Consider the following 55,687-nt stretch of genomic DNA (forward strand, 5'->3'; position numbering starts at 1 on the left):
CGCGCACACCAGCGGCTGGCGGACGGACCGCAGGAAGTCGACCAAGCCGGGGCTCGCCACCCAGTACATCGACGAGCCGCTCACCGGCGGCGACTACGCCCCGCTCGCGCTGCGCACCGCCGACGGCGGGGCACTGGTGTTCTTCGCCACCCGCTACTACGCCAAGCAGACCGCCGCCGCGGGCACCGCGGTGCCGGTCCAGAACCAGGACGTCAAGGCGCTCACCAAGGGGGAGATCAAGCAGTCGCTGACGATGCAGTTCGTCTCCAACCAGGTGGCCCTGGACCCGGCGGGCACCGGGAAGGTGTCGGTCCTCGGGCGCATCCAGGGGCTGACGTCCGCACAGGGGTCCTGAACTCCGCCGAGGGGCCGCCTCGGGAGCCCGGGAGGCACGGTCAGCGCCGCAGCGGTCAGCGCCGCTGCGGCCAGGCGGCCGCCGCCTGACCGGGCTCCTCCCCCGCGTGCCGGGCACAGGCGTCGGTGAGGGTCTCCAGCAGGCTCAGCGGGTCGGGCAGCGCGTGCTCGGGGCCGCGTACCCAGTGCACGCGCCGGTCGTCGTCGCCGGGCAGGCGGGCGGGCGGCACCAGGACGTACGACCCCCGGCAGTGCCAGCGCAGCCCGGGGTGCTCGTCCATGGTCTCGGGGTGGCAGTCCAGCTCGCACGGCCACCACTCGTCCTCGTCCTCGGGGGTGCCGCGGGTGAGGGTGAAGAACAGCATGCGGCCGTCGTCGCTCTCGGCGACCGGGCCGACCTCCACACCGCTCGCGAGCAGCCGCTCCAGCGCCTGCCGGCCGGCTTCCAGCGGGACGTCCAGGACGTCGTGGGTCATGCCGGTCGCGGTGATGAAGTTGGCCTGCGGCTGGTGCCGGGCCCAGCGTTCGATCTGGGCGCGGTCGGTGGTGGACTGCGTCTGCCAGGCGAACGACACCGGGTGCCGGGCGGGGGTCGGACAGCCCACGCGGTCGCAGGAGCAGCCGTAGCCGGGGGCGGGGTGGGCGGCGGGGGCCAGCGGGAGGCCGGCCGCGGCGGCGGCGAGCAGCAGGTCCTCACGGGTGTCGTCGGCGGCGGCTGTCTCCTTCGGGCGGCGTCCGAGCAGCCACTGGGAGAGTTTGCCCTGCCGACCGCTCCGACCACTCCGACCGCCGAACGTCGCGCTCATCTATCGCCCTCGCCTCGCTGTGGTCCCGACAGCATGCCTTATGGTCCCATCTGGGCGTGAAGGGGGGTACGGGGGGCGGGAGCGCATTGCGGTGGTGAGGGGGGTTTGCGGGGGTTACAGGGGCTCACGCCCGCGGCGGATCTCGCGGAGGTTAGAGGGCTTCACGCCCGCGGCACCCTTCGCCGGAGTGAGAAGGCCCCACGGCCTGGGCGGGCCTCGCGGAGGTGAGAAGGCATCGCGAGCCGAATGTCGACTCACGGCCGTTAGAGGGCCTCACGCCCGTCACACCGTCACTCCTTCCGGTCTCCCGGCGGCCACGGGTCTCCCCAGTCCGCGTCCCGTGCCGCCCGGTACAGGTCGCCGTGGCGTTTGGTGACCGTCGTCCGGCGCAGCTGCTCGTCGGGCTCGCACAGGTCGAGCAGGACCTGGCCCTTGCGGATCTGGGGCCGGCGCACCACCCGGGCCGGGGCGGGGTCGGCCGGCAGGCGGGTGGCGGCGACGTAGCTGAACTTCTCGTCCTCGTAGGGCAGTGAGCCGCCCTTGACCTGGCGGTGCAGGGAGGAGCGGCTGACCCGGGCGGAGAAGTGGCACCAGTCCGTGCCGGGGACGATCGGGCAGGCGGCGCTGTGCGGGCAGGGCGCGGCGATCCGGAAACCGGCCGCGACCAGGCGGTCCCTGGCCTCGATGATCCGGGCGTAGCCGGCCGGGGTGCCGGCCTCGACGATCACCACGGACCGCGCGGCGGCCGCGGCGGCGGTGACGAGGGCGGCCCGGTCCGCCTCGTCGAGTTCGTTCAGGACGTACGACACCGTGACCAGATCGGTGCTCTCGATGGTGAGCGCCGCTCCGATCCGGGAGCGCCGCCACGACGCCTGGCGCAGCGCCGGGTTCGCCGCGGCGATCTCCCTGCCGAGGGCCAGCGCGGGCTCGGCCCAGTCGAGGACCGTCACCGGCCGTACCCCGGCCCAGGTGTCGGTCACCGCCCAGGTGGCCGCGCCCGTCCCGCCGCCGACGTCCACGTGGCTGTCCGGCGCCCAGCCCTCCGGCAGCGCGTCGGCGAACTCGGCCAGCGCCGACCGTACCGCCTCGAAGGTCGCCGGCATCCGGTACGCCGCGTAGGCCACCACGTCGGCCCGGTCCCGCAGGATCGGTGCGTCGGTCGGGGTGGCGCCGCGGTAGTTGGCGATCAGCCGGTCGACCGCGCCCGCGGCCTGCCGGGGCGGGAGGCCGTCGAGGAGGTGGCCGAGGGTGGCACGGAGCCGGTCGGCCGGGGCCGCGAGGTCGTTCGCTGCGGGGTGGTTCACCCGGCGATTGTATGGACAGCCCGGGCGAGGCGGGTCGCCGCGGCGGCCCGGGGTGCGCTGTCCGCGGGCCGCCGCACCGGGTGCACGGTGTTGGCCAGCAGGACCAGGAAGCTGTCCGTGGCCCGGTCGAGGACGAGGCTCGTCCCCGTGAACCCGGTGTGCCCGGCCGCGCCCCGCCCCGCCAGTTCGCCCATGAACCACGGCTGGTCGACGACGAACCCCAGTCCGGGCGGGCTCAGCAGCAGGTCCACGAAGTCCGGGCCGAGGATGCGGGCCGGTCCGTAGGCGCCGCCGGCGAGCAGGGCGCGGCAGAAGACCGCCAGGTCGCGCGCGGTGGCGAACAGACCCGCGTGCCCGGCCACCCCGCCCAGCGCCCAGGCGTTCTCGTCGTGCACGACACCGCGCAGCATCCCCCGGTCCGCCTTGGCCCACGGCCGCCGCTGGTCCTCGGTGGCCGCCGCGCCGGGGCAGGGCCCGAAGTCGGTGGCGGCCATCCCCAGCGGGCGGGTGATGCCGTCGCGCACGAGGACGTCGAGGGTGCGGCCGGTGATGCGCTCCAGGACGTGCTGGAGCAGCAGCATGTTCAGGTCGGAGTAGCGGTGGACGCCGGGCGGGGAGCTGGGTGCCTCGGCACGCAGCAGGTCGAGGCGGGCGGCGGCGTCCGGGCAGTCGTACAGCGGGAGTTCGGGGCGCAGGCCGGAGGTGTGGGTGAGGAGCTGGCGGACGGTGATGCCGTGGGCGGCGGCCGCGTGGAAGTCGGGGAGGTAGGCGCCGACGCGGGCGTCGATGCCGAGGGTGCCGCGTTCCAGCTGCTGCACGGCGGCGACCGCGGTGCAGAGTTTGGTGAGGGAGGCCACGTCGAAGGGGGTGTCGACGGTCATCGGGACCCGGTCGGCGGGCGGCAGTTCGACACCCGCGTCGGTCTCGGGGTCGTACCGGGACCAGCGCACGGCCCAGCCCGCGGCCTGCTGCACGGCGATCACGGGGCCGCGGCCGGCGACCACGACGGCCCCCGCCGCCCAGGGCCGCTCCCCGGTGGTCAGGTCGCGCACCTCGCGGACGAGGTGTCTGAGTTCCGCTGGGTCGAGACCGGCCCGTTCCGGTGTCTCGACGCGCAGTCTCGGCACGCTCAGCGCTCTTCCGCCTTTCTCGGCTCCGCCCGAACGGGGACACCCCCATTCTCCGTTCCCGCACGGGTGTTCGCCCGCGCGTCCCAGGGACGGCACATTCCCATGAAGCAGGCCAGTGCCACCAGTGCCCCCGCCAGTTGGACGACCGCCATGGGCACGGCGGTTCTCTCCCCGGCGATCCCGACCAGCGGCGAGGCGACCGCGCCGACCAGGAACGACGTGGTGCCGAGCAGCGCGGACGCGGAACCGGCGGCGTGCCGGGTGCGCAGCAGGGCGAGGGACTGGGCGTTGGGGAGGGTGACGCCCATCGCGGACATCAGGACGAAGAGGGCGGCGGCGACGGGGGCGAGCCCGACCGGGCCGAGGGCGCCGGTGGACATCAGCAGCAGGGCGGTGGCGGCGAGGACGGTGACCACCAGGCCCACGCCGAGCACCTTGTCCAGGCTGACCCGGCCGACCAGCAGCTTGCCGTTGACCTGTCCGGCGATCACCAGCCCGACGGAGTTGAGGCCGAAGAGCAGACTGAAGGTCTGCGGGGAGGCGCCGTAGATCTCCTGGATGACGAACGGGGAGGCACTTATGTATGCGAAGAGGGCGGCGAAGGCGAAGCCGCCCGCGAGCATGTAGCCGGTGAAGGGGAGGTCGGCGAGGAGGCCGCGCATCGCGCGCACGGCCCCGGCCGCTCCCCCGGCGTGCCGGTCGGCGGGCGGCAGGGTCTCGGGGAGCTTGACGAGGACCAGCGCGGCGAGCGCCGCTCCGACGACGGTGAGGACGACGAAGACACCCCGCCAGTCCGTCACCCGCAGGATCTGCCCGCCGATCAGCGGGGCCACGATCGGGGCCGCCCCGGAGACCAGCATCAGGGTGGAGAAGAAGCGGGCCATGGCGTCCCCGTCGTACAGGTCGCGTACGACGGCCCGGGCGATGACGATGCCCGCGGCGCCCGCGAGGCCCTGGGCGAGCCGGAGGGCGACGAGGGTCTCGACGTCGGGGGCGACGGCGCACAGGGCGGTGGCGACGAGGTAGACGGCGAGACCTGTCAGCAGCGGGCGGCGGCGTCCCCAGCGGTCGCTCATCGGGCCGACGGCGAGCTGCCCCAGGGCCATGCCGGCGAGGCAGGCGGTGAGGGTGAGCTGGACGGTGGCGGCGGGGGCGTGCAGGGAGCGGGTGACCTCGGGCAGCGAGGGGAGGTACATGTCCATCGCCAGCGGGGGCGTCGCGGTGAGCCCGCCGAGGACCAGGACGAGGAGGAGTCCGGCACGGCGGGCGACGGGTGGCGCGGCGGAGGGCGGCGCGGCGGCGGGCGGCGCGGCGGCGGGCGGCGCGGCGGCGGGCGGCGCGGCCGCGGTGTCTCGGGATACGGCGGTGTCCTGGGCGCCTGGTGTCGTCGGCGCCGGCTGCTCGGGCATGGTCCCCCCACTGCGTAGGTCTCGCGGTACGGGTCCGCTCTTGCTGGACCCGGTCGGCCCCCGCATATGCTCTCAGCTCGTACAGACTGCCTGGAAACACATGAGCGAGGGTGGGGCTGCCGGGATGGCTGAGCAGAGTGTGCGGTGGGGGATCCTGGCGACGGGCGGGATCGCGGCGGCCTTCGCGGCGGACCTGGTGGATCTGCCCGACGCGGAGATCACGGCGGTCGCCTCGCGGTCGCCGGAGTCGGCGCGGGCCTTCGCGGAGCGGTTCGGGATCGAGCGGGCCTACGGCGACTGGGAGTCGCTGGCCCGGGACGAGGACGTCGACGTCGTGTACGTCGCCACTCCGCACGCGGCGCACCGGGCGGCCGCCGGGCTCTGCCTGCGGGCGGGGCGCAACGTGCTGTGCGAGAAGGCGTTCACGGTCAACAGCCGGGAGGCCGAGGAACTCGTCGCGCTGGCGAAGGAGCACGACCGCTTCCTGATGGAGGCGATGTGGACGTACTGCAACCCGCTGGTGCGGCGGCTGACGGCGCTGGTCCGGGACGGGGCGATCGGCGAGGTGCGGACCGTGCAGGCGGACTTCGGCCTGGAGGGGCCGTTCCCGCCGGCCCACCGGCTGCGGGACCCGGCGCTGGGCGGGGGCGCGCTCCTCGACCTGGGCGTGTACCCGGTGTCGTTCGCGCACCTGCTGCTCGGGGAGCCGGACGGGATGTCGGCGCGAGCGGTGCTCTCGGAGGAGGGCGTCGATCTCCAGACGGGTGCGCTGCTCTCATGGGAGAGCGGCGCTCTCGCCCTGGTGCACTGTTCCATCGTCGGCGGTACCGGCAACGGCGCCTCGATCACCGGCTCGCACGGCCGGATCGACATTCCGGACGGCTTCTTCCACCCCGAGCGCTTCGTCCTGCACCGCGACGGCCGCGACCCGGAGGAGTTCGCCATGGACCCGGCCGACGGCCCCCGCAACACCCTGCGCCACGAGGCCCGTGAGGTCATGCGGGCCCTGCGGGCCGGCGAGAAGGAGTCCCCGCTCGTCCCGCTGACCGGCACCCTGGCGGTCATGCGCACCCTGGACACCCTCCGGGAGCAGATCGGGGTGCGCTACCCCGGGGAAGCGTGACCTGACCCGGCCGCCCTCCGTAGGGTGCGGCCCCATGGATGCCAAGCAATCGAAGATCGCGGTCGTCACCGGTGCGGGTTCGGGGATCGGGCGGGCCGTCGCCGTCGAGCTGTTGAGGGCCGGCTGGTCGGTGGCGCTGGCCGGCCGCCGCCCGGACACGCTGAAGGCGACCGCGGCGCTGGTGCCCGAGGGCGCCGCCCTGGCCGTCCGCACGGACGTGGCGGTGGAGCGGGACGTCGACGGGCTGTTCGCGGCGGCCGTGGACCGGTTCGGGCGGATCGACCTGCTGTTCAACAACGCCGGGACGTTCGGGCCCGGCGGAGTGGCCGTCGAGGACCTGTCGTACGACGCGTGGCGGCACGTCGTGGACACGAACCTCAACGGGGCGTTCCTGTGCGCGCAGGCCGCCTTCCGGCAGATGAAGGAGCAGGACCCGCAGGGCGGCCGGATCATCAACAACGGGTCGATCTCGGCGCACACGCCCCGCCCGCGCTCCGTCGCCTACACCGCGACCAAGCACGCGCTGACCGGGCTCACCAAGTCGCTCTCGCTGGACGGGCGGCCCTACGGGATCGCGGTCGGGCAGATCGACATCGGCAATGCGGCCACCGAGATGACGGCCCGGATGGAGACCGGCGCGCTCCAGGCGAACGGGGAGGTCGTCCCGGAACCGGTGATGGACGTGGCCGACGTGGCGCGCACCGTGCGGCACATGGCCGAACTGCCGCTGTCGGCGAACGTGCAGTTCGCGACGGTGCTGGCGACGGCGATGCCGTACGTGGGGCGGGGCTGAACGGCCGTTCAGCCAGGGCCTTCGCAATCCACACAAGCGGAATACTCGCCTCCGCGGTATTGCGGCCGGTAACAGGCCTATGCTCGACTCTTCTCCACCAGAACTTCACACTTGGGGCTCTGGGGTTCCGCCGACCATCCCGAGGGGGGAGGCGGCAGCCGTCCCACCGGACCGGGTGGGGGTGGACCCGCGTGGGACCGCGGGTACGCACCGGCGGGTGGGACGGCTGCCGCGAGACGTCAACTCCGCTGCGCGTCGTTCGAGTCGGGCCGGGTGTTCGCATCGGGCCCGGCGGCGGCCCTCGCGCGCCGGCGCCGACGGGGCTCGGCGCCGGCACCGGCACCGGCGGCGGCCGTCGCGCGGCGTCGGCGCAGCGCCCAGCCCCCGGCACCCAGCAGCCCCAGCGTCAGAGCCCCGCCCTCCGCGAGCCGCCACGGCGAAGGACCGGACGACGACGCGGCCGCCCCCGTACCGGCCGCCCCCGCGGCCCCCTTGCCGTCGGAGGCGGACGAGCCCGCCCTCGCCCCGCCCTCGCTCAGCGGATCGACCAGCACCCCCACCGACCGCGCCGTACTCCCGTTGCCGAAGCCCCAGTCGAGGAGCGCGGCGGTCTCCTCGTACACCGCGTTGGTGCCGGGGGCCGGATGCATGACGGTGACCAGCAGGGTGCGGCCGCCCCGGGTGGCACCGCCGGTGAAGGTGTTGCCGGCGTGACTGGTGTAGCCGTTCTTGACGCCGAACAGGCCCTTGTAGACGTCCAGTCCCCAGGCGCCGGTGAGCAGGCGGTCGGTGTTCTGGATCTGGAAGGTCTTCTTGCCGCCCGCCGGGAAGTTCGCGGTCCTCGTCCCGCAGTAGCCCCGGAACTCCGCGTCCTTCAGCCCGTGCCGGGCGAAGAGCGTCAGGTCGTAGGCGGACGACAGCTGGCCCGGGTGGTCGAAGCCGTCCGGGCTGACCACATGGGTGTCCAGGGCCTGCAGGTCGACCGCCTTGGCCTGCATCTCGGCGACGGTCTTCGCGATCCCGCCGTTCATGTGGGAAAGGACGTGCACGGCGTCGTTGCCGGAGCGCAGGAAGACGCCCTGCCACAGCTGCTCGACGGTGTAGGTGAGGCCGGGCTTGATCCCGACCAGGCTGGAGCCGGACGGGACGTCGGCGAGGTCGGAGTCCTTGACCTGGTAGCGCCCGCTGCGCTCGAACTTCTTCAGCACGGTGTCCGCGAACAGCATCTTCAGGGTGGAGGCGGGCGGCAGGCGCCGGTGCGCGGCGTACGAGGCGAGCACCTCTCCGCTCTCGCAGTCGGCCAGCAGCCAGGCCCGGGCGGTGATCTTCCTGGGGAAGCCGGTGGCGCCGCTCACCTGAATGCCGCCGCGTGCCAGCCGCTCGCCGCCTATCGCCGTGGTGGCGGAGGCCGGGGTCGCCGAGAGGACGGGCAGGGCAGCGGCCGTCAGCCCGAGGGCGGCACGCCGGGTCAGCCGAGAGGAATCGCGCATCCCGGGACCGTACACCGCGTCCAACAGCGGATTCCCCGGAGGACCCCCTCGCCCGGAAAGGAATTTGCTGTCTTATGAAAGTTCGATAAGAGTGCCGGTTTTCTCAGCCCTGACACATCTTTTACTCAGTACGACTCAAAGGTTCCTCCCTACCGTGAGCCAGCGCCCACAGCGGGCGCCAAGAACCTTCGAGGAACGGGATGTTTGGCATCTATCTCAAGCGCGAGCTGGGCCGCAGAAAGAAGGCGGCCCTGGTCATCGCACTGGGTCTGGCGCTCGGTATCGCGCTGGTCATCACGGTCAGCTCCGTGTCGGCCGGTATGTCCAAGGCTCAGGACAAGGTCCTCCAGTCGCTCTACGGCCTCGGCACCGACATGACGGTGACCAAGGCCCGGTCGGCGCCCGCCTCGGGCGGTTCCGGCGGTCCGAGCTTCAAGTTCGGCGCCAAGTCCAGCAGCAGCACCAAGCAGAGCTCGGACCGGGTGATGACGCAGGGCGGTCAGGCCCTGAAGTCCACCCTGGTCACCAAGGTCGCCGGGCAGAAGGGCGTGGCGAGCGCGGTCGGCGCGCTCTCCCTCGACGTCACCAAGGTCGACGGCTCCTTCACCCAGGGCAAGGCGAAGACCACCACCGGCAGCGGCAGCGGCAGCAACAGCGGTGGCCAGGGGCAGCCGGGCGGCGGCAGTGGCAGCTCGGGCGGGGGCCAGCCGCAGGTCCAGGGAGGCGGCGCCAACTTCAACGTCAACAGCTACTCGGTGGTCGGCGTCGACGTGGCCCACCAGGGCCTCGGCCCGCTGGCCTCGATGAAGATCACTTCGGGCAGGACCTTCACCTCCTCGGGGACCGCCGCGAAGGTCGCGGTGGTCAGCAAGTCGTACGCCAAGGAGAAGAAGTACAAGGTCGGCTCGACCTTCACGATCTCCGGCACCAAGTTCACGGTCATCGGCATCGCCACCCCGGACAGCAGCGAGTCCACCACCGACCTGTTCATCCCGCTGAAGCTCGCCCAGACGCTCGGCGACGCGAAGAACGAGGTCACCACGATCTACGTCAAGGCGACCGACTCCCAGCAGATCTCCACCGTGAAGAAGGAGATCCAGGCGAACATCTCCGGTACGACGGTCACCACCTCCGCCGACCTGGCGTCCACCGTCTCCGGATCCCTCTCCACCGCCTCCAGCCTCGCGACCAGCGTCGGCAAGTGGCTCTCCCTCGCGGTCCTCGCGGCGGCCTTCCTGGTCGCGGCCCTGCTGACCTCCTCCGCGGTCTCCCGCCGGGTGCGTGAGTTCGGCACCCTGAAGGCCCTCGGCTGGCCGAGCCGCAAGGTGACCCGCCAGGTGGTCGGCGAGTCCATGGTGAACGGCCTGATCGGCGGCGCCCTCGGCATCGTGATCGGCGTCGGCGCGGCCTACGCGGTCACCGCGGTCAGCCCGAAGCTCACCGCCCAGCTGGGCGCCACCGGCGGCGGGGGCGGCATGGGCGGCGGCCCGGGCGGCGGCGGCCCCGGTCAGCAGTCCACCCAGAACACCCTGGAGATCGCGCTGACCGCGCCGGTCTCCCTCACCACCATCGCCCTCGCGGTCGGCCTCGCGGTCACCGGCGGTCTGATCGCCGGCGCCATGGGCGGCTGGCGCGCCTCCCGGATGCGCCCGGCGGACGCCCTGCGCAGCGTCTCGTAGCACCGGGACTCCCCGAGCCGGGGCGCCGCCTCCGTTCCCCCCGGGACGCGGCGCCCCACCCCCTTCCTCCCTGCGGCTTACCACCTGCGGCCTTACCACTCTGTGGAGAACCCATGTACAGACTCACCGGTGTCACCAAGCGCTATACACGAGGGAAGGAGACGGTCGAGGCGCTGCGCGGCATCGACCTGACCATCGAGGACGGCGACCAGCTCGTCATCCAGGGCCCCACCGGCGGCGGCAAGTCCACCCTGCTCCAGATGATCGGCGGCCTCGACCGCCCCACCGAGGGCAGTGTCGAACTGGACGGTGAGGACCTCGCCCGGATCAGCGAGACCAAGCTGACCCGGCTGCGCGCCGAGAAGATCGGCATCATCTTCCAGTCGTTCAACCTCATCCCGACGCTGACCGCGCAGGAGAACGTGGAGACGGCCCTCGTACCGCTCGGCGTCAGGCCCGCCGAGCGCCGGGAGCGGGCCGCCGAGGCGCTGCGCTCGGTGGGCCTCGGCGAGCGGCTCGGGCACGCGCCCTCCGAGCTGTCCGGCGGCCAGCAGCAGCGTGTCGCGATCGCCCGCGCGCTGGTGAAGAAGCCGAAGGTGCTGCTCGCGGACGAGCCCACCGGCAACCTCGACGAGGGCACCCGCGACGACATCATGGCCCTGCTGGAGGGCCTGTGGCACGAGTACGGGCTGACCTTCGTCATGGTCACCCACGACTCCTCCATCGCCCGCCGCGCCCCGCGCCTGGCCACCATCGAGGCCGGCCGGATCACCCTCACCGAGCAGGGCGGCGACCAACGCCTCGCGCGGCAGGGGACGGGGTACGGCGAGCCGCGGCAGACGGCGCGGTACGGCGAGCCGCAGCAGACGGCGGGGGACGGCGAGCCCCAGCAGACGGCGCGGTACGGCGAGCCGCAGCAGGCCGCGTACGGGCAGCAGCCCTGAGTGCGCGTGCGGCAGCACGGCGGCGGTCAGGGCCGCTGACGGGCGGTCAGGTCTGCTGACGCCCGCACCGACGCCTTCCCCCCGGGGCCGCTCACCGTCCGAGCAGCCGGTCGATCTCGGCCAGCTGGGCCTCGGTGAGCGGCCCCTTCGCGAGCGCGCCGGCGTTCTCCTCGGCCTGGGCGACGGACCGGAAGCCGGGGATGGGGACCGTGCGCGGGCTGCGCGCCCAGATCCAGGCGAGGGCGCCCTGGGCCAGGGTCCGGCCCTCACTGGTGAGCACGGACCGCACGGCCTCGACCCGCTCCACCCAGGCGGCGTCGGCACCGGTCCCGTCCCCGAACCCGGGCAGCCAGGTCGGCGGCCTGCTGCGGATGTCCCCGGCGCCGGCCGCGGCCCGCCGGCCGCCGAGCAGCCCCATGGCCAGCGGGCTGCGGTTGATCGCGGCGAGCCGCAGCTCCTCGGCCAGGGCCACCAGTCGCGGTGCGTCCTGGAGCACGTTGAGGGTGTGCTGCACGGCCGTGCAGTGCGGCCCCTCGGCGAAGACGGCGGCACGGTCGGGGTCGTCGGTGCTCCAGCCGTAGCCGCGGATGAGCCCCTCCCCCACCAACTCCTCGCACACGTCGCGGAGTTCGGCGGCGCGTGCCGGGTCGGCGTCGGACAGGTGCAGCTGGTAGAGGTCGACGTGGTCGGTGCCGAGGCGGCGCAGCGAGGCGGTGAGGGCGCGGCGGACGTACGCCGGGGAGTCGTCGGCGCCGGTGAGGGTGCGGGTCTCCTCGTCGAAGACGTTGCCCCACTTGGTGGCGACGACCACCTCGTCCCGGTGCTTGCCGAGTGCGCGGCCGAGGACGCGCTCGCTGTGCCCGGCGCCGTAGGTGTCGGCGGTGTCGAAGAAGGTGACGCCGAGGTCGAGGGCGCGGCGCACGGCCCGTACGGACTCGTCGTCGTCGACCTTGCCCCAGCCGAGCGGCTGCCCGTCGGCGTCCTGCCACTCGCCGCCGATGGCCCAGCAGCCGAAGCCGAGCGCACTGACGCGGATGCCGGAACGTCCCAGGGTCCTGGTGGTGCTGTCGGTTTCCATGGGGTGGACGCTAGGAGTTGAAGTGCACGCCAAGGCAAGGGCGTTGCCCGCCGGGTGGGCCGTCGGGTGGGCCGCCGGGGGCCCACCGGCCGGGCCTGCCCGGGTCTGTCCGCGCCGTCGTCCGCCACGGCCGCGCCCGGGGTGAGCAGATCCCGGAAGCCCTCGCAGCGGCCTCGCGGTCGTCGGCCTCGCGATCGTGGGCCATGCAGTCGTCGGCCTCGCGGTCGTCGTCCTCGTGGTCGTCGGCCGTGCAGTCGTCGCCCCCGTAGTCCTTGCGGTCGTCGCCCTCGTAGTCCTTGCGGTCGTCGCCCTCACGGTCAGGGGCCTCGCGGCCGGGGCCCTCGCGGCCGGGGCCCTCGCGGCCGGGGCCCTCGCGGCCGGGGCCGCCACCCGAACGGCCTCGCGGACGGGTCGTTCGGGTGTGGCGGGTGCGACGGTGGAAACCCGTGATCCGTTGCCGCCGATGGGAGTCACCGTGACCTGCTACGACCGACGTGATGTGGGGCTGCTGCTGCTCCGGCTGGGCACCGGCGGGGTGCTGGCCGCGCACGGCGCGCAGAAACTGCTCGGTTGGTTCGGCGGAGGCGGGATCTCGGGCACCGGCCAGTTCATGGAGTCGGTCGGGTACGCGCCCGGCAAGCAGAGCGCGGTGGCGGCAGGGCTCGCGGAGGCGGGCGGCGGGACGCTGCTGGCGCTGGGCCTGGCGACCCCGGCGGCGGGTGCCGCGGCGGCCGGCGCGATGGCGGGCGCCGCCGCGCTGCACATGCCGAACGGCTTCTTCGCCCAGGAGGGCGGCTACGAGTACGCGGCCTCCCTGGGCCTGACCGCGGCGGGCCTCGCCGTCACGGGCCCCGGCCGGCTCTCCCTGGACCACGCCCTCGGCCATGTCCTCGACCGGGGCTGGATGGTCCCGGCGGCGCTGGGCGTGACCGCGGCGGCGACGGCCCTGGTGATCGGCGCCCGGAACAAGCGGGTGCAGCGGGCGAAGGAGGGCGAACAGGAGGCGCTGTTCGAGGAGTGAGCGCCGGGCGGGGCGGACGGGGTGGGGAGACGGGATGGGCAGACGGGGCAGACTCTCCGGCATGACGGAACAGCGAACCGCGCCCCCTGACCCGACGCCGGACCTGTGGACCTCGGTCGAGGACCTCTGGACCTGGCTGGACGCCCACCGCGAGCACGACGGCGAGACCGGCCTCGTCCTGCGCATGCTCAAGCTCACCGAGGAGGTCGGCGAGGTCGCCCAGGCGGTGATCGGCGCGACCGGCCAGAACCCCCGCAAGGGCGTCACCCACTCCTGGGAGGACGTGCAGGGCGAACTGTGCGACGTGGTGATCACGGCACTGGTGGCCCTGCGCACCCTGACCCCGGAGGCGAGGGAGGTCTTCGAGGGGCACCTGGCCCGGGTACGGGAACGCTCGCTCACGCCCTGACGCGCGTGCGGCCCGGGGTCAGGGTCAGGCTCTCAGGCGGTGTCCTGCGCCGCTGCCGTCGGCGTGTAGAACACCGACCTGCCCTGCTTGCTGCGCTGGGCGAGGTTCCTGGCGACGAGGCTCTCCAACGTCGTACGGATCACCGTCGTCTTGATGGTCCGGCCGGGCTGGCCGGACCTGATCGCCTCGGCGACCTCGACCGCGGAGCGCGGCTCCCGCTGCTGTTCGAGATACGCGCGCACGGCGCCGACAAGAGACGGCTTCGCCTCGGACGAGGACGCCTCGGCAGGGGTCGCCTTGTCGGTCCCGGCCTTGCGGGGGCTCGCCTTGCGGGGGCTCGCCTTGCGGGAGCGGGCCCTGCCTCGACCTGCCGTGTCGGCGCTCGCCTTGGCGCTGCCGGAGTCCGCCGCGCCGCTCGACGCGGGCCCGGTCTTCTGACGCGGTACGACGGCCACGGTGACCTCCGCGCCCTTCGCGTCACCGGGGGAGGCGGGGGCGGGGTCGGCTTCCCTGGCCTCGGACGACTCGGCTCCCTCCGCGGCGTCGGGGGCGGCAGCCCCTGCCTGCGGGCCCAGCGCCTGCCGCAGCCGCTCCAGCACCACCCTGTTCTCCCGCAACGCGCGCAACTGAGCTTCGAGGGCGGCGATCTCGGCAGCGTTCAGGTCGAGGTCCTGCTGGATGCGCTCAGCGTACTGAGAGGCCAGTTCGGTGCTCGGTGACTCAGACATACGGCCGGCCTCTCTTCGATGTGCTCGATGCGGGCTACAGAGTACGCACCTACGGGACATCTCACCGCCCGTCGGTCACAACCCGTTGACGCAGGCGCTGATTCACCGGGACCGTTCGCCGCTCCAGTACGGCAGTGCCTCGAAAACACCGACCGCCTCGCTCCACCACCGCTCACGCCGGCCGCCCGCGACCAGAACGACGACGCCCGGGTCAGCACCTCGGCCACGGCCTGCCGCGCCGGCGCGTCACCCTCCGCTCCCGTGTCACGAACCCGGCGTCAGGCCCCACGTCTGCAGGGCGAAGGGCCGTCCCTTCTCCTCCCCCTCGATCAGCGGTACGTCGAGCAGGCGGAACCCCGCCTTGGTGGCCACGGCGACACTCGCGGCGTTCTCGGCTTCCAGTTCCAGGAAGACTCGCCGCACGCCCAGTTGCCCGATCGCGTACGCGGCCATGACCCGCACCGCCCGCACCGCCAGCCCCTGACCTCGGTGCGCCGGGCCGATCGCGTAGCCGATCTCCCCGCCCTCGGGGCCCAGCCGCAGCATCACCTCGCCGAGCGGCGCGCCGCCGTCGACGGTGACGGCCAGCAGGATGGTCGTACCCTCGGCCCGCAGTTGCCGGGCCCGCTCCAGCCGCGCGACGGCGGCCGCTTCGTCGAAGGGTGAGACGATCGGCGTCCAGTAGGCGATGTCGGGATGGTCGAACAGCTCCGGCATCGCGGCCAGATCCGCCTCCGTCCAGTCACGCAGCACGAGCCCTTCGTCCGCGAGCTCGATCCGCTCGGGCAGCGGTATCGGGGTGCCGCTCATGATGCCGTTCCTCCCTGACCTGACGAGACGGGGCAGCATAACCGGCGCAGCCGCCTCGCCTGGCCCGTGGCCCCGAAGGTGGTGCGCGGTAGCCGATATCACCCCATCGAAATACCCCTGCATGGCAAAAGGAATGCAAATCACCAGGCCGCTTGATCCTCGCTTGAGTGTGGCTTGATGCATCTGCGTAACACTCAATCCAGCGACAAATCGAGTGACTGTTCGCCCAGCGTCCTGGAGTGGGAATAATGCTTGATGTCGGGGTGATCGGCGGAGGGCCCGGTGGACTTTTCCTGGCCCGCCTCCTGCTGATGCGGGGAATAGCGGCGCGGGTCCACGTACGTGAGCGGAACCCCGTGGGGGCGACATTCGGGTTCGGAATCGTCTTCTCCGACCGAACAATGTCGGCGCTGCATGCGGCGGACCCTGAGACGCATGAGCGAATCGTTGCGGCAAGCCGTTCCTGGCACGACATGGAGGTGCGCGTCGGCGGGCGGGAGCTCAGGTACGGCGGGTACGGCTTCACGGCCGTCGCCCGACGTGTTCTCCTGGACATCCTGCAGGAGCAGGCCCTGGCCAGCGGTGCACAGCTGGACCACCGCAGCGAGGCGGACGCGGCGGAACTGGTCGCCGAACACCAGCTCGTCGTGGCGGCCGACGGGGTTGGTTCTGCCACGAGGGACGCTCGCAGGGAAGCATTCGGAACGAGGATCGAGCAGGGCTCCGCGAAGTTCATCTGGTACGGCACCACAGCACCGATGGAGCGCGTCACATTCCCGTTCGTGAAAACCGCATTCGGAGTCTTCGCCGCACATACCTATCCATACGCCGACGGCCTCAGCACCTTCATCGTGGAAACCGACGAGCAGGCCTGGCGCGCCGCCGGAATGGATGTCTCGACGGAACGGGCGAGCGGCCCGGGCGAGAGCGACGAGTATTCTCAGCAGTTGATGGAGCAGGTCTTCGCCGACCATCTCAATGGACATCCACTGCTGGTGAACAACAGTCGCTGGGCGAATTTCCGATTGGTCCGCAATCGGGTCTGGTGGCACGACAACCTGGTGCTCCTCGGCGATGCCGCGCACACCGCTCACTTCTCCGTCGGCTCGGGAACGAAGCTCGCGATGGAGGACGCGATCGGTCTGGCCGATGCACTCGGAGAGTGGGGCGGCAACGGCCCGCGAACCGTCACACCCGCCGACCTGGCCCCGGCTCTGAAGTCGTACGAGCAGGCCCGTCGACCGGAGGTGGCCCGCACCCAAGGCTGGGCGGCGCCCAGCATGCGCTGGTGGGAGACCTTCGCACAGCGGGTCGACCGGGACCCGGAGAGGTTCGGGTTCCACTTCCTGACCCGTACGCCTGCGATCAGCCTGGCGGGCCTGCGACGCCGCCATCCCGAACGTGTCGCCGCGGCGGAGTCGGCCTTCGCCCTGGAGGCCCGCGAACTCGGCGCCGCAGCGGCCGGGTCCGACACGTCGACGGCCAAGGGCCGCGCACCGCACGCGCTTGCCTTCCCCCTGCGGCTCGGCGAAACGTTAATCCGCAATCGGATGCTCAGTGTGGTTCCTCCGTCGGCCGCCCAGCCGGCCGCCTGCGTGGCTCGGGCGCTGGCAGGAAACGGCCTGGTTCTCGCCGACTGGAGCAGCGCCGCCCGGCGGCCCGGCCTCCGGACCGGTCCGGAGGCCGGGCCGGTCTCCGGGGGAAGCGAGGAGTGGCGCACGGCCGTACGCGAGGCCGGGCTCGCCGGTGCGCTGCTCGGCGCGGTCGTGGACTGCGAAGAGGTCCGGGCACAGCCACAGGACCGGCTCCTGGAACTGCCGGTACTGGTCCTGCTGCTCCACGAACCAACGCCGGACACCTTCACCCGCGTCGTGGCCGCGCTGCCCACGCGGGAAGCCGGCCGGCAGCTTCTCATCGGCCTCCGGTGCCCCGAAGGCCGTCCGACCCGACAGCAGGCCGACCGGTTGTCCGCCTGCGCGTCGGCAGCCGCAGCGGCAGGCGCGGCCGGCATCCATCTGCGGCTGCCCGAGCCCGGCACCGCGACGAAGCCGGCCGCCTCAGCGGGAGAAGACCAGTGGACGGTGGTCCTGGAACTGGCCGACCGCCTTCGGACCGAGTCCGGACTCCCCCTGATCATCGACGCCGTCGACGGCTGGGCCCTCGACGCGCCGGGGCACGCGGCCGACAACTGGCCCGCCCGTCTGCACACAGCGCTCGTCGCAGGGCGCGTGGACGCCGTGGCGTCGTGGCCTCTGGCGCTCTCGCCCTGCTGACGCAGCAGGTCCTTTCTCACCCCACCGCTCACCACCACGGCCAAGCCCTACCGAGAGTGGAGATTGCCCAGATGACTGTTTCCCACGAGCCCGACGAGGCGCAGCGCCCGTCGAAAGAGGCCGAGTCGACGCACGCCGTCCGAAGAACGCCGGAACCGATCGCTGTCGTCGGCATGGGCTGCCGGTTCGCCGGCGGCGTCGGCTCTCCCGAGGACTACTGGCGGCTCCTGATGGAGCGCCGTGACGGTATCGGGGAAGTGCCGCAGGAGCGCTGGGAGTCCTACGAGGAGGCCGGCCCCCAGAACGCCGCGGCTCTGCGCAAGGTGACGCGCAGCGGCGGCTTCCTGGACGACATCGCGGGCTTCGACGCCGACTTCTTCGGCATCCTGCCCCGTGAGGCGGAGCTGATGGATCCCCAGCAGCGCATCGTGCTCGAGGTCGCCTGGGAGGCGCTCGAGCACGCCGGGATACGGCCACGCTCGCTGGCCGGCGGGGACGCGGGCGTCTTCATAGGCGTGGGTTCCGACGACTACGGGCGTCGGATGCTGGAGGACCTGCCGCGGATCGAGGCGTGGACGGGGATCGGCGCGGCCTTCTGCGCGGTGGCCAACCGCGTCTCCTACACGCTCGACCTGCGCGGATCGAGCCTGGCGGTGGACACCGCCTGCTCCGCGTCGCTGGTCGCACTCCACCTGGCGTGCCAGGCGCTGCGCTCCGGCGAGTGCCCGGTGGCACTGGCGGGCGGTGTGAACATCATGGCCGGCCCTGGGCTGACCATGGTCCTGGACGCAGCCGGCGCGGTCTCGCCGGACGGGCGCAGCAAGTCCTTCGACGCCTCTGCCGACGGCTACGGCCGCGGTGAGGGCGCCGGCGTCGTCGTGCTCAAGCGGCTTTCCGACGCGCAGCGCGACGACGACCGGATCCTCGCGGTCATCCGCGGCAGCGCGGTCAACCAGGACGGCCGCACGAACGGCATCATGGCGCCCAGCGAGGAGGCGCAGGCGCACCTGCTGCGCCAGGCCTACCGGTCCTGCGGCATCGACCCCGCCACCGTCGACTACGTCGAGGCGCACGGAACCGGCACCCGGGCCGGTGACCCCATCGAGGTCGGAGCGATGGCCCAGGTCTTCGGCCCGCGGCCGGCCGACCGGCCCTGCCTGGTGGGTTCCGTCAAGCCCAACATCGGGCATCTGGAGGCGGGCGCGGGCGTGGCCGGGCTGATCAAGGCCGTGCTCGCACTGCACCACGGCGAGATCCCGCCGCAGGCCGACTACTTCACCACCCCCAACCCGGCCATCCCGTGGGACGAGGCGGGGCTGAAGGTCGTCACCGAACCCACCCCCTGGCCGGCCGGCGACCGCCCGCGCCGAGCCGGTGTCTCCGGCTACGGTTACGGCGGCACGATCAGCCACCTCATCCTTGAGGAGGCCCCCGCCCCGACAGCCCCTGAGCAGGCCGGGAGCGACACCTCGGGCACGCTGCTCCTGCCGCTGTCCGCGGCCACCGAGGCGGGCGTACGCGCCCAGGCCGGGCGCCTGGCCGGGTGGCTGACCGCAACCGGCGCCGGGACGCCGTTGGCCGACGTCGCGTCCACGCTGTCGGTGCACCGCGACCACGTCCAGTCCCGCGCCGCCGTCGTGGCGGCCGACCGGGAACAGGCCGTGGCGCGGCTCACCGCTCTGGCCGAACAGCGCCCCGAGGACGGGGTGGAGACCGGTGCCGTACTTCCCGCGGCCGGCGACGCGGTCTGGGTGTTCTCCGGCCACGGCGCCCAGTGGATCGGCATGGGCCGTGAACTCCTGGAGCGCGAACCGGTGTTCGCCGCCGTGCTCGATGAGATCGGGCCGGTCTTCCTGGAGGAGATCGGTTTCTCTCCCCGCCAGGTGCTGATCGACGGAGATCTCGTCGAAGTGGACCGGATCCAGCCGATGATCTTCGCGATGCAGGTGGCGCTCTCCGCCGTGTGGCGTTCCCGCGGCCTGCGGCCGTCCGCTGTGATCGGCCACTCCGTCGGCGAACTCGCCGCCGCGGTCGAGGCCGGCATCCTGAGCCTGCTCGACGGCTCCCGGCTGATCTGCCGGCGCTCCGCGCTGCTGCGCCGGGTCGCGGGCAAGGGCGCGATGGTCATGGTGAACCTGCCCTTCGACGAGGTCGAGGAGCGCCTGGCCGACCGGGCGGGCATCGGCGCCGCCATCGCCGCCTCCCCTGGCTCCACCGTGGCAGCCGGCGGTGTCGACACCGTCGCGGCGGTCGCCACCGGCTGGGAGGCACAGGGCCTGACCGTCCGCAGGGTCGCCTCCGACGTCGCCTTCCACAGTGACCACATGGACCCGCTGCTCGACGAACTACGACGGGCGGCCGACGACCTGCGGCTGAACGAGCCGGTGATCCCCGTCTACAGCACCGCCCTGGCCGACCCGCGCAGCACCGCCCCGCGCGACGGTGACTACTGGGCCGCCAACCTGCGCAACCCGGTCCGTTTCGCCGGTGCCGTGCAGGCGGCCGCCGAGGACGGGCACCGCGCCTTCCTGGAGGTCTCCGCCCATCCCGTGGTCGCACACTCGATCGTGGAGACCCTGGAGGAGGCCGGCATCGACGACATCGTCGTCGCCCACACATTGCGCCGGAACAAGCCGGAACTCGACACCCTGCTGGCCAACGCCGCCGCCCTGTTCAGCCACGGCGTCCCGGTCGACTGGTCCGCGACCGTCCGCGGCACGCTGGTCGACCTGCCGGTCCGCGCCTGGCAGCACCGGCCGTTCTGGTACGGCTCCGCGCCGACGGCCCAGCTCGGCGGCGGACAGCACGATCCGCTGAGCCACACCCTGCTCGGCCGCAGGGTCACCGTCAACGGCACCACCCCGTCGCGGCTCTGGCAGACCTACCTCGACGAGAGCTGCCGTCCCTATCCGGGCGACCACCCGGTCCAGGGCGTCGAGATCATCCCCGCGACGGTGCTGCTGAACACGTTCCTCACCGCCGCCGCGGACGGGGCCGCGTTCCCCGGTCTCACCGAGGTCAACCTGCGTGTGCCGGTGGCCGTCAGCACCCCGCGCGAGGTGCAGGTGGTGCTCCAGGAGGGCGCGCTGCGCATCGCCTCGCGCATCGTCGGCGCCGAGGAGGCCGACTCGGACGGCGCCTGGCTCACCCACACGACCGCGGTGGTCTCCCCGGCCACCCGGGTGGGCGCGCGCCGGCTGGACCCGGCCGAGATCCGCTCGCGCTGCCCGGAGGTGCTGCCCGAGGAGTACGTGATCGACCGACTCGCCGGCATCGGCGTGGCCGCCATGGGCTTCCCCTGGCAGGTGCGTGAAATGCGGCGGGGCGAGGGCGAGTTGGCCGCTGTCGTCCGTGCAACGCCGGACGGCTCCACGCCGCCCTCCTGGGCCAGTGTCCTCGACGCCGCGCTCTCCATCGCCTCGGTGACCTTCCCGGGCAGCCCCGTCCTGCGGATGCCGGCCCACATGCACGAGGTGGCTCTGCTCGGGGACTGCCCTGCGGAGGTCGTCCTGCACGCGCGCTGCGTCGACGGTATGGCCGCGGTGGACACCGTGGACGTGCTGATCGCCGACTCCGACGGCGAGGTCGTCGCCCGCTTCGGCGGGTTGCGTTACGGCGTCCTCGACGGCGATCCGGGCGCGACCGCGAGCCCGCGCCGCCTGGTGAGCGAACTGTCCTGGCAGGCGGGGGACGCGACGGCCAACCACGGGCCGCTGACCGAAGTGGTGCTGCTGGGCGACCCCGAGGCCGCGCCGCTGATCGGTGAGGGCTTCTCGCGGGCAGGCGTCGCCTGGCGGGCGGCCGCCGGCCCGGAGGAGCTCGGAACGGTCGGCCGCGAGACCGCGGTCCTGGTCGTTCCGGACCGCGAGCACGGGCCGGCCGCGGCCGGGGTCGCTGCCTCCTGGCTGCTGACCCGTACGGTTCAGTGGCTGGCCCGACAGCAGGCCGGCGAGCGTCCGGTCGTGCGTGCGGTGACGCGGGGCGTCCGGGAGAGCCTGCAGCAGGAAGTGCTGGGCGACTCGGTGCTGTGGGGTCTCGGCCGGGTGCTGGCCGGTGAGCACCCGGACCTGTTCGCGGGGGTGGTCGACCTCTCCTCACGTCCGACCGACGAGGAGCTGGCGGGCCTGGTCGACCTGGTCCGCGAAGACGCCGGACGACACCCCGGTGAGGAGGTCGTCGCCCTGCGCGGGGCGCTGCGCGAGGTGCCGAGGCTGGTGGCGGTCGAACGGGAGCCGGAACGAGCCGCCCTGGAGTGCCGTGCCGACGGCACCTACCTGGTCACCGGTGGTCTCGGGGTGCTGGGTCTCGAGGTGGCCGCGTGGCTGGCGGGCCGAGGGGCCCGCCGCCTCGTCCTGGCGGGCCGGACGGCCCTGCCGCCGCGCTCGCAGTGGAGCACGGTCACGGACCCCGCGACACGCCGGCGGGTCGACGCGGTGCAGATGCTGGAGGGATTGGGCGTCACGGTGCGCACCGTCGCCGTCGACGTCGCCGACCACGAGGCCCTCGCGGCGGCGCTCGCCCCGGAGGCGCTGGGGCTGCCCCCGATCCGCGGCGTCGTGCACGCGGCCGGTGTGCTCGACAACCGGATGGCCGTCGACGTCGACGAGGCGTCGTTGACCGCCGTGCTGCGGCCCAAGGCCGCGGGCGCCCTCGCCCTGCACGAGCTCTTCCCCGCAGGCGTCCTCGACTTCATGGTCCTCTTCTCCTCCTGCGGCCAGCTTCTCGGCCTGCCCGGCCAGGCCAGCTACGGCTCGGCCAACGCCTTCCTGGACGCGCTGGCCTGGCACCGCGCGGCACTCGGCGACCGCACGCTGAGCGTCGCCTGGACCTCCTGGCGCGGGTTGGGGATGTCGACCTCCTCCGAACTGATCGACATCGAGCTGGCCGCCCGCGGCACCGGAGACATCTCGGCCGCCGAGGCCTTCCGGAGCTGGGAGTTCGTCTCCCGGTACGACCTGCCCTATGCGGCGGCGATGCGGATCCTGCCGCCGGAGCCCGGAGCGGCACGGCCTCGGCTCCTGGCCGAGCTGGCGGTCCCCGAGGCCGACACGCTGGGCCAGGCGGAGACCGAGTGGGCGGCGCTCGCTCCCGAGGAGCTGCGCGGCTACCTGGTGGACGAGGTCCGCGCCCAGGTCGCCGGGGAGCTGAAGTTCGATCCGGACACCTTCGACGTCCGCCGCCCGCTCATGGAGATGGGCCTGGACTCGGTGATGACCGTGGTGATCCGGCGCCGGCTGGAGAAGATCTTCCGGCTCTCGCTGCCGAGCACCCTGCTCTGGGACCGCCCCACGGTGGCCGCCATCGGTGAGTTCCTGTTCGAGCTGCTGCAGGCCGCGGGCACCGAGGAGACGCAGGGACAGGAGCCGGAGTTGATCGAGCCGCTCGTCGGCTGACCGGCTCCGACCACCGTCTCACGGCCCCGGCGGGCTGAACGACCGGGCCTGCCGGACGACTGGACCCACGATTGCCGCCCGGCCTGCACGAGCTGCCGGCCGGGCGGCACCCACAAGGGAGGGGGAGAAGATGATGCGCACCGGCGTGGTCGGCTGGCCTCGGGAGGCCGCCGACCGGTACGTCGCCTCGGGACTGTGGCGACGGCGACCGCTGGGCAGTTGGGTGTGGGACTGGGCAGACCGCTTCGGGCACCGCACCGCGGTGGTGGACGGCGCGATCAGGCTCAGCTATCTCGAACTCGCCGAGCGTACCGACTCGTTGGCGGAGCGTCTGCTCGAGCTAGGTCTCGAGAACGGCGACAACCTGTTGGTGCAATTGCCCAACTGCTGGGAGTTCCTGGGCTTGTTCCTGGCCTGCCAGCGGATCGGGGTGGCGCCGCTGCTGGCGCTGCCGGCGCACCGGGAACACGAGCTGGCCTATCTGGCGGACCTCGCGGACGTCGCGGCGATCGTGGTACCGGACACTCTGCGTGGCTTCGACCACCAGTCGCTGGCCGCGCGGATAGCCGCGGAACGCCGGCGGAGCTGCCCGGTGCTGGTACTCGGCGGCGAGCCGGATCCCGGACATCTGGATCTGTCGGCGATGCTCAGCCCGGTGCCCGGCGCCGTGGAACGGCGCTGCCGGCTCGACGCGTTGGCCCCGGAGCCCGAGGAGGTCGCGTTCTTCCTGCTCTCGGGCGGGACGACCGGCCTGCCGAAGATCATCGCGCGGACCCACAACGACTACGAGTACAACGTGCGTCGCTCCGGCGAGATCTGCGCCTTCTGCGCGGAGACCGTCTACCTCGCGGTGCTGCCGGTGGCCCACAACTTCGCACTGGGCTGTCCGGGGGTGCTCGGCGCCCTGTCCGTCGGCGGCCGGGTCGTGATGTGCCCGTCGCCGCGCGCTGCGATCGCCTTCCCGGAACTGGCCCGGGAGCGGGTCACGGTCACCTCCGTGGTCCCGGCCGTCGCCCGTACCTGGCTCGAGGCCGCCGATGCCGCCGGCCGGGATCTGGAGAGCCTGCGGGTGCTGCAGGTCGGGGGGTCGGTGCTGCCCACCGACCTGGCGCAGCGCCTCGGCCCGACGTTGGGCTGCACCCTTCAGCAGGTGTTCGGGATGGCCGAGGGGCTGCTCAACTACACCCGGCTGACCGACCCGCCGTTCGTGGCCGGTACCACGCAGGGCCGGCCGATCTCCGAAGCGGACGAGCTCCTGATCGTCCGCCCCGACGGCCGGCCCGTCGAGGAGGGAGAGACCGGTGAACTGCTGACGCGGGGCCCCTACACGCCGCGGGGCTACTTCCGCGCGCCGGAGCACAATGCCCGCGCCTACACGCCGGACGGCTGGTACCGCTCCGGTGACCTGGTGCGCCGTCACCCGAGTGGCAACCTCGTGGTGGAGGGGCGGATCAAGGACCAGGTCAACCGGGGCGGCGAGAAGATCGCGATCGACGAGGTGGAAGACCTTGTCCGCCGGGTGCCCGGGGTCGCCGACGCGGCCGCCGTCGCCCTGCCCCACCCCGTCCTCGGGGAGTGCGTGGGGGTGTGCATCGTTCCCCTACCCGGCTCGGAACCGACGCTGGCGCGTATCCGGGCGCACTTCGAGGAAGGCGGGGTCGCGGCCTTCAAACACCCGGACGAACTGCGGCTCGCGCCGGCGCTGCCGCTGACGGCGGTGGGCAAGGTCGACCGCAAACAGCTGCTGGAGCTGTTCGCCGCCCCACGGCCCACCGCAGAACCCACCCTCGGCCGAACCGCCTGATGGACCGAGCCCACCTTCGATCGTCAAGGAGTCGATCCATGACCGACCAAGTACCCGAGGTCGTGCTGCCGCCGGAGCCGGCAGCCCTCCGCCTGAAGGGCGTGGACCACCTCGCCTGGGTGACCTGGAAGCCTGAGGAGACCGTGCGATTCTACCGTGACGTGCTGGGTCTCCCCCTGGTTCACGCCATCACCGCCACCGGCTGGGTGAGCGAGAGCTTCCCCGACTTCGTCCACTTCTTCTTCGCCCTCGGCAATGGCGACCACCTTGCCTTCTTCTACTACTTCGGTCTTCCCGAGGAGGAGCAGCCCGGTGACCTGATGCACCGGTCCCGGCATCTGGCCCTGCACGTCGACACCGAGCAGGAACTGCTCGCATGGCGGGCCCGGCTCAAGGCGCACGGTGTGCGGGTCACGCCGCCCCTGGCGCACGAGCTGCTGGAGTCCCTCTACTTCGACGACCCCAACGGGATCCAGCTGGAGATCACCCGCCCACTGCGCCCGTTCGCGCCGATCGACGCCCGGGACGCCGAACTCACCCTGCGCGCCCTGTCCGACGTCACCCGGAACGGGAAGCCGACCGTGGAGGAGATGTGGCGCCGCAAGGGAGAGCTGTCCCGAGCCCACACCGAGGAGCAGAACCGATGACCACCTTGTACGTGCTCGACATTCCCGAGTTCAGTGCCTTCGTGGAGGCCGCCGAGAACCAGGACATGACCGTCCGCCGGGCCGGTGACTACGTCGAGGTGAGCACGGACGGACCACTGGAGATCAAGCGGGCGCAGGTGGGTGCCAGGCCCGCCATCTGGTTCGCGGCCCTGACCGCGGGCTACCGAGGGCGCCTGGTCACCCTGGACGAGGACCGCCTGCTTCTGGCCGAGCAGTGAGCGCAGGCGCGCGGTCCCTGCCTCACCCCTGGTCCCGGCGCGTGGTGGCGTCCCGGCCCAGCAGCGTCCTGATGGCGTCGAGGAAGGGCAGCAGTCCTGGTGCTTGCTCTCCGTTGCGCCTCCAGGTCGCGTGGATCGGGGCCTCGTACTGCAGTCCTTGCCACGGGACCAGGCCGACGGCCCCCCGGGCCAGGTCCGCGGCCACCGCGATCTGCGGCAGCAACGCACAGCCCATGCCGGCCGCGACGCACGTCCGCAGGGCGCCGATGCTGGTGAGCTCCGCCGCAACCCGAGGGCGGGGTCCCGGCGCGGACCCAAGGGCCTCCTCGAACATGAGCCGGTAGCTGCAACCCGACTCCGTCACCAGGAAGTCGACACCGGCGAGGTCGGAGTTGGTCACCGACTCCCGCCGCGTCAGCGGGTGGTCCTTGGGTGCCACGACGACGACCGGTTCCGGCACCAGCGGCATGCTCTCCAGGTCCGGATGGTCCGGGGGCGCACCGAAAGTGAAACAGAGGTCCAGGGCTCCGTCACGCACGCCGCCGCGGCACTCCTCCCGGTTGCCCGGGCGAAGCACCACGTGCACCTTCGGGCAGTCCTCACGGAAGCGGGTGAGCAGGGAGGGGAGCCGATAGACGCACAGCGTCTCCGGTGCCCCGATCAGCAACTCCCCTCCGGGGCTGCCGACCTCGGTGACGGCCGCCCTGGCCTCCTCGGCGAGGGAGAGCATCTTCTCGGCGTAGTCGACCAGGCGACGGCCGGCCGGGGTGAGCCGCAGACCGCGGTTGGATCGCTCGAACAGGTGCACACCCAGATCCTGTTCCAGCGCCTTGATCTGTTCGGTCACGCTCGACTGCGCGTAGTTCAACCGCTCAGCGGCGCGCGTGACGTTCAAGGCGTCGGCCACTGTTCGGAACGTACTGAGCTGCCGCAGTTGCATGATGCTGTCCCCCCGGCGTCGGCATCGGTTCTCCCGATGATGCCATCGGAAGCTCCCGTTTCCGATCGGCTTCCGCTGTTGTCAAGCTGTTGTTCCAACCTCTTCGACGGCCACCACTCTCCAACCCGGCCATTACCGCTCCATGAAAGGTGTGTCATGTCTGCGCCAACTACGCAGGCCTCCGGCGTCTCCAGCGAGGCGCTCGCCGAGAACCCCGGACGCCGGCGACTGCTGCTCGTCGGGCTCTCGCTCGGCTACTTCATGGTTCTCCTCGACACCAGTGTGGTGAACGTCGCGCTGCCCGCCATCCGCAGCGACATCGGCGGCGGACTGTCCGGGCTGCAGTGGGTGGTCAACGGCTACACCCTGACGTTCGCCGCACTGCTGCTCACGATGGGGGCGCTGTCCGACCGGTTCGGCGGCCGCCGGGTCTTCGTCGTCGGCACCTGGGCCTTCCTGCTCGCGTCGCTGATCACGGTCTTCTCGCCGAACCTCGGCGTGCTGATCACCATGCGCGCCCTGCTGGGGATCGCGGGCGCGGCACTGCTGCCCTCCTCCATGGCCGTCATCGCCACCACCTTCACCGACCCGGCTCAGCGCGCCCGCGCGCTCGGCTCGTGGGCGGCCATCACCGGCGCCGCGCTGGCCGCCGGACCAGTCCTCGGCGGCGTGCTCACCGACGCGCTGGGCTGGCGCAGCATCTTCGCCATCAACGTGCCCGTGGCGCTGGTCAGCGTGCTCGTCGCGCGCGCCCACGCGCCCGAGACCAAGCGGAACACCAGTCGCGGGGTGGATCTGCCCGGCCAGATCAGCGCGGTGCTGGCGCTCGCCGGACTCACCTTCGGCGTGATCCAGAGCGAGAACCTCGGCTGGAGCTCGAAGCCGGTGCTGGCGGCGCTCGCGGTCGCCGTCGTGGCCGGGGCCGCCTTCCTGGTCGTGGAACGCCGACCGGCCGGGCCGCGCGGCCCCATGCTCCCGCTGATGCTCTTCCGCAACGCGACCTTCTCGGCCAGTGTCCTCAACGGCCTGCTCGTCAACTTCGGCCTGTCCGGGCTGCTGTTCGTCATGTCCCTCTACTTCCAGCAGGCACGTGGCCTCTCTGCCCTGCTGGCCGGCTGCGCCTTCCTGCCGCTCACCCTGCCGACGGCCTTCAACCCCGTCTACACGGGCCGGCTGGTCGCGCGATCCGGGCCGCGGAAGCCGTCCGTTCTGGGCTTCGGACTCCTGACGGTCGGCGCGGCCGTTCTCGCGGCCGGCATCACGGGCACGGGAACGGCGAACACCCTGCTGATCGGGCTCGCCCTGCTGGCTTTCGGCTTCGGGGTGTCCTTCGCGATTCCCTCCCTGGTGACGGCGACGGTTTCGGCCACGCCGAAGGAGCAGGTCGGCATCGCGTCAGGCGTGCTGAACTCCGCACGCCAGACCGGTGCCGTCATCGGAGTCTCGGTACTCGGCTCGGTGCTGCACGCCGCCTCCGGACCCACGGAGGGGAGCCGCACCGCGCTGATCATCGCCTCCGCGGCACTCCTGCTCGGCCTGCTGCTGTCCATCGGCTTCATCGGACGGAACAAGCAGTCGGCCTAGCCGACCCATCGCGCCACGCACAGCGAAATGGGAGGGCGCCGCCAACGTGATCTTCCGTCGTGACATCGCCGCCGCCGACGACCCCCGAAGCCAAGCGCGCCGAGATGGTGCAGCGCTACAAGGACGAGCTGATGCCCCCCTACAACGCCGCCGAACGCGGCCTTCGGGCGTGACGAGGTCGACAGCCTGGCGCCGCACCGGCGAGTTCGTCGTCAACCCGGCCTGCGAGAAGGGCTTCGAGACGATCAATGCCACGGGCACGGACTTCCCGCGTGGCATCAGCGAGTTCGAGGCCCTCGGCGTCCGGCGAGAGCCCAGCCTGTCGGTCGGACCACCCCGGGTCGCACAGGCGCCGGCCGCGCTGGAGTGCCGGCTGCACAGCACCCTGCGGATCGGTGACGCCACGCTCGTCTTCGGCCGGGTGCTGCACGTTGCCGTCCGCCGCGAGATGCTCGTCGACGGACATCCCGCCATCGAGCTGCTGCGGCCGCTGGCGCGGCTCGGCAGGGACGAGTGGGCGACGCTGGGCGCGGTGCGCGAGATCAAGCGGGTCCGTTACGTCGACAGGCCCCGTCCGGCTTGCTGAGGACCCGCGTTCGATACGGCCTCACACCCAGCCCGGCAGACGAGCGCGGGTCACCAGGTGTGGGCCACGTCCACCACGAGATGGTCGGCCGTCTGGAAGACCCGGAACGGCAGCCGGGCCCGGACGCCCAGCCCCGCCTGGGTGTAGCCCTCGGACCCGCCCGTGACCTTGAACTCCCGGAAGGTCCGGTACCCGGTGACGTCGACGGCGGGCAGCGCCGGGTAGGGCTGTCCGGTCGCCGGGTCGTAGCGCGAGGAGAACAGCGAGATCTCCAGAATGGCGCCGCCCTTGACGGGGACCACGGCGTCGGACGGGTCCTGGTGCAGGACGTCGACGTAACGGACGTCGTACTTGATCGGGTCGGCGCCCGCCCCCTGGGCGTCGAAGACCAGCCGGTCGTAGCACTCGTGCTGCCCGGCCCGCACGTCGACCAGCCGCCTGTTGACGACGGAGTCCCCGCTCTTGTCCAGGCTCCCCCACGTCACGGCACAGTCCACGGCCGCCGGCACGGCCACCGCCGGAACCGTAGCGGCCACCGTCCCACCGCCCGCCAACATCATCGCGGCCAGTGCAGTACCTATGCCTATCCGTCGCCGTCGCATGACTACCCCCGGTAGCTCACGTAGGTGTGTGTCTGGTCAGACAGACGGCATCTCGGAAGGTTGTACGCCACGAAGCGACACATTGCGACACAACGCCCCGTCCAGCACCGGTCGCCCCATCAGCAGACGATTGCCAGCAAAGCGGCCGACGACTCACCCTCCGCTACTCGTACCGGAATCTCGTACCAGTGTGGTACCGTTTTTCAGTACCGTCAGGAGAGGGGTGCCAGCAGATGACCATAAGCGCCAGCGAGGCCCGCAAGGAGCTCTTCCCCCTCATCAAGCGCGTCAACGACGACCACACCCCCGTGCGCATCAGCTCCAAGAGCGGCGACGCGGTTCTGATGTCCGCCGAGGACTACGACTCCTGGCAGGAGACCGTCTACCTGCTGCGCTCTCCCGCCAACGCGCGCAGCCTCATGGAAGCCGTCGCACGGGACAGGGCCGGCGAGGCCGTGGTCACCAGGACGGTGGCAGAGCTGGAAGAACTGGCGGGTGACGGGTGAGGAGCGTCCACTTCGACCCGGCCGCATGGGAGGACTTCCTGTTCTGGCTCGGCTCGGACCGCGCCATGGCCCGCAGGATCACCCGGCTGATCGGCGAGATCCAGCGCACCCCCTTCACCGGCATCGGCAAGCCGGAACCCCTGAAGGGTGACCTGTCGGGCTACTGGTCACGCCGGATCGACGACGAGCACCGGCTCGTGTACCGGGTGGACGAGAAGGAAGTCAAGATCCTCAAGGCCCGCTACCACTACTGAGGCCACCGCTCCCTGTCCGAGTCCGGGAACGTACCGACCGAAGGTCACCCGCTCACTGTCCCGGCGGCCCCGTACAGGCACAACGCCGAGTCGCTTACGGCTACTTCTTCACAGCGGCGCGACGGCCTCGGGTTACAGCCTGAGGACGCCAGCCACGGAGGTCGTCGTCCCTTGACCCACGAGGGTATCTTCCGCCAGGAAGCCGAGGTTCTGTTACTCGTTCCGCGAAGGGGTCAGTGGTGAGACCCTTCATCCCGACACAGGTGGCAGATCAGGGGGCACGACGGATGCCGAGCGAAGCAGAGAACCGGTTCCACGGCGACATGCGCAGGGGCGCCGAACGTCTCAAGCGGGAAATCGGCTACAACCCCACGCGGTTCGTACAGATGCTGGGTGAGCTGGGCGGTGTCGGGGCCGCCAAGCAGCTCCTGCGCGGCGGCAATGCCTCGGACGGCTTCACCACGCTGTGGGAAGCCGGTCGCCTCGAACTGAGCGTCGAGGCGTTCGTCCTCCTGCCGTGGTATCGGCACCTCTTCGAAGACCATCACTTGGACACGGCTCGGTACCGGCTGAGCGAGCACGGATTCGACGTCGACCGCTTTCTGCGCGAAACCCAACGGAATCCACCCGTCTGGGTTCCTGACGCCGTCTGAACGCACGCGACCGTCCCGTCAGGCCGGCACGGCTTCCCGCGCCGGCCCACCCGTGAGCTGCCGCAGTTTCTGCCGTGTCTCCGAGTCCGTGGAGTACACGATCGTGCCGACCATGCCGCGGATCAGCAACACCTTGTACGTGTTACGGATCAGGCGGTCCACATCAGTGTCAGGAGTGGACTTCTTGAAGACCGGATCCTTCGATGCCGTCCGATCCGCGATCCAGCGGTCGCCGCGCCAGACCAGGTCCGGGCCGATGATCACGCCGGACCAGTCGTACTCGAAGCCCTGGGCGGTGTAGACGCAGCCGACCTGGCCGAAGCCCGCCGGGTCGGTGGCCCACAGGGCGGCCGGGGGTGCGCCCGAGACGGAGCGGTCGCCGCGCAGGTTCCAGGGGCGGGCCCAGTCGCCGATGACGACGTCGGGTGGAAGCGGGTCGCCGGGCCTGGGTTCCGGGGACCAGCGCCAGCAGTAGCCCGCGGACATACGGGCGCCGTAACCCTGGCTCCGACGAGCTTCGAGGAACGCTTCCATCTCCTGCGGGCTGTCGGCGACGAGCAACTGCATGCGGTCGTCGGGTTCCCATACGACCGGTCCGCCCGGCTCCAGGCCAAGGAGGCGGACCACCCAGCGCACGTAGGCGTCACTGCCGCCGCAGCGGAACTGGCTGTCCAGCGGAACGACGCTGCAGTTGAAGAGCGATCACGCTCTTGCCAGTGCCGGGGCCGCCCGTGACGATGACGACCTCCTTGCGATCGGCGTGCTTCGCCTTCTCCACCGCGTTGAGCACCATGCGGTAGGCGACCTGTTGCTCGTCGAGGAGCACGAACTGGGTGCGGTCCCGCACCTCCTCAGCGGCCACGGACATAAGCTGCTTGGACGGCACGGTGGCACCTGCCGTGAGTTCGTCCGCCGCGCGAGCCCCCGGATACTTGTCGCTCAACCTCGTACGAAGGTGGTCGAGGAAGGCGCCACGGCGTTCCGCGGTGAAGAGCAGGCCGTTGTCATCGCGCTCGATCTCCCGCAGACCGGTCACACCGAACTCGGTGGGGTTGTGCAGATAGGCCACTCCGGCCACCCGGTGGCTGTGTTCGGCTACCGCCCCGCTGAAGTTGACCAGGTGTTCGCAGTAGCGGCGCACCTGCTCCATGGGATTGAGGACCGGATGCGCATAGGCGTCGACATGGCAGAGGGTGGGGTCGTCCTCATGGAGAAGCGCCTGACTCCACTGCTTCAGCTCCACCACGACGTACGACGGCTCTGCCGTGACCGGGTGCACTCCGGCCAGCACGACGTCCGCACGCTTGCTGTTCAGCGGGAGCGCGTACTCGAGCATGACCTCGACGTCGCCCAAGCCTGCGTCGTTCAGCGCGGCGGCCAGGACAGGGATGCTGCGCTCCCATGACCTCACCTCCGAGGCACCGGGCCGGTAGCCGTGCATGTGGACGAAATTGTCGGTCAGGTGCAGGAACAGCGAACCGTCGAGTGCCATGACGGCGACCGTTTTCGCGGACGCACGGAACAGCAAGGACTTCCCCCAGGCAGCACGAAGAGACTCGTGCGGGTGGGGGCATGTCCTTCGAGACTCCACCGGGGCGGAGCGGAAGCCCGTCGGGCCTCGTTGACGATGCGTTGAGGCTACCTGGAGGTTCTGACCGTCGTACCGGTGATCGCAAGGATGGCGGCGCTGCGCCGGTCCTCACCTGCCCGTGCTCGTGGCGACCGCGTGGTGGTCGCGGTCAGTCCCCGCCTGCTGTGAGCCGAGCGGCAGGATGCGCTTCAGCCCGGCTGGCTGACGCCGCCACCTCTGGCATACGCGGCGAACCGCAGCGCCACCTCTCGCCATACCCGGGCAGCGGCCGCATCCTCCCGCACCGCCGCCCGCCGCAGTTCCTCCCGGTCCACCCCATGTCGCTCGGCCCGGCCCTCCGGCCACTGCGCGATACGCTCCGGTCCGGCCTCCGGGTGGAACTGCACACCCCAGGCCCCGTCACCGACCCGGAACGCCTGGTAGGGGCACAGTTCGCTGCTGGCCAGCCAGTGTGCCCCCGGAGGCAGCCGTACGATGGCGTCCACGTGGTTCTCGATCGCGGTAGGTCGCTCCGACAGCCCTTGGAACAAGGGGTCCCCGGCCGCCTCCGCGCGCAGCGTCAGCACGGTGCTGCCGAACTCCGGTTCGCCGTACCCGCCCGCCACCTCTCCCCCCGCCACCTGCGCGAGCATCTGCGCCCCGAGGCAGATCCCGAACACCGGGACCCGCCTGTCCAACGCCTGCCTCAGCAAAGCCCGTGCATCCGCGAGCCACGGGGCCGTCTCGTCGTCGTCAGGAAGGTAGGGCCCACCCAGCACGATCAGCGCCTGCTGCTCCAGCCGCCCGGGCATCACCTCCCCCGCATACCCCCGCACCACCTCCACCCCGACCCCGCCTTCGGGAAGCCATTCGGCCCACCGCCCGGGCCCTCCCTCCTCGGCGTTCTGCACCACCAGCGCCGTCGCCATGTCTGCCCCAACTCCCGGTCGCGTCCCACCTGTTGTCACCCACGATGCACCGATGCAGTCTGGACGGATGGACAGCGAGACGCTGCTCGTCAACGTGGTGACCCTGCTCCTGTCGATGACCGCGATCGGCGTGACCCTCCTGCTCACCCTGCGCCAGATCCGCCTGATGAACAACTCCAACCAACTCCCCCTTGTCCTAGACTTGTTCAGGGAGTGGCGGTCAGCCGAGTTCGTCCACAGCGAAGAGCGATTATGGGCGAACCTCACCTCGGGAGAAGGTGCCGACCAGGGCATCAGCGGTCTCGAACAGCCCATCCGCGACGACGTCTACCACGTGTGCGCCTTCTACCAGATGCTCGCCTACCTGGTGGCGTTCCGCGTCGTCGACGAGGACCTGGTCTTCCTCGCCACCCATTACCGGATCCTGCGCACCTGGGAGACCGTGCGCCCGTACGCCCTGGCGGAACGCCACATACGCGGCGACCCTTACGCCTACCTCAACTTCTTCGAGGACCTGGCCGCGCTGACCCGCGCCAAGTCCAGCCAGGAGGTCTACCACACGGCCCGCAGACGCGCCTACGGGCGTGGCAGGGCCCCGGCGCGGCCGTTTCGGACGAGTCGCGGGCCGGTCACAGGTCGCGCCGGCTCCGTCGGCGAACAGCCTTGATCTCTGAGCCGTGGCAACAGAGAGCGGCAGACGAGTCGGGCTGTACGCCGGGTTCTGTTCCCCGGTTCCCTCGCGGGAGCCGGGGCGACGGCCATCCATCTAGGGCCGGCGTTGCCGCCGGCCTCGTGCGGTCTACCCGGGGGCTCGGGCGGGCAGCCCTCGAACGTCCCCGCAGAGCGCCTTTCACCGCGCTCCTCTTGACCTTGCTCCGGGTGGGGTTTACCTAGCTGCCCAGGTCGCCCTGGGCACTGGTGGTCTCTTACACCACCGTTTCACCCTTACCGAGGGTCGAGACCCCCGGCGGTTTGCTTTCTGTGGCACTGTCCCGCGAGTCGCCTCGGGTGGCCGTTAGCCACCACCCTGCCCTGTGGAGCCCGGACGTTCCTCGGGAAGCCCCCTGAGGGACTTCACGCGGCCGTCCGCCCGGCTCGTCTGCCGTGTCGGCCATGTTACCGGGCTCGGGCCTCCCCTCGTTCCGGGCGAGGGTCCGGACCGCCTCGGCGGAACAGCCGGCGGGTGGCGGCCCCGCCCTCGGGCCCGGTCGGCAACGGCCCCGCGGCTCCCCGAGGTGCCGAGGCCAGCGTGGCGAGCACGGAGCCCGTCAGGATCAGCGCGAAGGACGCGGCGATCGTCAGGGTGAAGCTCTCGCCGAGGAACAGCGCTCCCGCCGCCACCGCCACCGCCGGGTTGACGTACGTGATCACCGTGGAGCGGGTCGGGCCGATCTCCTTGATGAGTTCCAGGAAGGCGACGAAGGCCACCGCCGTGCACAGGACGCCCAGGGCCAGCAGGGACAGGAGCGCGTTCGTGGAGGGCATCGAGGTGGGCCAGGTGGCCGCCGCCGCGGGAGCGTAGACCAGGGCCGCCAGGGTCAGGCAGGGGGCTATCAGTTGCAGGGTCGGGACGTCCTTCAGGCGGCGGGCCGCGATCAGGGGCGCGGTCGCGTAGCCGATCACCGTGAGCAGCACCTCGCCGAGCGAGCGGGCGTCGCCGCCGGTCAGGTGGGGGACGGTCAGGACTCCCACGCCCGCCAGGCCGATCAGGAGGCCCGCGATCCGGCGGGCGCCCAGGTGCTCGTGCTCGCCGCCGAAGTACCGCGCCGCCACCACGCCCACGATCGGCACGCCCGCGATCAGCAGGCCCGCCGTCGAACTGGAGAGGTGGCGTTCCGCGTCGGTGAGGGTGAACCACGGGCCCATGATCTCTATGCAGGCGAAGGCCAGCATCGGGCCCCAGTGGGTGCGCAGGGTGGCCGCCAGCCCGCCCTGGCGGATCGCCAGCGGCAGGAGCAGCAGCGCTCCCACCGCGCACCGCGCGAACACCACCGTCGACGGGGACACCTCGTCCACCGCCACCTTGATCATCAGATAGGGGATGCCCCAGACCACTCCCATCAGGGAGAACAACATCCAGCCGCGTGCAGTCATGCGGCAAGCATCGGCCTCAGGCCCGGGCCGCGTCTTGAACGCTGTTGCGGTACGCCGCCGGGGTCACCCCCAGCACCCTGCGGAACCAGCGGGTCAGGTGGGCCTGGTCGGCGAAGCCCACCAGGGTCGCCACCTCCGCGGGGCGCAGTCCCGCCTCCAGCAGTCCACGCGCCCGGTCCACGCGGTGCTGGGCCAGCCAGGCGTACGGCGGGACGCCCATCGTCGTACGGAAGGCCCTCAGGAGCTGGTAGCGGGAGAGGCCGAGGTCGGCGGCCAGGTCGGCGAGGGAGGGCGGGGCCGTGAGTTCGTCGGCCAGCCGGTCGCGGACCAGGAGGGCGATCCCGGCGGCGCCGGGCACGTGGTCCGGTGCCGGGCGGGCCGTCGAGTGGCGGTGGGACAGGGCCGTCAGCAGCCAGGGGAGGCGGGACTCGGCCTCCAGGGGGTCGGGGCAGGCGGAGAGAGCCGTGTGGGCGTGCCGGAAGGCCGCGGCCAGTTCCGGGTCGTTCACCACGGCGTCGCGGAAGTGCGGGGTGCCGAGGGTCAGGGTGCCGTCCGACAGCAGCGACGGGGCCGCGTACAGGGCGCGGTAGGCGTAGCCGTCGGTCTGCGTGGCCGGCCCGCCGGTGTGCATCTCGCCGGGGGCCAGTACGACGATCGAGCCGGGGCCGGTGCTGATGCGGCCACCCCGGTAGGCGATCACCTCGGAGCCGCCGACGCAGACTCCTATCGAGAACTCGGCGTGCGTGTGCGGGGCGTACACGTGTTTGTCGAACCGCGCCGTCAGCATGTCGAGCGCCGGTCCGCAGCGGCCCAGTCTCGCCCTCGTCCACCGTGCCTGTTCGGCCACCTGGCCACCCCCCTCGCGTCAACAGTGCAACGTCCCCGGCCCCCGTTTCCATGCCGCTCGCCGGGGCCGCGGGGAGAAGTCACGCGCCGGGGAACATCCGCTCCAGGCCGTCGAACGCCGCCGCCATCCGCGCCCGGTGGTCCGCCGCGACCTCCTCGTACGGCACCCCCGCGAGCTCGTCCCGTACGGAGACCACGCACACCGTGCGGTAGGCGGCGACGAACACGGCCGCCGTCAGGTCCGGATCGGCCACGCCGGCCTCGGCGAGGGCTCCGGCCAGCGCCCGCTCCACCTCCTCCGCGCCCTCCCGGGCCCGGGACAGCAGCGCGGAGGAGTCGGCGACGACGAACCAGAAGCCCGCGAAACCCTCCCCCACGCCGCCCAGCGGGTGCCCCGCGTCGATGAACCGGAAGGCCAGGCGGCGCAGGGCGGCGAGCGGGGACTCGCCGGGGGCGCGGTCCCGGACCGCCCCGGCGAAGGCCGCGACCGCCTCCGGGATGCGGTCCAGGAACAGGTCCTCCTTGCGGGGGAAGTAGTTGAAGACCGTCATCGCCGAGACGCCCGCCGCCCGTGCGACCTCGGCGACGGTCACCCGGTCGAAGCCGTGCTCCCGGAACATCACCGTCGCGACGTTCGAGATCCGCTGCCGCGTCTCCCGCTTCTTGCGCTCCCGCAGGGACTCGCCTGGCCTGTTCTCATCCATCACAAGAAAACTATAGCCGCTCGAAACTTTTAGTGACTACAGTGAAGCCATGACGATGACGACAGAACCCAAAAGCGACCACGACTACGACCTCGTGGTGGTCGGCGGCGGACCCGTCGGCCTCTTCCTCGCCGGCGAGCTGCGCCTCGGCGGTGCGAGCGTGCTGGTCGTGGAGCGGCTGGCCGAGGTGGACGAGACCATCAAGGCGGGCGGGATCAACACGGCGGGCGCGGTGGCGCTCTACCGGCGGGGGATGCTGCCCGACCTCGCCGCCGCCTGGGAGAGGAACCGGTGGCGGGTGCGGGCCTTCCTCGGGGACCAGAAGCGGGAGCAGGGCGCCGACGCGCCCCGAACTCCCCCGAAGTTCGCCGGGCACTTCGCCGGGATCATGATGCGCGGCGACCTGTTCGACCCCACCGACCCGGCGTTCGCCGACATCGGCCCCGCCGACGGCGTCGGGCTCGGCGTGCCGCAGGTGGAGCTGGAGCGGATCCTGGGCGCCCGCGCCGAACGGCTCGGGGTCGAGGTGCGCCGGGGCGCGGAGCTGACCGGCTTCGATGCCGACGAGGGCGGCGTCGTCGTCCACCTCGCCGACGGGGCACGGATCACGGCCGGGTGGCTGGTGGGGTGCGACGGCGGGCGCAGTACCGTCCGCAAGCTCGCCGGGTTCGGCTTCCCGGGCACGGAACCGGAGATCACCGGCTATCAGGCGGTCGTGGAGATGACCGGGGGCGAGCGGCTCGGGACGGGGTGGAACACGACGGACGTGGGGACGTACGTCAACGGGCCCTTCCCCGGCCGGATCCTCACCGTCGAGTTCGACGGGCCGCCCGCCGACCGGTCGGCGCCCGTCACCGCCGAGGAGCTCCAGGCCGCCCTGCGCCGGGTGTCGGGGGTGGAGGAGGTGACCGTCCACAAGGTGCTCACCTCGACCCGGTTCACGGACAACGCCCGGCAGGCGAGCACCTACCGCGAGGGCCGGGTGCTGCTCGCCGGGGACGCGGCGCACGTGCACTCGCCGTTCGGCGGGCAGGGGCTCAACCTCGGGCTCGGCGACGCCATGAACCTGGGCTGGAAGCTCGCCGCCGTGGTGCGCGGGTCGGCCCCCGACTCGCTCCTCGACAGCTACACCGCCGAACGGCACCCCGTCGGCGCCTGGGTGCTGGACTGGACCCGCGCCCAGATCGCCGCGATGCGTCCCGACCGGCACGCCCGCGCCCTGCGCCGGGTGGTCACCGACCTGGCGCTGACGACGACCGGGACGACGTACCTCGTCAAGCAGATCTCCGGCGTCTGGCAGCACTACGACCTGCCCGGCGACCACCCGCTCACCGGCCAGAGCGCCCCGGACCTGGAGCTCTCCGACGGCACCCGGCTCGGCGACCACCTGCACCACGGCCGCGCCCTGCTCCTCGACCTCGCCGACGACCCCACGCTGCGCACCCTCGCGCAGGGGTACGCCGACCGGGTCGACGTGCTGACCGTCGCCTGCCCCGCGCGTCCGGGGCTGACCGGTCTGCTGGTACGGCCCGACGGTTTCGTCGCCTGGGCCGCGGACGAGGACCACCAAGGGGACGGCGGCGCCGGCCTCAAGGACGCCCTCACCCGCTGGTTCGTCGCCGCCTGACCCTCGTACGGCAGCTCACGCGGGGGCGAACCGTACCTTCGTCGTCCCCGGGTCGGCCTCCGTCAGCCGCACCGGCAGCCGCTCGCCCAGCGGGAGAGGAGCGGGGGCCTCGATCCGGCCTATGACGGCGGGCTGCTGCAACAGCACCTTGCCCACGGTCGGCCGGTGCGGCTCGACCTCCACCACGCAGCCGTCGAAGACCTCCCCGACCCGGTCCTTGAGCAGGGCGGCCTCGACGATGTCGACGCACTCCCGCTCGACCGTGCCGGCGCGCCGCGCCCCTTCGGCCATCTGCTTGGGGAGCGTGTCCAGCGCCATCAGGACCCAGTCGGGCGGCTCCTCGCCGGCGGCCGCCGCCAGGCACAGTTCCGAGGCGTAGCGGTCGGCCAGCCGGCGCAGAGGTGCGGTGCAGTGGGCGTAGGGGGCGGCGACGGCCGCGTGGGTGGTGTTCGAGGGGAGGACACCGCCTTGGAAGACGGTGTAACCGGCGCCGCGCAGCAGCGTGGTGCACTCCTGGAGGAAGGCCGCGTGGCGGGGGCGGCGCGGGTTCAGGGAGCGGATCAGCGCGGCGTACGAGACGTGGTGCGGCCACTCGATGCGCAGCGCGTGCGCGGTACGGCGCAGGCGGGCCACCGCGCCGTCGGGGGCGGTCGGGAGGGTGCGCAGCACGCCGGTGCCGTAGGCCAGCATCAGGTCGGCCGCGGCCATGCCGGTGAGCAGGGAGACCTGGGCGTTCCAGGCGTCGGCGGGCAGCGGGGCGCGGTAGGTCAGCTCGTAGGTGTGGTCGTACTCGACGATCTCCTGCTCCGGCACGTTGAGTGAGATGCCGCCGCGCGCCACCTCCAGGCGTTCGCGGGCCTCGCCGATCTCCCTGAGCAGGGCGACGGGCTCCTCCGCGGTCCCCTCGTCGATCCGCTGCTGCACGCCCGCGTAGTCGAGCTTGGCCCGGCTGCGGACCAGGGCCCGGCGGACGTCGGCGGTCACCGTCCGGCCCTCCCCGTCCAGGTCGATGGTCCAGAGCACGGCCGGGGTGGGCCGCCCGGGTAGCAGGCTGGCCGCGCCCTCGCTCAGCACGGGCGGGTGCAGGGGGACCTTCTCGTCCGGGAAGTAGAGGGTGTTGACGCGGTGGTGCGCCTCGGAGTCCAGGGCGCCGCCGGGTACGACGAAGGCGGCGACGTCGGCGATGGCGTACCGGACGCGGTAGCCGCCGTCGTGCCGGGAGAGGTGCATCGCCTGGTCCAGATCGTTCGCGGTGGGCGGGTCGACCGTGAAGAAGGGGATGTCCGTCGCGTCGTGGCCGGGCACGGCCGGGAACCTCGCGGTGCTCTCGGCCTCCGCGAGGACCTCGGACCGGAAGGTCTCGGGGACGCCGAGGTCGGTCCTGAGCGCGGCGAGCGCGGCCCGGAGGGGAGCCTCGGGGGCACCCTTGACACGGATGTGGCGGCTGGGCATAGGACGAGCGTAGTCACATCGCACCGCTCCGGCGCCTTACGCTGGCGCGAAGCGTTGATGAGGAACATCGTTGGTGATGAGGAGTATTCGTGCTGGTCCTGCTGCCGCCCTCGGAAGGCAAGGCGTCCTCGGGTCGTGGCGCCCCGCTGAAGCCGGAGTCGCTGTCCCTGCCGGGGCTGGCGGCGGCGCGCGAGGCGGTGCTCGCGGAGCTGGTCGACCTGTGCGCCGGTGACGAGGAGAAGGCGCGCGAGGTGCTCGGGCTGAGCGAGGGGCTGCGTGGCGAGGTCGCGAAGAACGCGGCGCTGCGGACGGCGGGCGCGCGGCCGGCCGGGGAGATCTACACCGGGGTGCTGTACGACGCCCTCGACCTGGCGTCCCTGGACCCGGCCGCGAAGCGGCGGGCGGCGCGGTCGCTGCTGGTGTTCTCGGGGTTGTGGGGCGCGGTCCGGGTGACCGACCGGATCCCTTCCTACCGCTGCTCGATGGGGGTGCGGCTGCCGGGACTCGGGGCGCTGGGCACGTACTGGCGCGGGCCCATGGCAGAGGTGCTGCCGGAGGCGGCCGGGTCGGGGCTGGTGCTGGACCTGCGGTCGGCGGCGTACGCGGCCGCGTGGAAGCCGAAGGGCGAGGTGGCCGGGCGGACGGCGACCGTGCGGGTGCTGCACGCGCCGACCCGGAAGGTGGTCAGCCACTTCAACAAGGCGACGAAGGGGCGCATGGTGCGGAGCCTGCTGGCCGCGGGGATCGCGCCGGCCGGTCCGGCCGAGCTGGTGGAGGCGCTGCGGGAGCTGGGGTACGAGGTGGAGGCGGAGGCGCCCGCGAAGGCGGGGCAGCCGTGGGCGCTGGACGTGCTGGTGACCGAGGTTCACTGAGGCCCGTACGCCCCGTACGTCGCATTGCAACATACGCAATGCCCTTTGCGCACCCTGCATCGCGTCGGCAGGATGTTCGCCATGCCCACCTCCGTGCTGGACCTCGCGCCCGTCGTGCCCGTCGTCGTGATCGAGGACGCCGCCGACGCGGTGCCGCTGGCGCGGGCGCTGGTGGCCGGCGGGCTGCCCGCGATCGAGGTGACGCTGCGGACGCCTGCCGCGCTCGACGCCATCCGGGAGATCGCCGGCGCGGTGCCGGACGCGGTGGTCGGTGCGGGTACGGTCCTGACGCCCGCGCAGGTGACGGAGTGCGTCGGGGCCGGAGCTCGGTTCCTGGTCAGCCCGGGGTGGACGGACGGGTTGCTGACGGCGATGGCCGCGTCCGGGGTGCCGTACCTGCCGGGGGTGTCGACCGTCTCCGAGGTCGTGGCGCTCCTGGAGCGCGGGGTGCGGGAGATGAAGTTCTTCCCGGCGCAGGCCGCCGGCGGCACGGCGTACCTGAAGTCCCTCGCCGGTCCGCTGCCCCAGGCCCGGTTCTGCCCGACGGGAGGGATCGGGCCGGACAACGCGCCCGACTACCTCGCCCTCCCGAACGTCGGCTGCGTCGGCGGCACCTGGATGATCCCCGCGGATGCCGTGGCCGCCCGGGACTGGGCCCGCGTCGAGTCGCTGGCGCGGGCCGCCGCGAACCTCAGGGACGCAGGTGGGACGTGTCGTTGAAGAGCCGTACGCTCGCGTTGCCGTCCGCGTAGTACGCCACCGCCGACAGCGAGGCCGCCGACAGTTCCATGCGGAACAGGGACTGGAGCGGGGCGCCGAGGGCGAGTTGCACGAACGTCTTGATCGGGGTGACGTGGGTGACGAGCAGGACGGTGCGGCCCGCGTAGGCCGCGATGAGCCGGTCCCTGGTGGCCGCGATCCGGGTGGCCGTCTCGGCGAAGCTCTCACCGCCGCCGGTGGGGTGCGCCTCCGGGTCGGCGAGCCAGGCGGTGAGGTCGTCCGGGTGGCGTTCGCGGACCTCGCCGAAGGTGAGGCCCTCCCAGGCGCCGAAGTCGGTCTCCTTGAGCCCCTCGTCGATCGTGACGTCGAGACCGAGGCGGTCGGCGACGGCGGCGGCCGTCTGCCGGGTGCGGGTGAGGGGCGAGGCGAGGATCGCCTCGATCGTGCCGCGCCGGGCGAGGGCCTCGCCGACCCGGCGGGCCTGGTCCAGGCCGACCTCGGAGAGGGCGGGGTCGGTGCCGCCGCTGCCGGAGAAGCGTTTCTGGGGGGTGAGGGGGGTCTCGCCGTGGCGGAGCAGGACGAAGGTGGCGGGGGCGCCCATGTCGGCCGGGGCCCAGCCGGAGGCCGGCCGAGGCGCCGTCGCGACATTGCGCGCGGCGCGGGTGTCGGCCTGGGGTGCGTCGGCGGGGGGTGAGTCGGCGGTCGGTGCGTCGGCGGTCGCCACCGTGCCGGTGAGCGGGGGCTGGTCGAGCCCGCGCGGCGGAGCCGCGGACGTCCCGGCCGCGCGCCCCCGTCGGGGCGCTGCCAGGGCCGCGCGTACCTGCGCGGCACCCGCCACCGCGTCCCCGGTCACCCGCGGCCGCTCGGGTGCGCCCGCCGCAGGGGGCGTTGGGGTTCTGGTGTCCAGGTCGGCGGTCGACGTCGAGGCCGACCACTGTTCCCCGCGCTTGCCCGCGTCCATCGCCTCGTTCGCCAGGCGGTCGGCGTGCTTGTTCTCGGCCCTCGGGATCCACTCGTAGGTGACCCGGTCCGGCGGGAACACCCGGGACGCCTCCGTGGCCAGGGGCTTCATGTCGGGGTGCTTGATCTTCCAGCGGCCGGACATCTGCTCGACGACCAGCTTGGAGTCCATGCGGACGTGGACGGCGGCGTCCGGGTCCAGGGCGCGGGCCGCGCGCAGGCCCGCCAGCAGGCCGCGGTACTCGGCGACGTTGTTGGTGACGACGCCGAGGTATTCGGCCGCCTCCGCCAGCGTCTCGCCGGTCGCCGCGTCGATGACCACGGCGCCGTAGCCGGCGGGCCCCGGGTTGCCCCGGGAGCCGCCGTCCGCCTCGACGATGAACTCCCTCGCCACGTAAGCCCCTTCAGCCCCTCAAGTCCCCCAGGTGTTCTACAGGCCCGACTCGGCCGTGCGCACCAGGATGCGGCGGCAGTTCTCGCAGCGGACCACCGTGTCGGGGGCGGCCGCGCGGATCTCGTTCAGTTCGGTGATGGCGAGCTCCTGGCGGCAGCCCTGGCAGCTGCGCGCGTACAGCTTGGCCGCGCCGATGCCGCCCTGCTGCTCGCGCAGCTTGTCGTAGAGCTTGAGCAGGTCCGCGGGGACGGCCGCGGCGATGACCTCGCGCTCCTTGGTGACCGTCGCCGCCTCGGCGTCGATCTCCTCGGCCGCGGCGTCCCGCTTGGCGCTCGCCTCGTCGATGCGGCCCTGCACCGCGCCGACCCGCTCGGACAGCTCCGCGACCCGCTCCTGCACGGACTCGCGGCGCTCCATCACCTCCAGGACGACGTCCTCCAGATCGCCCTGGCGCTTGGCGAGGGAGACGATCTCCTTCTGGAGGTTCTCCAGGTCCTTGGGCGAGGTGACCGCGCCGGAGTCCAGGCGCTGCTGGTCGCGGGCGGCGCGCTGACGCACCTGGTCCACGTCCTGCTCGGCCTTGGTCTGCTCACGGGCGGTGTCGCTCTCCTCGGTCTGCGCGGCGACCAGCAGGTCGCGCAGCTGCGTGAGGTCCTTGGTCAGCGACTCGATCTCGGCGTGCTCGGGCAGCGACTTCCGCTTGTGCGCCAGCTGCTGGAGGCGTACGTCCAGGGCCTGGACGTCGAGGAGTCGGATCTGGTCGGCGGGCGCTGCGTTCAGTTGGGGGCTCCAAGGGACGGTGAGTGGCTGGTCCAGGGGTCGGTGACCGTCCTGGAGACGTGCACGCGCAGGTCCCAGCCGTGGCGGTCGGAGATCTCGTCGAGCTGGGCCGCGGCCAGCTCGCACCAGGGCCATTCGGTGGCCCAGTGCGCCGCGTCGAGCAGCGCGAGGGGGCTGTGGGCGACCGCTTCCGACGCCGGGTGGTGGCGCAGGTCCGCGGTGAGGAAGGCGTCGACCCCGGCGGCGCGTACGACGTCGAAGAGGCTGTCGCCGGAGCCGCCGCTGACGGCGACCGTGCGCACCGGGGCCTCGGGGTCGCCGGCGACGCGGATGCCCTGTGCGGTGGCGGGGAGCCGGGCCGCGGCGCGGTCCGCCAGCTCCCGGACGGTGACCGGGTGGTCCAGCTCGCAGACGCGGCCGAGGCCCCGGCGGCCCTCCGGGTCGGTGGGGTCCGGCACGAGGGGTCGTACGACCCGCAGGTCCAGGGCGCCCGCGAGCGCGTCGGAGACGCCCGGGTCGGCGGTGTCGGCGTTGGTGTGGGCGACGTGCAGCGCGATGTCGTTCTTGATGAGGGTGTGCACGACCCGGCCCTTGAAGTGGCTCGCCGCGACCGTCGTCGTACCGCGCAGGTAGAGCGGGTGGTGGGTGACCAGCAGGTCGGCGCCGAGCTTCACCGCCTCGTCGACGACGTCGCGCACCGGGTCGACGGCGAACAGGACCCGGGTGACCTCCTGGCCGGGGTCGCCCACGACCGTGCCGACGGCGTCCCAGGACTCGGCCCGCTCGGGGGGCCACAGGGTCTCCAGGGCGGTGATGACTTCAGACAGACGGGGCACGGGGAAAGGCTACCTGCCTGTTCCGCGGGGATGTACCTGCTCGCCCACGGGAGACGACCGGCAGCACATCCGTCCCCGTTTCCTCAGGCGAATCGTCCCGCGTGCACCCGTATGTGTGAAGCGGTGGGGCGCCGGTCCCCCGCCTGTGCGTGCGAAAACTAGCTTCGTGGCCGGAGGTGACCGAGCGATGACGGCCTGTGCGATCGAACCCTCGGCTGCGGGCGAGGACGACAGCGCGCCGGTGGCGGGCTGCACCATCACGGTGGACGGGGCGTACGCGGCCCGGCTGGCCCAGCAGGATGGTTCCTGCTTCCCGGAGCGCTGGACACTGGACGGCCCCGAGCCGTACGCCGTACCGCTGCCCGGCAACCAGCCGGAGGAGCCGGACACGGAGGTGCAGCCGCTGCGCGACGGGCGGGTGCTGATCCGCCGGCTGGTGGACGGCAGGCACCACTTCGCCCTGCTGTACCCGACCGGCCCGGGCACCGGCGAGCTGCCGCTGGGCGCGGTGGAGTGCCCGGACGAGGGGACGTCGCTGCGGCTGCTGCCGCCCGCGCCGGGCGGCACCCGGGCGTACGGTCTGGCCGCCGGGCCGCGGTCCGCCACCGTGTGGCTGGTGGCGGGCGGGGCCTTCGGGCCCGAGCCGCTCGCGGTGGTGCCGGGGCGCTGTTCGGGCGGGGTCTGGCTGGACCGGGGCGGGCGGATGCTGGCGCTCGACCGGGAGCTGGGCGGCCGGACCAAGGCGGTCGTGGTCGACCTGGAGCGGGGCGGCGAGGTGTCGCCGCTGTTGCAGATCGCGCCGGACAGCGACGACCGGCTGCTGCTCGCCGATCCGGACAGCGGGCTGATCCTGGTCGGCTCGGACGCGCCCTGTCCCGGGCAGGAGCGGTTGGGCTGGGGTGTCCTCGGCAGCACCCTGCCGGTGCGCTTCCCGGAGAGCCTGCGGGTGCCGGGGGTGCCGGACTGCACGGTGACGCCGTTCGCGATCCAGCCGGGGCAGGTGCTGACGCCGGAGAGCTGCGGGGTGGCGCTGTGGATCGAGGGTCCGCTGGGCGGCTGGGTGGGGGCCTGGCGGCCCGGGGACCGGCGGATGTGCCATCTCACGGCGCCGGAGGGGTGGCTGACCGGCGCGGGGCTGTGGACGCGGGACGGGGTCCTGCGGCTGCCGTACAGCACGGGGGAGGCCCCGTGCGGGGTGGCGGCGGTGGTGGTGCCCTGGGGGGAGACGGGGGGTTCCGGGGGTCTGGGGAGCTTGGGGGGCTTGAGGGGCCCGGGGGACGCGGAGAGGACGGGGGGCTTCGCGGGGGTCGGGGGGTCGGGGGAGCACGGGGGGCCGGGGGACGCGGGGGGCGCCGGAGACGTGGAGGAGGTCGGAGGGCCCAGGGGGTCGGGAGGCGCGGGCGGCGTGGAGGAGGTCGGAGGGCCCAGGGGGTCGGCGGACGCGGGGGGCGCGGGCCCGGGGTGCCCGATTCGGGTCGGCGGGGCTGCCGGGGCGCCGGACGCGCCCGGAGGGCCCGGTGCGTACGGGCTGCCGGGTGCGTTCGGAGAGTCCGGTGAGTCCGGAGCGCCCGGTGCCTCCGAAGGGCCCGGCGCGTACGGGCCGCCGGGCGCCTCCGGGCGGGTCGGTGCGTACGGGGGCACGGATACCTCCGGGGCGCCGGGTGCCGCCGGGCAGTTGGTGGAGTCGGCGGAGTCGGAGCCTCTGGTGCCTGTCGGGAGTCCCCCGGTGCCTGCCGTGGCCCGGCCGGTGCCGTTGCAACAGGCGCCGTTGGGTGGGCCGTTGCGGCCGGTGTCGGCGGGGCGTCCGGTGGAGCCGGTGTCGGGGGAACGGCCGGTGCGGTGGGTGCGGCTGGAGCGGCGGTTTCAACCGCCTTCGGCGGGGCAGACGTTGGAGCGGAGCTCCCTGGAGCTGCCGTTGCGGCAGGGGCCGCCGGAGCCGGTTGTAACAAACTAGCTGCGGTCGGCGTGCCCGCCTGGATCCGCCCCGGGCCGGTCCGGATAAAATCTCCGCGCTGTAAGAAAGATCATGTTGACGGGGTGAATTCTTCCGATGAGCGACGCCAGCACGTCCCAGCAGCTGTCCGCCGGCCTTGAGGAGACGGACGGTCACGGGAAGCACCGTGGTCACGTCTCGGCCCAGGACAGCGAGTCGGCTCCGAGCGGCCGGCACCGCAAGCAGGAGCCGGCCGAGTCGGCGGCCTGACGGTACCGACGGCAGCGGCCCCGCCCCCTCACCGGGGGCGGGGCCGCTGTCGTACCCGGTCCTACCGGCGCTTCAGTGCCAGCACCTCCGCCGCCGCGAAGGTCTCCCCCGGCGGCCGGTCCGCGTAGTGCGGGGTGAGCAGGGCGTCGAGTTCGGCGTAGTCGAAGGCGTCCTGCTTGCTGTCGAACTTCGCCTGGACGCGGGGCCGTTCGACGATCGCGACCATGCCGCCGTGGACCACCAGCAGTTGCCCGTTGATCCGTTCGGCGGCCGGTGCGGCCAGGTAGCCGACGAGCGGGGCGACGTGCTCCGGGGCGAGCGGGTCGAGGCCCTCGGCGGGCTGCCCGAACCCGGCGAAGACGTCCTCGGTCATCCGGGTGCGGGCGCGCGGGCAGATCACGTTGGCGGTCACGCCGTACTTGGCGAGGGCGAGGGCGGTGGAGGTGGTCAGGCCGACGATCCCGCCTTTTGCGGCCGCGTAGTTGGGCTGCCCGGCGGATCCCGCGAGGAAGGCCTCGGATGAGGTGTTGACGATCCGGCCGTACACCGTGCCGCCGGCCGCCGCCTTGGCCCGGTCCCGCCAGTGCGCGGCGGCGAAGCGGGTGGTGTTGAAGTGGCCCTTGAGGTGGACCCGGATCACCGAGTCCCACTCGTCCTCGCTCATCGAGAAGACCATGCGGTCGCGCAGGATGCCGGCGTTGTTGACGAGGATGTCCAGCTTTCCGTAGGTGGTTGTCGCGAGGGTGACAAGGTCTCGCGCCTGCGAGAAGTCCCCCACGTCCCCGGTGTGGGCGACCGCCTCGCCACCGGCCGCGCGGATCTCCTCCACGACCTGCTCGGCGGGCCCCGCGGAGGCCGCCCCCGAACCGTCCCGGCCCGGCTGCCCGAAGTCGTTGACGACGACGGCCGCGCCCAGCCGGGCTAGTTCGAGCGCCTCCGCGCGGCCGAGTCCGCGGCCCGCGCCGGTGACGATCGCGCTGAGCCCTTCCAGGGGCCTGTCCTGCGCCATGCCGCGGCCTCTCAGATCTCGATGCAGGTACGCAGGGCGGTGCCGGTGCGCATCTGGTCCAGCGCCTCGTTGATCTCCGCCAGCGGCACCCGGTGGGTGATCAGGCCCGCCAGGTCGATGCGGCCGGCCCGCCACAGGGCGATCGTGCGCTCGTAGGAGCGGACCACGTCACCGCCGCCGTACATCGACGGCAGGATGCGCTTCTCGTCGAAGAACAGCTCGAACATGTTGAGCTGGAGGAAGTCGTCCATGGCGCCCGCGCCGACGACGACCAGGGTGCCGCCGCGCCGGGTGTTCTCGTACGCCGTGCGCGCCGTCGCGGACCTGCCGACGACCTCGAAGACGTAGTCGAAACCCTCGCCCGCGGTGACCTCCTGCTTGGCGCCGGGCAGTTCGTCCGGGGAGACGGCCCTGGTCGCCCCGAACCCGAGCGCCGACTCGCGCCGCGACGCGACCGGGTCGACGGCGACGATCTCGGCCGCGCCCTTGAGCCGCGCGCCCTGGATCGCCGAGATGCCGACGCCCCCGCACCCGATCACGGCGACCGACGAACCGGCTTCCACGTCGGCGGTGTTGAGGGCCGCGCCGAGCCCGGTGGTCACCCCGCAGCCGATCAGCGCGGCGATGTCGAAGGGCACGTCGTCCGGGATCGGCACCGCGCACCCGGCGTCGACCACGACCTCCTCCGCGAAGGTGCCGGTGCCCGCGAAGCCGAAGACGTCACCGGTGGGGCGTTTGAAGTTCGGGGTGCCGGCGTTCATGAACCCGGCCAGGCACAGCTCGGTCTGCCCGCGCTTGCAGGCGGGACAGGCACCGCAGGCCGGCAGCCAGCAGATCACCACCCGGTCGCCGGGCTTCACCCGGGTGACGCCCTCCCCCACCTCCAGGACCTCGCCCGCGCCCTCGTGGCCCGGCACGAACGGCCCCGGCTGCGGCAGCACCCCGCTCATCGCCGACAGGTCCGAGTGGCACAGCCCCGTGGCGCGCACCCGGATGCGTACCCTGCCGGGCCCGAACCCGGCCGCCTCGACGTCGTCGAGGACCTCCAGTTTGTCCTGGCCGATCTCGTGCAGTACGGCTGCGCGCATGGTGCGGCTCCCCTCACCTGCCTGGTCGGATGCCTTCGCGGTGGTGCCTTCTGGATCAGGAGTGTTCGACGGTCGTGTCGGCCAGGACGGGCGCGTCCGCGCGCTCGGCGGCACCGACGGCGACCCGGACGGTCCCCGGGGTCCGCCACATGCGGATCCGGAGGGTCTCCCCCGGGTACACCACCCCGGCGAACCGTGTCGTGTACGTCCGCACCCGCGACACGTCCCCGTCGAGCAGGGTGTCCACGACGGCCTTGAGGGTCATGCCGTAGGTGCACAGTCCGTGCAGGATGGGCCGGTCGAAGCCGGCGAGCTTGGCGAACTCGGGGTCGGCGTGCAGCGGGTTGTAGTCCCCGGAGAGACGGTAGAGCAGGGCCTGGTCCTCGCGGATCGGCCGCTCCACGGTCCGGTCGGGTTCGCCGGAGGGCGGTTCGGACCGGGTGACGGGGCCGCGGTCGCCGCCCCAGCCGCCCTCCCCCCGTACGAAGATCTGCGCGTCGTTGGTCCACAGCGGGCCGTCGGCGTCCGCGACCTCGGTGCGCATGACGAGGACGGCCGCCTTGCCCTTGTCGTACACGGCGGCGATCCGGCCGGTGGCGGTGGCGGTGCCCGCGGCCGGGATGGGCCGGTGGAGTTCGAGACGCTGGCCGCCGTGCAGCACCCGGGCGAGGTCGACGTCGACGCCGGGCATGGACAGTCCGCTGATCACGCCGGGCGAGCCGGCGCCCGCGACGGTGGCGAAGCTGGGCAGGACGTGCAGCCGGGTCTCCAGGGTGTAGCGGAGTTCGTCGGGGTCGGTGGCGGGGCGGCCCGCGCCGATGCCGAGGTGGTAGAGCTGGACGTCCCGGCGCTCCCAGCGGATCTCCCCGGACCGGGGTTCGGCGGCGAGGGCCTTGGCGGCGTCGATGGGCATACGGCTCCTGAGGTGTCTCAAGACCTCGGCACGGCCGTCCGCACCGTCGGCCGCACCGAGGCCGTCCACGGGGCGTGTTTGTCTAGAACGCGTTCCAGTCCGGCGCCCCTTGTATAGCCCAGGGGCCGAGACTTGTGAAGACACCTGACGGCGTGTCAGCTCACGGCGCCGAGTCACCGGGAAGCCGGGACATTTGTCCTGCCGGAGTCCGTACATGCGCATCTGCCGGACGGGCGGCCCGGGTTCGTAGCTTCGTGTCCATGATGCAGACGCAGAGTGCCGCCGTGTCCTTCGCGGGCGCGGTCAAGACCTTCGGTGCCGTACGGGCCGTGGACGGCGTCGACCTGACCATGGCGCCGGGTGAGACGGTCGCCCTCCTCGGCCGCAACGGCGCGGGCAAGTCGACCACGATCTCGCTGCTGCTCGGCCTCACCGAACCGGACGAGGGCACGGTACGGCTCTTCGGCGCGGCGCCGGAGCGGTCGGTGCGGGCGGGCCGGGTCGGCGCGATGCTCCAGGAGGCGCGGGCCGTACCGCGGGTCACGGTCCGCGAGCTGGTCGGCTTCGTCGCCGGGCGTTATCCGGCGCCGTTGCCGGTGGCGCGGGCCCTGGCGCTGGCCGGGATCGCCGAACTGGCCGACCGGCGCGTGGACCGGCTGTCCGGCGGCCAGGTCCAGCGGGTCCGGTTCGCCGTCGCCCTCGCCGGGAACCCCGCGCTGCTGGTGCTGGACGAGCCGACGGCCGCGCTGGACGTCGAGGCGCGGCACGCGTTCTGGGCGTCGATGCGGGGGCTGGCGCGCCGCGGCCACACGGTGCTGTTCTCCACGCACCACCTGGAGGAGGCGGACCGGTACGCCGACCGCATCCTGGTCATCGACCGCGGCCGGATCGTCGCGGACGGCACCGGCGAGCAGCTCAGGCGTTCGGTGGGCGGCGGTCTGGTCGCCGTGGACCTGGCCGGCCGCCCGGCGGACGGCCTGGAGCGGCTGCCGGGAGTGCGCTCCCTGGAGATCCGCGGCGACCGGGCCCGGCTGCGCACCGACGACCCGGACGCGACGGTGCTCGCGCTGGCCGCGCTCGACGCGATACGGGGGCTGGAGGTCGCGCCGGCCTCGCTGGACGACGCGTTCCTGGCCCTGACGGCGTCCGAGCCCGGGTCCCTCGTCCCGGCCGTGACGGAGGTGCGGTGATGCTGGACTATCTGCGCCTCGAGGTGCGCCGTACCCTGCGGGACGCGGGATTCGTCGTCGGCGGGATCGCGATGCCCGTGCTGATGTATCTGCTGTTCACCAACCTGGGCGCGGACGACGGCAGTTGGAAGACCGGGGCGATGGTGGGGATGGCCGGGTACGGGGCGGTCGGCTCGGCGCTGAACACCGGGGGCGGGGTCGCCGAGGATCGGGCGATCGGATGGCTTCGGCAGCTCGGGGTGACGCCGATGACGCCCCGCCAGGTCGTCGTCGGCCGGGCCCTGACCGGCTCGGTGACGGTGCTGCCGGCGATCACGGCGGTGCTCGCGGCGGGCGGTCTGCTGAACGGTGTACGGCTGGCCGCCTGGCAGTGGGCGGCGGTCGCGGTGCTGCTGTGGCTGGGTTCGCTGCCGTTCACCCTGCTGGGCCTCGGCAACGGCTACCGGCTGACCGGGCAGACCACGGGCGTGGCGAACATGGCCTGCAACCTGGGGCTCGCGGTGCTCGGCGGACTGTGGTTCCCGGTCGCTCTGTTCCCCGCCTGGCTGCGTGCGGTGTCGGCGTACACGCCCACCTACCGCTTCGCCCAGCTGGGCACCTCGGTCGCGGCCGGCCGTGCCCCGGCCCTGTCGGCGGTCGTGGTGCTGGCCTTCTGGCTGCTGGTGTTCGGTTCGTACGCTGTGCTGTCGTACCGCCGGTCCGGCCGGACCGGCTGACCGGGGGAGCGAGAGATGTACTGGACGCGAGGAGTGCGCGGGCGGCTGCGCGAGTGGCGGGCGGCGCGCGGGCGGTGGCGGGCCGACCTGCGGTCCTTCCGGGCCGCGCAGAAGGAGGCGCGCCGGACCGGCGCCGAGCTGCCGGAGCGGCCGGGTCCGCCGCCGACCGCCTTCTCCCTGGTGCCCTGGCTGCTGATGGGGCTGGGCGCGTTCTCCAACCTGTTCCAGGGCAAGACCCCGAATCCGTGGATCGGCGGCCTGGGCCTGCTCGCCTTCAACTCCCTCTACATCTACGTCGCGGCCCGCGCCTTCGTGAAGGAGAAGCGGCAGGCGCCCTCGACGCGGGTGGCGCTGGTCCTGCTGGCCGCGCTCACCTGCGGCCTCGCCGGCGGCTACGGCGGCAACTGGCTGCTGTTCTTCCCCCTCCTCGGCCTGGCGACGGGCGCGGCGCTGCGCGGCGAGCACCTGCGCTGGGCGGGTGCGGCCGTCGCCGTGCTGGGGGGTGCGGTCGCCGCCGGTCACGAGGGCTGGAACGGCCTGAACATCGCCTACGCCACCTGGATCTCGACGATGGTGACGGCGGCGATCCTCAGCCTCTCCGAGGCGGTACGGGAACTGCGCGCCGCTCGCGAGCAGTTGGCGCACCAGGCGGTGGAGAAGGAGCGGCTGCGGTTCTCCCGGGACCTGCACGACCTGCTCGGCCACACCATGTCGGTGATCGTGGTGAAGTCGGAGGCGGCCCGGCGGCTGGCGCCCCGGGACATGGACGCGGCGCTCGCCCAGATCACCGACATCGAGTCGGTGGGCCGGCAGGCGCTCACCGAGATCCGGGAGGCCGTCACCGGCTACCGCCAGGGCAGTCTCGGCACCGAACTCGACCGGGCCCGCTCGGTGTTGGACGCGGCCGGGGTGGAGCCGGTGGCCGTCCGCTCCGGCGCCCCGCTGGCTCCGGCGACCGAGGCGCTGCTGGGCTGGGTGGTGCGCGAGGCGGTCACCAACGTCGTACGGCACTCCGGCGCGACCCGCTGCGAGATCACGGTCGACGGCGGTGCCGAACGGGTCACTCTCACGGTCGCCGACAACGGCACCGGGGCCGCGGGCGCGGGCCCGCGCGCGGAGGGCGTCGGCGGCACCGGCCTGAAGGGGCTGACCGAACGCCTCGCGGCGGCGGGCGGTTCCCTCCGGGCCGGCCCGTCGCCGCGCGGCGGCTTCACGGTCGTCGCGGAACTCCCCACCGAGGCGCAGGAGCCGCTGGTGCCGACGGCCCCTAGGGAGCCCAGGGGGTGCTGACGGCCCAGCTCACGTCGTCGGTCCAGGAGGTGGCGCTGTCCCAGGCGTTGGAGCCGCCGTCGCTCGCTATGTAGAGGTTGTAGTCGTAGTGGCGCAGGTATTTCGCCGGATAGTTGTACGAGGCGAAGGAGGTGCCGGTGCCGCTCCTGCCGGTCGTCGGACAGAACGTGGCGTCCTGTCTGAACTGGCTGGTGCCGTCCATGGGCTGTCGGTAGATCCTGAAGTTGTAGTGGCGCAGGTAGTCGCCGGGGTAGTTGCGGGACTCGAAGGAGACGCAGGCGCTGCCGGCGAGTCCGGGGCGGACGATCCAGGTGGCGTCGTTCCTGTCGAGGGCGGAGCTGGCGGAGGTGATGGCGGACAGCACGCCGGCGTCGTTCTGGTGGCGGACGTAGTCGGCGGTGCAGCAGGACGTGGTCGCCCTCAGCGAGATCTCGGAGGCGGCGCCGAGGGTGCCGGTGGAGCCGGTCGCGCCGCCGTAGCCGACGGAGACGATGTTCGACTGGACGGCGTCGTCGGCGGCGTCGGTCGGGATGCCGGAGGTCATCACGCCCTCGAAGAACGAGCCGATCGAGCCGTTGCTGTTGTCGCCGCCGGTGCCGAGGACGATCGCGCCTTCCTGGTGCATCGGCGAGTAACCGCTGCCGGTGCTGGGCTCACTGCCGGAATACGTGGTGGTGAGACCGCCCGATTGGGCGTTTCCCCATTTCAGTGCGAAATGGTCCTGACCGTTGTTCTTCAGCAACGCGGTGACGAAAGGTATCGCTCCTGTGCCCGTGTCCGACGCGTTCGTGCTGTGGCCGAGGTTCGACTCGAACAGGCCGTTCTCCAGGTCCGCCTGCACCCAGGGGCCGGAGCCGTGGCAGGGCGCGAACCAGCACTCGGTGCCGAAGTTGATGGCATCCATGTGGCCGTTGCCGGTGTCCTTGTTGTTGGTCTCGGCGTTGCCGTAGTCGAAGCAGCAGCTGCCGTTCACATGGGTGCCGGAAGTGACCATGTACATCCCTTCGGCGGCGCCGTTGGTGGCGACACCGGAGGTGGAGTTGTCCCGGTAGCCCATGCCGGCGGAGATCTCCAGGCCGTAGACCTGGTGGCCGCCGACGGTCACCGGCAGCGCGTCCGCCGGCGCCCCGACGTCGGCCGCGCCGGCCCCGCCCGCGCCCTCCACGGTGAGGTCGTTGTGCCTGCTGGACTGGTCGTAGATCCTGGTGACGACGCAGGTGGTACCGGCACAGAAGGAGTTCTGCGCGGCCGCGTCGGCGTAGCCGCCGGCGGTCAGCAGGCCGATGTCGGCCGTGGCGCCGTCCGAGGCGCGCTGCACCTGGTAGAGCGAGCCGCTGTACGACGCGTACAGCGCCCGGACCATGCTGTGCGCGGCCACGCACGGCGTGCCGGCGGCGGCGTAGACGTCGCAGGGCAGCGAACTCGCGGCGGCGGCCTCGGGGGTGCCCGCCCCGACGACGAGCGCGGCGACGGTCGCGAAGGCCGCCAGCACGGACAGGACGGCTCTCTTCAGTCGCCGCGGACCCCGCGCGGCTGGTGGGGACACTGAGAACACGATGCACCTCTTCTTCGGTTCCTCGTAGGGCGGTGCGGGTTCCTGTCCGGTATTCCGAACGACGTTCGATCGACATGCCGAACCTCTTCAGTTGCCGAAATGCCGACCGCTCGCCGACCGTTCAGGGAATTGCAGAGGTGATTGTTTGAGCACGGTCAAGCTCGGTCAAGACCTGCGGAGCGGAACAATGACCATTCTTTAATTGCCGGGTCCGAAGCTAGGCTTGGGCTGTGTACGAGCCTGCGAACGAGATGCCCCGGGACCACCGCCCCGGCACGTCCATCAGGGTGCTGCTCGCCGAGGACCAGGGGATGATGCGCGGGGCGCTCGCCTTACTGCTCGGCATGGAACCGGACATCGAGGTCGTCGCGCAGGTCGCCACGGGGGACGCGATCGTGGACGCGGCGCTGGTCCACCGGCCCGACGTGGCCCTCCTCGACATCGAACTGCCGGTGCGCAGCGGCCTGGACGCGGCGACGGAGCTGCGCGAGCAGGCGCCGGACTGCCGGGTGCTGATCCTGACCACCTTCGGCAGGCCCGGCTACCTGCGCCGGGCGATGGAGGCGGGGGCGGCCGGGTTCCTCGTGAAGGACGGGCCGGTCGAGGAACTGGCCCGGGCCATCCGGCGGGTGCTGACCGGGGAGACCGTGGTCGACCCCGCGCTCGCCGCGGCCGCGCTCAGCGCCGGGCCGAGCCCGCTGACCGCACGCGAGTGCGATGTGCTCAAGGCGTCGGCGGACGGCGCGACCGTCGCCGACGTCGCGGCGAAGCTGCACCTGTCGGAGTCGACGGTCCGCAACTACCTGTCCGCGGCGATCGGCAAGACCGGCACCCGCAACCGCACGGAGGCGGTCCGGGAGGCGAGGCAACAGGGGTGGCTGTGAGCGGGGCCACCTGCCTCGCGCCCCGGCCGCCGCGGGTCGCCGGAGCGAGGGCCGTCAGTGGTGGGTGCGGTGCGCGGTGGGGCCTTTCCCGGTCTCCCGCGAGGGCTGCTCCGTGGACGGATTCCGGCGTGGGAGCCACAGCAGCATCAGTGCCGCCGCGGCGAGCAGCACGCCGGTGCTGGTGCGGAAGGCCGCCGCGTACCCCTGTGTCAGGGCCGCCGCCCCGCCACCGCCCCCGGTGTGGGCCGCCGCGATCGTCGACATCACCGCGAGCCCCAGTGAGCCGCCCATCGTGCGCGAGGTGTTGATCAGCCCGGACAGCAACCCGGCCTCCGCGGGCGCCGCCCCGGACGTGCCGAGCGCGGCCAGCGGCGTCGCGGCCAGGCCCGCGCCGAGCATCATCAGGACGCCGGGGAACATGATGGCCGTCGCGTAGGCGCCGTGCGGTCCCATCGTCGACTGCCAGGCGAACCCGGCCGCGGCGACCAGCGAGCCC

General features: G+C 72.6%; 48 protein-coding genes, 1 other RNA gene and 4 pseudogenes (2 of these 53 cut by a window edge). 28 read left to right on the top strand and 25 right to left on the bottom strand.

What is annotated here, in order from left to right:
- A protein-coding gene (locus AB0G52_RS17370; RefSeq protein ID WP_361337169.1) for a hypothetical protein crosses the window boundary here: on the top strand, positions 1 to 355 show its 3' end. 647 nt of this gene lie to the left of the window's left edge; the window shows 355 of its 1,002 coding nt (coding positions 648-1,002); its start codon lies off the left edge, out of view; its stop codon occupies positions 353 to 355.
- A gap of 55 nt (positions 356 to 410) precedes the next feature.
- On the opposite strand, the gene AB0G52_RS17375 is transcribed toward AB0G52_RS17370, so the two are convergent.
- The 4 genes from AB0G52_RS17375 to AB0G52_RS17390 all read right to left on the bottom strand — a co-directional run bounded on the left by AB0G52_RS17375 (position 411) and on the right by AB0G52_RS17390 (position 5,003).
- Entirely contained in the window at positions 411 to 1,160 is a 750-nt protein-coding gene (locus AB0G52_RS17375; RefSeq protein WP_132886456.1) for a bifunctional DNA primase/polymerase, read from the bottom strand.
- A gap of 290 nt (positions 1,161 to 1,450) precedes the next feature.
- Positions 1,451 to 2,464 carry a small ribosomal subunit Rsm22 family protein gene (locus tag AB0G52_RS17380; protein WP_361337170.1) on the bottom strand — a complete coding sequence of 338 codons (1,014 nt, stop codon included), beginning with the start codon at positions 2,462 to 2,464 and terminating at the stop codon, positions 1,451 to 1,453.
- Complete coding sequence (locus tag AB0G52_RS17385; RefSeq protein WP_361337266.1) at positions 2,461 to 3,597, bottom strand: serine hydrolase domain-containing protein; 1,137 nt, start codon at positions 3,595 to 3,597, stop codon at positions 2,461 to 2,463. The genes AB0G52_RS17380 and AB0G52_RS17385 overlap by 4 nt, the downstream gene beginning before the upstream one ends.
- A complete protein-coding gene (locus tag AB0G52_RS17390) occupies positions 3,594 to 5,003 on the bottom strand; it encodes a multidrug effflux MFS transporter (RefSeq protein WP_361337171.1) in 1,410 nt (469 codons plus the stop codon). The genes AB0G52_RS17385 and AB0G52_RS17390 overlap by 4 nt, the downstream gene beginning before the upstream one ends.
- 124 nt (positions 5,004 to 5,127) lie before the next feature.
- Between AB0G52_RS17390 and AB0G52_RS17395 the strand changes: the two genes are divergently transcribed.
- Together AB0G52_RS17395 and AB0G52_RS17400 are read left to right on the top strand one after the other, a co-directional pair.
- Positions 5,128 to 6,126, top strand: coding sequence for a Gfo/Idh/MocA family oxidoreductase (locus tag AB0G52_RS17395; protein WP_207921610.1), 999 nt, complete (start codon positions 5,128 to 5,130; stop codon positions 6,124 to 6,126).
- Between the two features lie 34 nt (positions 6,127 to 6,160).
- Complete coding sequence (locus AB0G52_RS17400; protein ID WP_361337172.1) at positions 6,161 to 6,919, top strand: SDR family oxidoreductase; 759 nt, start codon at positions 6,161 to 6,163, stop codon at positions 6,917 to 6,919.
- Between the two features lie 239 nt (positions 6,920 to 7,158).
- Here the strand turns inward: AB0G52_RS17400 and AB0G52_RS17405 are convergent, their stop codons facing one another.
- The gene (locus AB0G52_RS17405) at positions 7,159 to 8,409 is read right to left on the bottom strand and encodes a serine hydrolase (protein WP_132886461.1); all 1,251 of its coding nucleotides are present in this window, start codon (positions 8,407 to 8,409) and stop codon (positions 7,159 to 7,161) included.
- A 200-nt stretch (positions 8,410 to 8,609) separates the two neighbouring features.
- Here AB0G52_RS17405 and AB0G52_RS17410 point away from each other — a divergent pair, with 200 nt between their 5' ends.
- Positions 8,610 to 10,088, top strand: a complete 1,479-nt coding sequence (locus tag AB0G52_RS17410; protein ID WP_361337173.1) for an ABC transporter permease — start codon at positions 8,610 to 8,612, stop codon at positions 10,086 to 10,088.
- A 113-nt stretch (positions 10,089 to 10,201) separates the two neighbouring features.
- A pseudogene (locus AB0G52_RS17415) lies at positions 10,202 to 10,876 on the top strand (ABC transporter ATP-binding protein); the annotation flags it as partial.
- 247 nt (positions 10,877 to 11,123) lie between these two features.
- Here the strand turns inward: AB0G52_RS17415 and AB0G52_RS17420 are convergent.
- Complete coding sequence (locus tag AB0G52_RS17420) at positions 11,124 to 12,110, bottom strand: aldo/keto reductase (RefSeq protein ID WP_361337174.1); 987 nt, start codon at positions 12,108 to 12,110, stop codon at positions 11,124 to 11,126.
- A 475-nt stretch (positions 12,111 to 12,585) separates the two neighbouring features.
- On the opposite strand from AB0G52_RS17420, the gene AB0G52_RS17425 reads away from it, so the two are divergent.
- Complete coding sequence (locus AB0G52_RS17425; RefSeq protein ID WP_132887020.1) at positions 12,586 to 13,131, top strand: DoxX family membrane protein; 546 nt, start codon at positions 12,586 to 12,588, stop codon at positions 13,129 to 13,131.
- 61 nt (positions 13,132 to 13,192) lie between these two features.
- The gene (locus tag AB0G52_RS17430) at positions 13,193 to 13,540 is read left to right on the top strand and encodes a MazG-like family protein (protein ID WP_132886464.1); all 348 of its coding nucleotides are present in this window, start codon (positions 13,193 to 13,195) and stop codon (positions 13,538 to 13,540) included.
- A gap of 32 nt (positions 13,541 to 13,572) precedes the next feature.
- On the opposite strand, the gene AB0G52_RS17435 is transcribed toward AB0G52_RS17430, so the two are convergent.
- Together AB0G52_RS17435 and AB0G52_RS17440 are read right to left on the bottom strand one after the other, a co-directional pair.
- Positions 13,573 to 14,268 carry a hypothetical protein gene (locus tag AB0G52_RS17435; protein ID WP_361337175.1) on the bottom strand — a complete coding sequence of 232 codons (696 nt, stop codon included), beginning with the start codon at positions 14,266 to 14,268 and terminating at the stop codon, positions 13,573 to 13,575.
- Between the two features lie 264 nt (positions 14,269 to 14,532).
- Positions 14,533 to 15,078 (bottom strand): GNAT family N-acetyltransferase, encoded by a 546-nt coding sequence (locus AB0G52_RS17440; RefSeq protein WP_361337176.1) that lies wholly within the window; start codon positions 15,076 to 15,078, stop codon positions 14,533 to 14,535.
- A gap of 248 nt (positions 15,079 to 15,326) precedes the next feature.
- Here AB0G52_RS17440 and AB0G52_RS17445 point away from each other — a divergent pair, with 248 nt between their 5' ends.
- From AB0G52_RS17445 to AB0G52_RS17465, 5 genes are all read left to right on the top strand, one after another.
- Positions 15,327 to 17,351, top strand: a complete 2,025-nt coding sequence (locus tag AB0G52_RS17445; protein ID WP_361337177.1) for an FAD-dependent monooxygenase — start codon at positions 15,327 to 15,329, stop codon at positions 17,349 to 17,351.
- Between the two features lie 71 nt (positions 17,352 to 17,422).
- Positions 17,423 to 22,744: a beta-ketoacyl synthase N-terminal-like domain-containing protein gene (locus tag AB0G52_RS17450; RefSeq protein ID WP_361337178.1), complete on the top strand. Its 5,322-nt coding sequence runs from the start codon at positions 17,423 to 17,425 to the stop codon at positions 22,742 to 22,744.
- A gap of 130 nt (positions 22,745 to 22,874) precedes the next feature.
- Positions 22,875 to 24,548, top strand: a complete 1,674-nt coding sequence (locus AB0G52_RS17455; RefSeq protein ID WP_361337179.1) for an AMP-binding protein — start codon at positions 22,875 to 22,877, stop codon at positions 24,546 to 24,548.
- A 38-nt stretch (positions 24,549 to 24,586) separates the two neighbouring features.
- Complete coding sequence (locus tag AB0G52_RS17460; protein WP_361337180.1) at positions 24,587 to 25,195, top strand: VOC family protein; 609 nt, start codon at positions 24,587 to 24,589, stop codon at positions 25,193 to 25,195.
- Entirely contained in the window at positions 25,192 to 25,434 is a 243-nt protein-coding gene (locus AB0G52_RS17465; RefSeq protein WP_361337181.1) for a hypothetical protein, read from the top strand. The genes AB0G52_RS17460 and AB0G52_RS17465 overlap by 4 nt, the downstream gene beginning before the upstream one ends.
- A gap of 22 nt (positions 25,435 to 25,456) precedes the next feature.
- On the opposite strand, the gene AB0G52_RS17470 is transcribed toward AB0G52_RS17465, so the two are convergent.
- Positions 25,457 to 26,374, bottom strand: a complete 918-nt coding sequence (locus AB0G52_RS17470) for a LysR family transcriptional regulator (protein ID WP_361337182.1) — start codon at positions 26,372 to 26,374, stop codon at positions 25,457 to 25,459.
- 156 nt (positions 26,375 to 26,530) lie between these two features.
- On the opposite strand from AB0G52_RS17470, the gene AB0G52_RS17475 reads away from it, so the two are divergent.
- The 3 genes and pseudogenes from AB0G52_RS17475 (at position 26,531) to AB0G52_RS17485 (ending at position 28,544) form a co-directional block, all read left to right on the top strand.
- Positions 26,531 to 27,958, top strand: coding sequence for an MFS transporter (locus tag AB0G52_RS17475; RefSeq protein WP_361337183.1), 1,428 nt, complete (start codon positions 26,531 to 26,533; stop codon positions 27,956 to 27,958).
- A gap of 31 nt (positions 27,959 to 27,989) precedes the next feature.
- Positions 27,990 to 28,122: pseudogene (locus AB0G52_RS17480) on the top strand (carboxyl transferase domain-containing protein); the annotation flags it as partial.
- Positions 28,123 to 28,127: 5 nt separating this feature from the next.
- Positions 28,128 to 28,544, top strand: a complete 417-nt coding sequence (locus AB0G52_RS17485; RefSeq protein WP_361337184.1) for a flavin reductase family protein — start codon at positions 28,128 to 28,130, stop codon at positions 28,542 to 28,544.
- 50 nt (positions 28,545 to 28,594) lie between these two features.
- Here AB0G52_RS17485 and AB0G52_RS17490 read toward each other — a convergent pair whose 3' ends face one another.
- On the bottom strand, positions 28,595 to 29,101 hold the full coding sequence (locus tag AB0G52_RS17490; protein WP_361337267.1) for a hypothetical protein: 507 nt from the start codon (positions 29,099 to 29,101) through the stop codon (positions 28,595 to 28,597).
- Positions 29,102 to 29,379: 278 nt separating this feature from the next.
- On the opposite strand from AB0G52_RS17490, the gene AB0G52_RS17495 reads away from it, so the two are divergent.
- The 3 genes from AB0G52_RS17495 to AB0G52_RS17505 all read left to right on the top strand — a co-directional run bounded on the left by AB0G52_RS17495 (position 29,380) and on the right by AB0G52_RS17505 (position 30,559).
- A complete protein-coding gene (locus tag AB0G52_RS17495; RefSeq protein WP_361337185.1) occupies positions 29,380 to 29,652 on the top strand; it encodes a type II toxin-antitoxin system Phd/YefM family antitoxin in 273 nt (90 codons plus the stop codon).
- Positions 29,649 to 29,906 (top strand): Txe/YoeB family addiction module toxin, encoded by a 258-nt coding sequence (locus AB0G52_RS17500; protein WP_093503681.1) that lies wholly within the window; start codon positions 29,649 to 29,651, stop codon positions 29,904 to 29,906. Before AB0G52_RS17495 ends, AB0G52_RS17500 begins: the two co-directional genes overlap by 4 nt.
- Positions 29,907 to 30,193: 287 nt before the next feature.
- Positions 30,194 to 30,559 (top strand): hypothetical protein, encoded by a 366-nt coding sequence (locus AB0G52_RS17505; RefSeq protein ID WP_361337186.1) that lies wholly within the window; start codon positions 30,194 to 30,196, stop codon positions 30,557 to 30,559.
- Between the two features lie 18 nt (positions 30,560 to 30,577).
- Here AB0G52_RS17505 and AB0G52_RS17510 read toward each other — a convergent pair.
- Together AB0G52_RS17510 and AB0G52_RS17515 are read right to left on the bottom strand one after the other, a co-directional pair.
- Positions 30,578 to 32,087: pseudogene (locus AB0G52_RS17510) on the bottom strand (DNA/RNA helicase domain-containing protein).
- 251 nt (positions 32,088 to 32,338) lie between these two features.
- Entirely contained in the window at positions 32,339 to 33,058 is a 720-nt protein-coding gene (locus AB0G52_RS17515; RefSeq protein ID WP_361337187.1) for a type 1 glutamine amidotransferase, read from the bottom strand.
- A 52-nt stretch (positions 33,059 to 33,110) separates the two neighbouring features.
- Here AB0G52_RS17515 and AB0G52_RS17520 point away from each other — a divergent pair, with 52 nt between their 5' ends.
- Positions 33,111 to 33,725: a hypothetical protein gene (locus AB0G52_RS17520; protein WP_361337188.1), complete on the top strand. Its 615-nt coding sequence runs from the start codon at positions 33,111 to 33,113 to the stop codon at positions 33,723 to 33,725.
- A 27-nt stretch (positions 33,726 to 33,752) separates the two neighbouring features.
- Here the strand turns inward: AB0G52_RS17520 and rnpB are convergent.
- The 4 genes from rnpB to AB0G52_RS17540 all read right to left on the bottom strand — a co-directional run bounded on the left by rnpB (position 33,753) and on the right by AB0G52_RS17540 (position 36,702).
- An RNA gene (rnpB, locus tag AB0G52_RS17525) (RNase P RNA component class A) lies at positions 33,753 to 34,156 on the bottom strand.
- An 18-nt stretch (positions 34,157 to 34,174) separates the two neighbouring features.
- Positions 34,175 to 35,152: a DMT family transporter gene (locus AB0G52_RS17530; RefSeq protein ID WP_132886492.1), complete on the bottom strand. Its 978-nt coding sequence runs from the start codon at positions 35,150 to 35,152 to the stop codon at positions 34,175 to 34,177.
- Positions 35,153 to 35,168: 16 nt separating this feature from the next.
- Positions 35,169 to 35,999, bottom strand: a complete 831-nt coding sequence (locus AB0G52_RS17535) for an AraC family transcriptional regulator (protein ID WP_361337189.1) — start codon at positions 35,997 to 35,999, stop codon at positions 35,169 to 35,171.
- Positions 36,000 to 36,078: 79 nt separating this feature from the next.
- Entirely contained in the window at positions 36,079 to 36,702 is a 624-nt protein-coding gene (locus tag AB0G52_RS17540; RefSeq protein WP_361337190.1) for a TetR family transcriptional regulator, read from the bottom strand.
- Positions 36,703 to 36,751: 49 nt separating this feature from the next.
- Between AB0G52_RS17540 and AB0G52_RS17545 the strand changes: the two genes are divergently transcribed.
- On the top strand, positions 36,752 to 38,329 hold the full coding sequence (locus tag AB0G52_RS17545; protein WP_361337191.1) for an FAD-dependent monooxygenase: 1,578 nt from the start codon (positions 36,752 to 36,754) through the stop codon (positions 38,327 to 38,329).
- A 15-nt stretch (positions 38,330 to 38,344) separates the two neighbouring features.
- Here AB0G52_RS17545 and AB0G52_RS17550 read toward each other — a convergent pair whose 3' ends face one another.
- Complete coding sequence (locus tag AB0G52_RS17550) at positions 38,345 to 39,781, bottom strand: RNB domain-containing ribonuclease (protein WP_361337192.1); 1,437 nt, start codon at positions 39,779 to 39,781, stop codon at positions 38,345 to 38,347.
- A gap of 89 nt (positions 39,782 to 39,870) precedes the next feature.
- On the opposite strand from AB0G52_RS17550, the gene yaaA reads away from it, so the two are divergent.
- Together yaaA and AB0G52_RS17560 are read left to right on the top strand one after the other, a co-directional pair.
- Entirely contained in the window at positions 39,871 to 40,653 is a 783-nt protein-coding gene (gene yaaA / locus AB0G52_RS17555; RefSeq protein WP_361337193.1) for a peroxide stress protein YaaA, read from the top strand.
- 72 nt (positions 40,654 to 40,725) lie between these two features.
- Positions 40,726 to 41,373, top strand: a complete 648-nt coding sequence (locus AB0G52_RS17560; RefSeq protein WP_361337268.1) for a bifunctional 4-hydroxy-2-oxoglutarate aldolase/2-dehydro-3-deoxy-phosphogluconate aldolase — start codon at positions 40,726 to 40,728, stop codon at positions 41,371 to 41,373.
- Here the strand turns inward: AB0G52_RS17560 and AB0G52_RS17565 are convergent.
- From AB0G52_RS17565 to AB0G52_RS17575, 3 genes are read right to left on the bottom strand one after another with little or no spacing between them, the layout of a single operon-like run.
- Complete coding sequence (locus tag AB0G52_RS17565) at positions 41,345 to 42,727, bottom strand: bifunctional RNase H/acid phosphatase (protein ID WP_361337194.1); 1,383 nt, start codon at positions 42,725 to 42,727, stop codon at positions 41,345 to 41,347. The genes AB0G52_RS17560 and AB0G52_RS17565 overlap by 29 nt on opposite strands.
- Before the next feature lie 36 nt (positions 42,728 to 42,763).
- Complete coding sequence (locus AB0G52_RS17570; protein ID WP_132887026.1) at positions 42,764 to 43,507, bottom strand: C4-type zinc ribbon domain-containing protein; 744 nt, start codon at positions 43,505 to 43,507, stop codon at positions 42,764 to 42,766.
- Positions 43,504 to 44,343, bottom strand: a complete 840-nt coding sequence (locus tag AB0G52_RS17575; protein ID WP_132886498.1) for a Nif3-like dinuclear metal center hexameric protein — start codon at positions 44,341 to 44,343, stop codon at positions 43,504 to 43,506. The genes AB0G52_RS17570 and AB0G52_RS17575 overlap by 4 nt, the downstream gene beginning before the upstream one ends.
- Before the next feature lie 187 nt (positions 44,344 to 44,530).
- Here AB0G52_RS17575 and AB0G52_RS17580 point away from each other — a divergent pair.
- Positions 44,531 to 45,550: pseudogene (locus AB0G52_RS17580) on the top strand (hypothetical protein); the annotation flags it as partial.
- Positions 45,551 to 46,393: 843 nt separating this feature from the next.
- Entirely contained in the window at positions 46,394 to 46,546 is a 153-nt protein-coding gene (locus AB0G52_RS17585) for a hypothetical protein (protein ID WP_165939233.1), read from the top strand.
- A gap of 61 nt (positions 46,547 to 46,607) precedes the next feature.
- Here the strand turns inward: AB0G52_RS17585 and AB0G52_RS17590 are convergent, their stop codons facing one another.
- From AB0G52_RS17590 to AB0G52_RS17600, 3 genes are read right to left on the bottom strand one after another with little or no spacing between them, the layout of a single operon-like run.
- Positions 46,608 to 47,555, bottom strand: coding sequence for a 3-oxoacyl-ACP reductase (locus tag AB0G52_RS17590; protein WP_361337195.1), 948 nt, complete (start codon positions 47,553 to 47,555; stop codon positions 46,608 to 46,610).
- Positions 47,556 to 47,566: 11 nt separating this feature from the next.
- On the bottom strand, positions 47,567 to 48,643 hold the full coding sequence (locus tag AB0G52_RS17595) for a Zn-dependent alcohol dehydrogenase (RefSeq protein ID WP_361337196.1): 1,077 nt from the start codon (positions 48,641 to 48,643) through the stop codon (positions 47,567 to 47,569).
- A 55-nt stretch (positions 48,644 to 48,698) separates the two neighbouring features.
- On the bottom strand, positions 48,699 to 49,556 hold the full coding sequence (locus AB0G52_RS17600) for a MaoC/PaaZ C-terminal domain-containing protein (protein ID WP_132886501.1): 858 nt from the start codon (positions 49,554 to 49,556) through the stop codon (positions 48,699 to 48,701).
- Positions 49,557 to 49,816: 260 nt separating this feature from the next.
- Between AB0G52_RS17600 and AB0G52_RS17605 the strand changes: the two genes are divergently transcribed.
- Genes AB0G52_RS17605 through AB0G52_RS17615 form a run of 3 tightly spaced genes read left to right on the top strand, consistent with a single transcriptional unit; the run spans position 49,817 to position 52,752 of the window.
- Positions 49,817 to 50,746, top strand: coding sequence for an ABC transporter ATP-binding protein (locus AB0G52_RS17605; protein ID WP_361337197.1), 930 nt, complete (start codon positions 49,817 to 49,819; stop codon positions 50,744 to 50,746).
- Complete coding sequence (locus AB0G52_RS17610; protein ID WP_132886503.1) at positions 50,746 to 51,462, top strand: ABC transporter permease; 717 nt, start codon at positions 50,746 to 50,748, stop codon at positions 51,460 to 51,462. Before AB0G52_RS17605 ends, AB0G52_RS17610 begins: the two co-directional genes overlap by 1 nt.
- A 15-nt stretch (positions 51,463 to 51,477) precedes the next feature.
- On the top strand, positions 51,478 to 52,752 hold the full coding sequence (locus AB0G52_RS17615) for a sensor histidine kinase (protein WP_361337198.1): 1,275 nt from the start codon (positions 51,478 to 51,480) through the stop codon (positions 52,750 to 52,752).
- On the opposite strand, the gene AB0G52_RS17620 is transcribed toward AB0G52_RS17615, so the two are convergent.
- Entirely contained in the window at positions 52,730 to 54,298 is a 1,569-nt protein-coding gene (locus AB0G52_RS17620; RefSeq protein WP_132886505.1) for an arabinofuranosidase catalytic domain-containing protein, read from the bottom strand. The genes AB0G52_RS17615 and AB0G52_RS17620 overlap by 23 nt on opposite strands.
- Before the next feature lie 260 nt (positions 54,299 to 54,558).
- On the opposite strand from AB0G52_RS17620, the gene AB0G52_RS17625 reads away from it, so the two are divergent.
- A complete protein-coding gene (locus tag AB0G52_RS17625; protein ID WP_132887027.1) occupies positions 54,559 to 55,191 on the top strand; it encodes a response regulator transcription factor in 633 nt (210 codons plus the stop codon).
- Between the two features lie 54 nt (positions 55,192 to 55,245).
- Here AB0G52_RS17625 and AB0G52_RS17630 read toward each other — a convergent pair whose 3' ends face one another.
- Positions 55,246 to 55,687, bottom strand: the 3' portion of a protein-coding gene (locus AB0G52_RS17630) for an MFS transporter (RefSeq protein ID WP_132886506.1). It continues 1,040 nt past the right edge of the window; the window shows 442 of its 1,482 coding nt (coding positions 1,041-1,482); the start codon falls outside the window, past its right edge; it ends in the stop codon at positions 55,246 to 55,248.

It is taken from the genome of Streptomyces sp. NPDC021562 (assembly GCF_040640875.1).
GTDB lineage: Bacteria > Actinomycetota > Actinomycetes > Streptomycetales > Streptomycetaceae > Streptomyces.

Bases quoted from the DNA above. Each gene is read 5' to 3' on its own strand.
- AB0G52_RS17440 (WP_361337176.1), bottom strand. From the start codon at position 15,078: ATGAGCGGCACCCCGATACCGCTGCCCGAGCGGATCGAGCTCGCGGAC.
- AB0G52_RS17590 (WP_361337195.1), bottom strand. From the start codon at position 47,555: ATGGCGCAGGACAGGCCCCTGGAAGGGCTCAGCGCGATCGTCACCGGC.
- AB0G52_RS17540 (WP_361337190.1), bottom strand. From the start codon at position 36,702: ATGGATGAGAACAGGCCAGGCGAGTCCCTGCGGGAGCGCAAGAAGCGG.
- AB0G52_RS17520 (WP_361337188.1), top strand. From the start codon at position 33,111: ATGCAGTCTGGACGGATGGACAGCGAGACGCTGCTCGTCAACGTGGTG.
- AB0G52_RS17405 (WP_132886461.1), bottom strand. From the start codon at position 8,409: ATGCGCGATTCCTCTCGGCTGACCCGGCGTGCCGCCCTCGGGCTGACG.
- AB0G52_RS17505 (WP_361337186.1), top strand. From the start codon at position 30,194: ATGCCGAGCGAAGCAGAGAACCGGTTCCACGGCGACATGCGCAGGGGC.
- AB0G52_RS17585 (WP_165939233.1), top strand. From the start codon at position 46,394: ATGAGCGACGCCAGCACGTCCCAGCAGCTGTCCGCCGGCCTTGAGGAG.
- AB0G52_RS17600 (WP_132886501.1), bottom strand. From the start codon at position 49,556: ATGCCCATCGACGCCGCCAAGGCCCTCGCCGCCGAACCCCGGTCCGGG.
- AB0G52_RS17595 (WP_361337196.1), bottom strand. From the start codon at position 48,643: ATGCGCGCAGCCGTACTGCACGAGATCGGCCAGGACAAACTGGAGGTC.
- AB0G52_RS17530 (WP_132886492.1), bottom strand. From the start codon at position 35,152: ATGACTGCACGCGGCTGGATGTTGTTCTCCCTGATGGGAGTGGTCTGG.
- AB0G52_RS17420 (WP_361337174.1), bottom strand. From the start codon at position 12,110: ATGGAAACCGACAGCACCACCAGGACCCTGGGACGTTCCGGCATCCGC.
- AB0G52_RS17490 (WP_361337267.1), bottom strand. From the start codon at position 29,101: ATGTTGGCGGGCGGTGGGACGGTGGCCGCTACGGTTCCGGCGGTGGCC.
- AB0G52_RS17560 (WP_361337268.1), top strand. From the start codon at position 40,726: ATGTTCGCCATGCCCACCTCCGTGCTGGACCTCGCGCCCGTCGTGCCC.
- AB0G52_RS17430 (WP_132886464.1), top strand. From the start codon at position 13,193: ATGACGGAACAGCGAACCGCGCCCCCTGACCCGACGCCGGACCTGTGG.
- AB0G52_RS17515 (WP_361337187.1), bottom strand. From the start codon at position 33,058: ATGGCGACGGCGCTGGTGGTGCAGAACGCCGAGGAGGGAGGGCCCGGG.
- AB0G52_RS17435 (WP_361337175.1), bottom strand. From the start codon at position 14,268: ATGTCTGAGTCACCGAGCACCGAACTGGCCTCTCAGTACGCTGAGCGC.
- AB0G52_RS17475 (WP_361337183.1), top strand. From the start codon at position 26,531: ATGTCTGCGCCAACTACGCAGGCCTCCGGCGTCTCCAGCGAGGCGCTC.
- AB0G52_RS17495 (WP_361337185.1), top strand. From the start codon at position 29,380: ATGACCATAAGCGCCAGCGAGGCCCGCAAGGAGCTCTTCCCCCTCATC.
- AB0G52_RS17375 (WP_132886456.1), bottom strand. From the start codon at position 1,160: ATGAGCGCGACGTTCGGCGGTCGGAGTGGTCGGAGCGGTCGGCAGGGC.
- AB0G52_RS17395 (WP_207921610.1), top strand. From the start codon at position 5,128: ATGGCTGAGCAGAGTGTGCGGTGGGGGATCCTGGCGACGGGCGGGATC.
- AB0G52_RS17465 (WP_361337181.1), top strand. From the start codon at position 25,192: ATGACCACCTTGTACGTGCTCGACATTCCCGAGTTCAGTGCCTTCGTG.
- AB0G52_RS17550 (WP_361337192.1), bottom strand. From the start codon at position 39,781: ATGCCCAGCCGCCACATCCGTGTCAAGGGTGCCCCCGAGGCTCCCCTC.
- AB0G52_RS17450 (WP_361337178.1), top strand. From the start codon at position 17,423: ATGACTGTTTCCCACGAGCCCGACGAGGCGCAGCGCCCGTCGAAAGAG.
- AB0G52_RS17615 (WP_361337198.1), top strand. From the start codon at position 51,478: ATGTACTGGACGCGAGGAGTGCGCGGGCGGCTGCGCGAGTGGCGGGCG.
- AB0G52_RS17460 (WP_361337180.1), top strand. From the start codon at position 24,587: ATGACCGACCAAGTACCCGAGGTCGTGCTGCCGCCGGAGCCGGCAGCC.
- AB0G52_RS17605 (WP_361337197.1), top strand. From the start codon at position 49,817: ATGATGCAGACGCAGAGTGCCGCCGTGTCCTTCGCGGGCGCGGTCAAG.
- AB0G52_RS17455 (WP_361337179.1), top strand. From the start codon at position 22,875: ATGATGCGCACCGGCGTGGTCGGCTGGCCTCGGGAGGCCGCCGACCGG.
- AB0G52_RS17445 (WP_361337177.1), top strand. From the start codon at position 15,327: ATGCTTGATGTCGGGGTGATCGGCGGAGGGCCCGGTGGACTTTTCCTG.
- AB0G52_RS17545 (WP_361337191.1), top strand. From the start codon at position 36,752: ATGACGATGACGACAGAACCCAAAAGCGACCACGACTACGACCTCGTG.
- AB0G52_RS17470 (WP_361337182.1), bottom strand. From the start codon at position 26,374: ATGCAACTGCGGCAGCTCAGTACGTTCCGAACAGTGGCCGACGCCTTG.
- AB0G52_RS17625 (WP_132887027.1), top strand. From the start codon at position 54,559: ATGCCCCGGGACCACCGCCCCGGCACGTCCATCAGGGTGCTGCTCGCC.
- AB0G52_RS17410 (WP_361337173.1), top strand. From the start codon at position 8,610: ATGTTTGGCATCTATCTCAAGCGCGAGCTGGGCCGCAGAAAGAAGGCG.
- AB0G52_RS17390 (WP_361337171.1), bottom strand. From the start codon at position 5,003: ATGCCCGAGCAGCCGGCGCCGACGACACCAGGCGCCCAGGACACCGCC.
- AB0G52_RS17400 (WP_361337172.1), top strand. From the start codon at position 6,161: ATGGATGCCAAGCAATCGAAGATCGCGGTCGTCACCGGTGCGGGTTCG.
- AB0G52_RS17610 (WP_132886503.1), top strand. From the start codon at position 50,746: ATGCTGGACTATCTGCGCCTCGAGGTGCGCCGTACCCTGCGGGACGCG.